Source organism: Marnyiella aurantia, assembly GCF_014041915.1.
In the GTDB taxonomy this organism is placed as follows: Bacteria; Bacteroidota; Bacteroidia; order Flavobacteriales; family Weeksellaceae; genus Marnyiella; species Marnyiella aurantia.
This window is the reverse complement of record NZ_CP059472.1, coordinates 1-57,671: the sequence shown is the minus strand read 5'-3', so window position 1 is coordinate 57,671 and position 57,671 is coordinate 1. Positions and strand designations below refer to the sequence as shown.

Annotated in this window: 52 protein-coding genes (1 of these 52 running past the window's edge); 18 read left to right on the top strand and 34 right to left on the bottom strand. The window is 42.5% G+C overall.

Going from position 1 to position 57,671, the window contains the following annotated elements:
• Positions 1-1,022, top strand: partial view of a hypothetical protein gene (locus tag H1R16_RS00260; RefSeq protein ID WP_181886227.1) — the 3' portion only. 643 nt of this gene lie to the left of the window's left edge; 1,022 of the gene's 1,665 nt are visible here — the last part of the coding sequence; its start codon lies beyond the left edge, outside the window; its stop codon occupies positions 1,020-1,022.
• Positions 1,023-1,198: 176 nt separating this feature from the next.
• Positions 1,199-1,366: an IS3 family transposase gene (locus tag H1R16_RS12370; protein WP_181886228.1), complete on the top strand. Its 168-nt coding sequence runs from the start codon at positions 1,199-1,201 to the stop codon at positions 1,364-1,366.
• 84 nt (positions 1,367-1,450) lie between these two features.
• Here the strand turns inward: H1R16_RS12370 and H1R16_RS00250 are convergent, their stop codons facing one another.
• Together H1R16_RS00250 and H1R16_RS00245 are read right to left on the bottom strand one after the other, a co-directional pair.
• Positions 1,451-3,535: a T9SS type B sorting domain-containing protein gene (locus H1R16_RS00250; protein WP_181886229.1), complete on the bottom strand. Its 2,085-nt coding sequence runs from the start codon at positions 3,533-3,535 to the stop codon at positions 1,451-1,453.
• An 811-nt stretch (positions 3,536-4,346) separates the two neighbouring features.
• Complete coding sequence (locus H1R16_RS00245) at positions 4,347-5,273, bottom strand: malate dehydrogenase (RefSeq protein ID WP_181886231.1); 927 nt, start codon at positions 5,271-5,273, stop codon at positions 4,347-4,349.
• Between the two features lie 216 nt (positions 5,274-5,489).
• Here H1R16_RS00245 and epsC point away from each other — a divergent pair, with 216 nt between their 5' ends.
• Together epsC and cysK are read left to right on the top strand one after the other, a co-directional pair.
• The gene (gene epsC, locus H1R16_RS00240) at positions 5,490-6,302 is read left to right on the top strand and encodes a serine O-acetyltransferase EpsC (protein ID WP_181886232.1); all 813 of its coding nucleotides are present in this window, start codon (positions 5,490-5,492) and stop codon (positions 6,300-6,302) included.
• A gap of 47 nt (positions 6,303-6,349) precedes the next feature.
• Positions 6,350-7,282, top strand: coding sequence for a cysteine synthase A (gene cysK / locus H1R16_RS00235; protein ID WP_181886233.1), 933 nt, complete (start codon positions 6,350-6,352; stop codon positions 7,280-7,282).
• 29 nt (positions 7,283-7,311) lie between these two features.
• Here the strand turns inward: cysK and H1R16_RS00230 are convergent, their stop codons facing one another.
• The 8 genes from H1R16_RS00230 to H1R16_RS00195 all read right to left on the bottom strand — a co-directional run bounded on the left by H1R16_RS00230 (position 7,312) and on the right by H1R16_RS00195 (position 16,040).
• Entirely contained in the window at positions 7,312-8,046 is a 735-nt protein-coding gene (locus H1R16_RS00230) for a DNA-formamidopyrimidine glycosylase family protein (protein ID WP_181886234.1), read from the bottom strand.
• On the bottom strand, positions 8,046-9,086 hold the full coding sequence (locus tag H1R16_RS00225) for a catalase family protein (RefSeq protein ID WP_181886235.1): 1,041 nt from the start codon (positions 9,084-9,086) through the stop codon (positions 8,046-8,048). Before H1R16_RS00225 ends, H1R16_RS00230 begins: the two co-directional genes overlap by 1 nt.
• A 41-nt stretch (positions 9,087-9,127) precedes the next feature.
• Positions 9,128-9,679, bottom strand: coding sequence for a biliverdin-producing heme oxygenase (locus tag H1R16_RS00220; RefSeq protein ID WP_181886236.1), 552 nt, complete (start codon positions 9,677-9,679; stop codon positions 9,128-9,130).
• Entirely contained in the window at positions 9,676-11,880 is a 2,205-nt protein-coding gene (locus H1R16_RS00215) for an ATP-binding protein (protein ID WP_181886237.1), read from the bottom strand. Before H1R16_RS00215 ends, H1R16_RS00220 begins: the two co-directional genes overlap by 4 nt.
• 56 nt (positions 11,881-11,936) lie before the next feature.
• A complete protein-coding gene (locus tag H1R16_RS00210; protein ID WP_181886238.1) occupies positions 11,937-12,953 on the bottom strand; it encodes a nucleoid-associated protein in 1,017 nt (338 codons plus the stop codon).
• A 110-nt stretch (positions 12,954-13,063) separates the two neighbouring features.
• Positions 13,064-14,113, bottom strand: coding sequence for an anhydro-N-acetylmuramic acid kinase (locus H1R16_RS00205; RefSeq protein WP_181886239.1), 1,050 nt, complete (start codon positions 14,111-14,113; stop codon positions 13,064-13,066).
• Positions 14,114-14,174: 61 nt separating this feature from the next.
• Positions 14,175-14,762: an LptA/OstA family protein gene (locus tag H1R16_RS00200; protein ID WP_181886240.1), complete on the bottom strand. Its 588-nt coding sequence runs from the start codon at positions 14,760-14,762 to the stop codon at positions 14,175-14,177.
• Positions 14,763-14,765: 3 nt separating this feature from the next.
• Positions 14,766-16,040: a hypothetical protein gene (locus H1R16_RS00195; protein ID WP_181886241.1), complete on the bottom strand. Its 1,275-nt coding sequence runs from the start codon at positions 16,038-16,040 to the stop codon at positions 14,766-14,768.
• A 165-nt stretch (positions 16,041-16,205) separates the two neighbouring features.
• On the opposite strand from H1R16_RS00195, the gene H1R16_RS00190 reads away from it, so the two are divergent.
• Positions 16,206-17,321 carry a DNA polymerase III subunit gene (locus H1R16_RS00190; RefSeq protein WP_181886242.1) on the top strand — a complete coding sequence of 372 codons (1,116 nt, stop codon included), beginning with the start codon at positions 16,206-16,208 and terminating at the stop codon, positions 17,319-17,321.
• Positions 17,322-17,337: 16 nt separating this feature from the next.
• On the opposite strand, the gene H1R16_RS00185 is transcribed toward H1R16_RS00190, so the two are convergent.
• The 3 genes from H1R16_RS00185 to H1R16_RS00175 all read right to left on the bottom strand — a co-directional run bounded on the left by H1R16_RS00185 (position 17,338) and on the right by H1R16_RS00175 (position 20,568).
• Positions 17,338-17,880, bottom strand: a complete 543-nt coding sequence (locus tag H1R16_RS00185) for a hypothetical protein (RefSeq protein ID WP_181886243.1) — start codon at positions 17,878-17,880, stop codon at positions 17,338-17,340.
• A 90-nt stretch (positions 17,881-17,970) separates the two neighbouring features.
• Entirely contained in the window at positions 17,971-19,551 is a 1,581-nt protein-coding gene (locus H1R16_RS00180; protein ID WP_181886244.1) for a patatin-like phospholipase family protein, read from the bottom strand.
• A 111-nt stretch (positions 19,552-19,662) separates the two neighbouring features.
• Positions 19,663-20,568 carry a CorA family divalent cation transporter gene (locus H1R16_RS00175; RefSeq protein ID WP_181886245.1) on the bottom strand — a complete coding sequence of 302 codons (906 nt, stop codon included), beginning with the start codon at positions 20,566-20,568 and terminating at the stop codon, positions 19,663-19,665.
• Positions 20,569-20,633: 65 nt separating this feature from the next.
• Between H1R16_RS00175 and H1R16_RS00170 the strand changes: the two genes are divergently transcribed.
• Positions 20,634-21,656 (top strand): 3-oxoacyl-ACP synthase III family protein, encoded by a 1,023-nt coding sequence (locus H1R16_RS00170; protein ID WP_181886246.1) that lies wholly within the window; start codon positions 20,634-20,636, stop codon positions 21,654-21,656.
• 106 nt (positions 21,657-21,762) lie between these two features.
• On the opposite strand, the gene H1R16_RS00165 is transcribed toward H1R16_RS00170, so the two are convergent.
• A complete protein-coding gene (locus H1R16_RS00165; protein WP_181886247.1) occupies positions 21,763-21,954 on the bottom strand; it encodes a hypothetical protein in 192 nt (63 codons plus the stop codon).
• A 107-nt stretch (positions 21,955-22,061) separates the two neighbouring features.
• Positions 22,062-23,687, bottom strand: coding sequence for an L-glutamate gamma-semialdehyde dehydrogenase (pruA, locus tag H1R16_RS00160; protein WP_181886248.1), 1,626 nt, complete (start codon positions 23,685-23,687; stop codon positions 22,062-22,064).
• A 301-nt stretch (positions 23,688-23,988) separates the two neighbouring features.
• On the opposite strand from pruA, the gene H1R16_RS00155 reads away from it, so the two are divergent.
• The 5 genes from H1R16_RS00155 to H1R16_RS00135 all read left to right on the top strand — a co-directional run bounded on the left by H1R16_RS00155 (position 23,989) and on the right by H1R16_RS00135 (position 26,822).
• Positions 23,989-24,639, top strand: coding sequence for a tetratricopeptide repeat protein (locus H1R16_RS00155; protein WP_181886249.1), 651 nt, complete (start codon positions 23,989-23,991; stop codon positions 24,637-24,639).
• A gap of 174 nt (positions 24,640-24,813) precedes the next feature.
• On the top strand, positions 24,814-25,632 hold the full coding sequence (locus H1R16_RS00150; protein WP_181886250.1) for a DUF695 domain-containing protein: 819 nt from the start codon (positions 24,814-24,816) through the stop codon (positions 25,630-25,632).
• Positions 25,633-25,992: 360 nt separating this feature from the next.
• The gene (locus H1R16_RS00145; RefSeq protein ID WP_181886251.1) at positions 25,993-26,247 is read left to right on the top strand and encodes a type II toxin-antitoxin system Phd/YefM family antitoxin; all 255 of its coding nucleotides are present in this window, start codon (positions 25,993-25,995) and stop codon (positions 26,245-26,247) included.
• Between the two features lies 1 nt (position 26,248).
• A complete protein-coding gene (locus H1R16_RS00140) occupies positions 26,249-26,506 on the top strand; it encodes a Txe/YoeB family addiction module toxin (RefSeq protein WP_181886252.1) in 258 nt (85 codons plus the stop codon).
• Positions 26,507-26,549: 43 nt separating this feature from the next.
• Positions 26,550-26,822, top strand: coding sequence for a hypothetical protein (locus tag H1R16_RS00135; RefSeq protein WP_181886253.1), 273 nt, complete (start codon positions 26,550-26,552; stop codon positions 26,820-26,822).
• Between the two features lie 307 nt (positions 26,823-27,129).
• Here H1R16_RS00135 and H1R16_RS00130 read toward each other — a convergent pair whose 3' ends face one another.
• On the bottom strand, positions 27,130-28,161 hold the full coding sequence (locus H1R16_RS00130) for a threonine aldolase family protein (protein WP_181886254.1): 1,032 nt from the start codon (positions 28,159-28,161) through the stop codon (positions 27,130-27,132).
• A gap of 101 nt (positions 28,162-28,262) precedes the next feature.
• Between H1R16_RS00130 and H1R16_RS00125 the strand changes: the two genes are divergently transcribed.
• A complete protein-coding gene (locus tag H1R16_RS00125) occupies positions 28,263-28,913 on the top strand; it encodes a metal-dependent transcriptional regulator (RefSeq protein WP_181886255.1) in 651 nt (216 codons plus the stop codon).
• 47 nt (positions 28,914-28,960) lie between these two features.
• On the opposite strand, the gene H1R16_RS00120 is transcribed toward H1R16_RS00125, so the two are convergent.
• Both H1R16_RS00120 and gyrA read right to left on the bottom strand, forming a co-directional pair.
• Complete coding sequence (locus H1R16_RS00120; protein ID WP_181886256.1) at positions 28,961-30,337, bottom strand: tetratricopeptide repeat protein; 1,377 nt, start codon at positions 30,335-30,337, stop codon at positions 28,961-28,963.
• Positions 30,338-30,382: 45 nt separating this feature from the next.
• Positions 30,383-33,070, bottom strand: coding sequence for a DNA gyrase subunit A (gene gyrA, locus H1R16_RS00115; RefSeq protein ID WP_181886257.1), 2,688 nt, complete (start codon positions 33,068-33,070; stop codon positions 30,383-30,385).
• Positions 33,071-33,219: 149 nt separating this feature from the next.
• Here gyrA and H1R16_RS00110 point away from each other — a divergent pair, with 149 nt between their 5' ends.
• Positions 33,220-33,543, top strand: a complete 324-nt coding sequence (locus tag H1R16_RS00110) for a DUF4286 family protein (RefSeq protein ID WP_181886258.1) — start codon at positions 33,220-33,222, stop codon at positions 33,541-33,543.
• A 99-nt stretch (positions 33,544-33,642) separates the two neighbouring features.
• Here the strand turns inward: H1R16_RS00110 and H1R16_RS12190 are convergent, their stop codons facing one another.
• From H1R16_RS12190 to H1R16_RS00090, 4 genes are all read right to left on the bottom strand, one after another.
• Positions 33,643-34,074 (bottom strand): hypothetical protein, encoded by a 432-nt coding sequence (locus H1R16_RS12190; RefSeq protein ID WP_228451039.1) that lies wholly within the window; start codon positions 34,072-34,074, stop codon positions 33,643-33,645.
• 126 nt (positions 34,075-34,200) lie between these two features.
• Positions 34,201-34,692, bottom strand: a complete 492-nt coding sequence (locus H1R16_RS00100) for a GNAT family N-acetyltransferase (protein ID WP_181886259.1) — start codon at positions 34,690-34,692, stop codon at positions 34,201-34,203.
• Positions 34,693-34,697: 5 nt separating this feature from the next.
• Positions 34,698-37,529 (bottom strand): excinuclease ABC subunit UvrA, encoded by a 2,832-nt coding sequence (uvrA, locus tag H1R16_RS00095; RefSeq protein WP_181886260.1) that lies wholly within the window; start codon positions 37,527-37,529, stop codon positions 34,698-34,700.
• A 168-nt stretch (positions 37,530-37,697) separates the two neighbouring features.
• A complete protein-coding gene (locus H1R16_RS00090) occupies positions 37,698-39,050 on the bottom strand; it encodes a DEAD/DEAH box helicase (RefSeq protein ID WP_181886261.1) in 1,353 nt (450 codons plus the stop codon).
• 135 nt (positions 39,051-39,185) lie between these two features.
• Between H1R16_RS00090 and H1R16_RS00085 the strand changes: the two genes are divergently transcribed.
• Together H1R16_RS00085 and H1R16_RS00080 are read left to right on the top strand one after the other, a co-directional pair.
• Positions 39,186-40,025, top strand: coding sequence for a patatin-like phospholipase family protein (locus tag H1R16_RS00085; protein WP_181886262.1), 840 nt, complete (start codon positions 39,186-39,188; stop codon positions 40,023-40,025).
• A 2-nt stretch (positions 40,026-40,027) separates the two neighbouring features.
• Complete coding sequence (locus tag H1R16_RS00080; RefSeq protein WP_181886263.1) at positions 40,028-40,672, top strand: hypothetical protein; 645 nt, start codon at positions 40,028-40,030, stop codon at positions 40,670-40,672.
• 68 nt (positions 40,673-40,740) lie between these two features.
• Here the strand turns inward: H1R16_RS00080 and guaA are convergent, their stop codons facing one another.
• The 5 genes from guaA to purM all read right to left on the bottom strand — a co-directional run bounded on the left by guaA (position 40,741) and on the right by purM (position 47,186).
• Positions 40,741-42,270, bottom strand: coding sequence for a glutamine-hydrolyzing GMP synthase (gene guaA / locus H1R16_RS00075; protein ID WP_181886264.1), 1,530 nt, complete (start codon positions 42,268-42,270; stop codon positions 40,741-40,743).
• 63 nt (positions 42,271-42,333) lie between these two features.
• Positions 42,334-43,572, bottom strand: a complete 1,239-nt coding sequence (gene purD / locus H1R16_RS00070) for a phosphoribosylamine--glycine ligase (RefSeq protein ID WP_181886265.1) — start codon at positions 43,570-43,572, stop codon at positions 42,334-42,336.
• Positions 43,573-43,666: 94 nt separating this feature from the next.
• Positions 43,667-45,184 carry a bifunctional phosphoribosylaminoimidazolecarboxamide formyltransferase/IMP cyclohydrolase gene (gene purH / locus H1R16_RS00065; RefSeq protein ID WP_181886266.1) on the bottom strand — a complete coding sequence of 506 codons (1,518 nt, stop codon included), beginning with the start codon at positions 45,182-45,184 and terminating at the stop codon, positions 43,667-43,669.
• 412 nt (positions 45,185-45,596) lie between these two features.
• Positions 45,597-46,160, bottom strand: coding sequence for a phosphoribosylglycinamide formyltransferase (gene purN / locus H1R16_RS00060; protein ID WP_181886267.1), 564 nt, complete (start codon positions 46,158-46,160; stop codon positions 45,597-45,599).
• Between the two features lie 36 nt (positions 46,161-46,196).
• The gene (gene purM, locus H1R16_RS00055) at positions 46,197-47,186 is read right to left on the bottom strand and encodes a phosphoribosylformylglycinamidine cyclo-ligase (protein ID WP_181886268.1); all 990 of its coding nucleotides are present in this window, start codon (positions 47,184-47,186) and stop codon (positions 46,197-46,199) included.
• 257 nt (positions 47,187-47,443) lie between these two features.
• On the opposite strand from purM, the gene H1R16_RS00050 reads away from it, so the two are divergent.
• Positions 47,444-48,355, top strand: a complete 912-nt coding sequence (locus tag H1R16_RS00050) for a DUF808 family protein (RefSeq protein WP_181886269.1) — start codon at positions 47,444-47,446, stop codon at positions 48,353-48,355.
• 62 nt (positions 48,356-48,417) lie between these two features.
• Here H1R16_RS00050 and H1R16_RS00045 read toward each other — a convergent pair whose 3' ends face one another.
• From H1R16_RS00045 to H1R16_RS00035, 3 genes are all read right to left on the bottom strand, one after another.
• On the bottom strand, positions 48,418-48,957 hold the full coding sequence (locus H1R16_RS00045) for an NADPH-dependent FMN reductase (RefSeq protein ID WP_181886270.1): 540 nt from the start codon (positions 48,955-48,957) through the stop codon (positions 48,418-48,420).
• 65 nt (positions 48,958-49,022) lie between these two features.
• Entirely contained in the window at positions 49,023-49,736 is a 714-nt protein-coding gene (locus H1R16_RS00040; protein WP_181886271.1) for a pirin family protein, read from the bottom strand.
• Positions 49,737-49,847: 111 nt separating this feature from the next.
• Positions 49,848-50,369, bottom strand: a complete 522-nt coding sequence (locus H1R16_RS00035; RefSeq protein ID WP_181886272.1) for a nuclear transport factor 2 family protein — start codon at positions 50,367-50,369, stop codon at positions 49,848-49,850.
• A 325-nt stretch (positions 50,370-50,694) separates the two neighbouring features.
• On the opposite strand from H1R16_RS00035, the gene metG reads away from it, so the two are divergent.
• Positions 50,695-52,728 carry a methionine--tRNA ligase gene (gene metG / locus H1R16_RS00030; RefSeq protein ID WP_181886273.1) on the top strand — a complete coding sequence of 678 codons (2,034 nt, stop codon included), beginning with the start codon at positions 50,695-50,697 and terminating at the stop codon, positions 52,726-52,728.
• Between the two features lie 73 nt (positions 52,729-52,801).
• Here metG and H1R16_RS00025 read toward each other — a convergent pair whose 3' ends face one another.
• Positions 52,802-54,250: an alanine/glycine:cation symporter family protein gene (locus tag H1R16_RS00025; RefSeq protein WP_181886274.1), complete on the bottom strand. Its 1,449-nt coding sequence runs from the start codon at positions 54,248-54,250 to the stop codon at positions 52,802-52,804.
• A 233-nt stretch (positions 54,251-54,483) separates the two neighbouring features.
• Between H1R16_RS00025 and H1R16_RS00020 the strand changes: the two genes are divergently transcribed.
• Positions 54,484-54,894: a hypothetical protein gene (locus tag H1R16_RS00020; RefSeq protein WP_181886275.1), complete on the top strand. Its 411-nt coding sequence runs from the start codon at positions 54,484-54,486 to the stop codon at positions 54,892-54,894.
• Between the two features lie 3 nt (positions 54,895-54,897).
• Here the strand turns inward: H1R16_RS00020 and H1R16_RS00015 are convergent, their stop codons facing one another.
• From H1R16_RS00015 to dnaA, 3 genes are all read right to left on the bottom strand, one after another.
• Positions 54,898-55,596 carry an SAM-dependent methyltransferase gene (locus tag H1R16_RS00015; protein WP_182035767.1) on the bottom strand — a complete coding sequence of 233 codons (699 nt, stop codon included), beginning with the start codon at positions 55,594-55,596 and terminating at the stop codon, positions 54,898-54,900.
• Positions 55,597-55,600: 4 nt separating this feature from the next.
• Positions 55,601-56,059: a low molecular weight protein-tyrosine-phosphatase gene (locus tag H1R16_RS00010; RefSeq protein ID WP_181886277.1), complete on the bottom strand. Its 459-nt coding sequence runs from the start codon at positions 56,057-56,059 to the stop codon at positions 55,601-55,603.
• 85 nt (positions 56,060-56,144) lie between these two features.
• Positions 56,145-57,602, bottom strand: coding sequence for a chromosomal replication initiator protein DnaA (gene dnaA, locus H1R16_RS00005; protein WP_181886278.1), 1,458 nt, complete (start codon positions 57,600-57,602; stop codon positions 56,145-56,147).
• Positions 57,603-57,671: the final 69 nt, after the last annotated feature.

The following is a 57,671-nucleotide window of genomic DNA, read 5'->3' as shown; positions in this document are numbered from 1 at the left end:
CCCGTTTTTTCATAGACGAATCAGGCGCTCCAAGCCTTAATCTTACATCTCCGAAGAAAAACTATTATTATCTGTTTACTTTCAGGCAAACATTTATGACTGTGAGTGCAGGTAAGTTAAACGGTCCTGATGATATTTTCACATATCCAACCGAAAGACAACCGGACTGGTTCTATTTTGAAGAGGTGGAATATGGCCGGCTGCTTCATATTATCTTTGAATCCAATATCCGACTGGATAACTTTTGCAAAACAGCAAACGGAGCGCTGAACTGGCACAAGTTCAACTCCGGAATTGCTGCCGAGCCATGTGATTCAAATCTTATAAAGCAGATTTCAGTAAAAGTTCACGCCGGTGGCGGAGTTCCTAATCCTGAAACCGATCCAAAAAAGATTAAAGCAGCAGTAGACGATTATTTTACAGAACCGGTAAGCGAGTTTCAAATAGTTCCGCTTTCATTTAAAGCGACCGATATGGAGGGTAACAGACTGAGCCTGAAAACAGAAGCGTTCCTGAAACAGAAAAACTGTTTACGTACCAATAAATTACGGGTAGGAATAAAATCAATATCCGTTTTACAGTCTGATGATTCAGAGAACAGCTACGGCCAACTTTTTGGCAGCCTATCCATTTATGTATATAATGACCGGCAAAAAGTCATACTTGCAGATGGCAGGGAGATGCCGGCATATCTGGAATCGCTTAATCCTCCCACAACCAAGATCCGGTACGGTGCCGGGGAGCATCCTTTACGTCTGAAGGCTGGGACGACGCTCAATCATACCAATCCCATACTTAACAATAAGTACGTAAACCTAACAGTAGAAAATCTGCATTATCGGATTAAGATATATGCCACCGGCCGGGAGGAGGAGAATCTTCCTTCACGAGACTGGAAGCAGACGGACAAATTTGACAAGACAGTTGGACAAATCCTGCATGAGGGAATACTGGAAAAGACATTATTCTTTAATGAAGGAAACTCGCAGGTAGAACTTACAATAGACATAAACCCATACTAGCTGCGGACTGATAAAAGAAAAGCCTTCCCAAGATTGCACTGCCCTCAAAAAGTTAGACCCTTTTAGGGGCATTTTTTATGGGCTAAGAAAAATAAGATTTATAGTTAAGTTAACACCTGTAAAAGAAGTTTAGCATCTCGTGAAATGGCAACTGTCTGGAAATTGCAATCACAGAAATGTTCTTCGGCACCCTCAAATCAGCGATGTTCTATACGCCAAAATCCAGCTCAGTCTCTAAACCCGGAAAAGAAATATCAGACTACACAAACTACTACAACATCGTGCGGATTAGGCTAAACCTAAAAGGAAAGAGCTTGGTACAGCACGAAACTCTTTCCTTGTAAAAGTCATTGAATAATGTTTAGTTTTATCTAAACTTTTGGGTACAGTCTTACAACTGAGGCGGATTTTTTATTCTATAGAATAAGCTATTCTATATTTTTAACAAGAATCCATCCTGAATATTTGACTGGTGTTCCGGCCGCATCAGCCTCGTTCCAGGTTACCGTGTACCAGTACGTGCCGGTTGAAATTTTTCTATCGCTGCGTCTTCCATCCCATTTATAGCCATTTGACCGGTCTGCCTGATACACATTAATTCCGTAACGGTCGAATATCTTTATCACCAGATTCTCTTTGTAACCCAATGAGGAATAATCAATGGCATCGTTTACCCCATCATTATTCGGCGTAATCGCATTAACCAGATTCGGCACCGTGATTTGTATTGCAGAAGGCTCACAGTCAAAAGAATCTTTAACATAAATCATGTTTTTACCCCTTGGAACATTAGTAAAGATGTTGGAATCCTGCCATACAGAATTGTCCATAGAAAATTGGTATGGTGGGGTGCCTCCAATTACATTTACCGTGATGGTGTTGTTTGAAATATCGATTGCTGAAACAACAGGAATTGGAGCTGCTGAAACGGTTACTGTCTGCTTGGTAACACATTCACCTAAGGTAAGTTTCACCCAGTAGCTGCCTACACTTACATTTGAAATAGAGGAAGTAGTTGCTCCGGTACTCCACAGGTAACTGCTGAATCCCGGACCGGCATCAAGTGTAGTGGTATCTTCGGGGCAAATGATTTTATCCTTTAAAACCACCGAATGATTTGGAGAAGTTACATTAAGGGTGATTTGGGAAATACCTGTACAGCCGTTCGGGCTTGTACCTTTTACGTAAACAACGGTATTTGGCGATACAAAGGCGGACGGATTAGAAATGGCATTGGTTCCGTTGGCCGCATCAGTATAGGAAGGATAGTAGGTTTTTGCCACTGTTCCCCCGCCAACTGCCGCACTGTTAAGATCAAACAGTCCTGTAGCAGGGTTTGTTTCAATAAAACAGGTTGTAAGTGAAGCATCATTCATTACCACAGTAGGATAAAACTGTAGGGATATGGTGCCGTAGTTCGAACAGCCTTGAGTGGTTGTAACATGCATATAAACCGCAGTCGGAGCTGCTGTGAAAAATGCAGCAGGATTTGTGATGGGATTTACGCCATTATTCATGTCATTTATTGTGCGGTAATACACCCGCGTGGCTGTAGGATCAGCAAACATAGCGGCTGAAACTGACGTAAGATCGAAGATGGCAGTTCCTTCGTTGTTATTGTTACAGGCATTAACTGTTGCATTGCCAACCGTGATTGCACCCTGTACAAAGTTGATAGTTCCTATTTCCAAACACTTATTTATTGGATTAAGCGGATTTGTAGGATCGGTATAGTGAAGTGCATAATAATAAGTATTGGCAGTATTCACTGTAACCGTACCAAGTGGATTACTGTTGGTTAAAAGATCATTGGTGTTATTGTGGTAGGTTACGGTGAAGTTGGGATTTCCATTGACGATTCCCGCAGAGAGCGTGCTGAAGTCAAATACGCCCGGATTTGTACAGAGAGTAATGACCCCGTCCTGATTGGGACCTGGAGCAATAAAAGGATTAGGACTAATTGCGGGATTATTGTAAGGAGAAGCCATGGTTGCCGTTCCTCCCCAGGTCAACGAAAACGGTGCGGTAGTCGTACTTCCTGCACCCACCCAGTTATCAATATATAAGTAATAAGTTTGACCTGCCGTGACATCCAGGTACTGACAGTATGGAGTCGTGGAACCTCCGGCAGCACTGATCACCGTACTTGTCATATTCAGACCGGTAGAAGCGCCCACGCCGATAACCGTAGCCGCATTACAGCGGATGGGTGACCCCAGGTTTCCGCAGGCAACATTTGGACCATAAACAGCCCAATCATAATCTGCTGCCGGATCAGTAGGAACAAGATCAAAGGTTAATGTTCCGCTTGTAGCAATTGTTATTTTATACCAGATAGAATTATGTTCACCAGTACTCAGACATCCTCCCAAAGATTCATTGACTAAGCCAATACCGGAAGGACTGTAGGTAATACTGGAGTTTCCACAAACAGTTAAAGCGGTAGAGCAATCTTCCTGAGAGAAAAAAGTTTGTGAGATAAGTAAAATAACGAAGAGTAAAGTTTTTTTCATATCAATTTGGAGTTTTCAAGGTTTAATATATATCAAATATATAATTTTTAATTATAATTACTGAAATAATAATAAAATCATTACATTTAATAATAAAAATGAATACTCATTTTTACTTATACTCCCATGATTGTTTCTATGAAGAGTAAGCCGAAGATTTTCTCTCTAAATTAACACGGATTCAGCTTGCAAGGGAATTCATTGTGATTGCCTTATAAATTTTTGTGTTTTATCTTATGATCGTTTACCGGAAAATTTCTCTTGCATTACTGATGAAATAATGAACCCAATATAGGGCATCACAGGTGGTTTGTACTGTAGATTTTCATAAAGATGAGGATGCCCTACCGGCATAAACACAGGGTCTTAAGCGTGGAAACCGTGTTCCATAAACCGTGCGAAGACTTTATGTATGCCCCGGCGGATGGAGAAAATGCACGAACGCATACGAAAAACCAAGACCGTCCTCCGGCAGAAGCTCTCGCATTACCAAGCCGGAACCTGCCATGGATGCCCAATGCGGAGTACTGGCCAGCCCACCAAACCGCAGCGTAGAGCGCAATCACCACCTGGAGTGGGAAGAACGGACGCGGCAACTTTTAACAAGTGAGGAAGGCATCAAATAACGCAAACCACGCTCTGTTGATGTACAACCCTCGTTTGCCCACCTGAAACATTGTAATGGAAACGGTTTACCCTCAGAGGACTAAAAAAAAGGATAATCAAAGTTCGGTTTACATGCATTAGTACACCATTTAAAAAAGAAAGCCTTCCCGGTGGGAAGGCTTAAATTATTGATAATATGAGTGGTCTAGAATTTCAGATCACCGTTTACTTCTCTTACAGCTTTGGCCGCGGTAGCAAATTTTTCTTTTTCTTCATCAGTTAAAGAAATGTCTACGATTTTCTCAACACCATTTTTGCCGATAATTGCAGGAACACCAAGGCAGATGTCACTTTCACCATATTCGCCGTCAAGCATCAGTGAGCATGGGATCATTTTTTTCTGATCGCAAAGGATTGAATGTACAAGTACTGAAACAGCTGCGCCCGGTGCATACCATGCTGAAGTTCCCAGAAGCTTTGTAAGTGTAGCACCACCAACTTTAGTTTCTTCTTCTACATAAGCCTGCTTTTCAGCATCCAGGAATTCAGAAACAGGAACACCGTTTCTTGTGGCCTTGCTCATTAACGGAAGCATTCCCGTGTCACTGTGAGCAGCGATTACCATACCGTCTACGTCAGAGATTGGGCAGTCTAAAGCTTCAGCCAGTCTGTATTTGAAACGTGCGGAATCCAGTGCTCCACCCATACCGATGATCTTGTTCTTTGGAAGTCCTGATGTTTTGTGTACCAGGTAAGCCATGGTATCCATTGGATTGGAAACTACGATGATGATCACCTCCGGAGAATGCTTCACCAGGTTAGCCGTAACTTCTTTTACTATACCTGCATTGATTCCGATCAGTTCTTCTCTTGTCATTCCAGGCTTTCTTGGAATTCCGGAAGTAATAACAGCTACGGCAGATCCTGCAGTCTTGCTGTAATCTCCTGTTGTTCCGCTCACCCTGGTGTCGAAACCGTTAAGAGATGCTGTCTGCATAAGGTCCATCGCTTTACCCTCGGCAAAACCTTCCTTAATATCTACCAATACTACTTCTGAAGCAAAGTTTTTCATCGCAATATATTCTGCACAACTTGCGCCTACTGCTCCTGCTCCTACAACGGTTACTTTCATAATATCTTATTGTTTATTTTCTGATGTTAATGCCAAGGCACAAAAAAAACACGGTGCCTGAATGGTGTGCAAATTTACGAAATTCACATGCGTCAGCCAACTTTAGCCCCTTATTTTATAATTAAAATTAGTAATAGTACTGCTCACCATTCATTATCATGGATCAATGCATTTGGAGACATTCTTGTATACATTTGTTTAAAATATTTAATTGTAATGAGTTTTGCAAAGCAACTGCATGCCGGTTATTCCCGCCGGATCTTCAATATTGACAAAAAAAAGACCGAGGATTTTATAGACAGTCTCTTCAGGTTTATTTTCTTTCTGGAGTATAATGGATGCGCCGACTTTTCACAAATTGAATCGCGCCTGGACAGTTTTAAAGTTCAGTTTGAAGAAATCCTGCGTTCAGCGGGTGACGGTGCAAAAATGGACAGCAGTTTGTTTTTCGATACTTTCCCTACTGTTTATAAAGCCCTTGAAGATGATGCCAGGTATATTTTTGAAAACGATCCCGCTGCCCAAAGTGTAGAAGAAGTAAAGTTTTCATACCCTGGCTTCTTTGCTATTGCGGTGTACCGCCTGGCCCATGAACTGGTGAGACACGGCGTACAGTTAATTCCCAGAATCTGGACAGAATATGCCCATAGTAAGACGGGTATTGACATTCATCCCGGTGCCGAAATCGGCAAAAACTTCTTCATTGATCACGGCACGGGAATAGTGATTGGTGAAACCACAGTAATCGGCAATAATGTAAAACTGTACCAGGGTGTCACTCTGGGCGCACTATCGGTAACGAAAGAACTGCAGAATAAAAAACGCCATCCCACAATTGAGGACAATGTGGTCATTTATGCCAATGCTTCAATACTGGGAGGCCAAACGGTCATTGGCAAAGATTCACTCATCGGGGGTAATGTATGGATTACGGAAAGTGTCGCATCTAACTCGGTAGTATTTCACAAAGGTCTTGTAACCGTACGAAATAAACTGCCGGTAAATGAACCTATTAATTTCATTATTTAAGCTGATGCTGACGTGCAGACAAATTTAACCTAACAAAATAAGATAGTATGATACTGAATAATGTACTGGAAGCCATCGGTAAAACACCGACGGTGAGAATAAATAATATTTTCGGCAAAAATACCGAGGTCTGGATGAAACTTGAAAGACAGAATCCCGGCGGAAGTATAAAAGACCGGATCGCACTGGCCATGATTGAAAAAGCTGAATCAGAAGGTAAAATCACAAAAGACACCCTGATCGTAGAGCCAACCTCCGGTAATACAGGCGTGGGACTGGCGATGGTCTGTGCGGTAAAGGGCTATCAGCTTGTACTTGTAATGCCTGAAAGCATGAGTGTTGAGCGGAGAAAACTGATGTCGTCCTATGGTGCTAAGTTCGTACTTACACCGCGCGAACTGGGAACCTCCGGTGCGGTAAAGAAAGCAATCGAAATGGCCGGAGAACTGGAAAATGTTTGGATACCACAACAGTTTGAGAATGAAGCCAATCCTGAAATACATGCATTGACCACAGCTCAGGAAATTATGGAGGATTTTCCCGAGGGATTCGATTATCTGATAACAGGTGTAGGCACCGGTGGTCACATAACCGGAGTGACTGAAGTACTGAAAAGGAAATTCCCCAAAATGAAAAGCTTTGCGGTGGAACCTAAAGACTCGGCTGTAATATCAGGTGGTAAGCCCGGTCCGCATCCACTTCAGGGTATTGGAGCCGGTTTTGTACCTAAAGTCCTGAAGACCGATCTTCTGGACGGCACCATATCCGTGGAAAAGGAAGAGGCTTATGAATTTACAAAAAGGCTGGCGCGTGAAGAGGGTATCCTGGCGGGAATCTCCACGGGATCATCGCTGGCAGCAATAAATAAAAAACTGAGCGAAATACCGGAAGGCTCACGAATTCTCACCTTTAACTATGATACCGGCGAAAGATACTGGTCTGTTGAGAGACTTTTTGAGGAAAATATTTTCGAATACTAAAAACAAATCCTGCCGCGCGGCAGGATTTTTTATGAATATAGTTTTTGGCATTTCGGGCAGACGTAAGTTTTTCGCTTCACCTTACCCATTTCTTCAATGATAAGATCGCGCTTGTCCTTAGGACAGATTTTTCGCCCGTAGATCAGTGTTTTTTCCTTTACTGTATCCGTTTTGGACTGTTCCAGGAATTCAAAACCGTAATTTACAACTGTTTCAATAAGGAAAACCAGTTTCTTTTCGGGAATATTTTTAACCAAACTGTCGGGATGGATTTTGGACCGGTACAAAGATTCAATTCGGATAATATTGCCAACGCCGGCAAATAATTCCTGTTCCATCAGCACATCGCCAATCATCTTCTCCTTATACTTTTCCTGAACGGTGCTCAGAACAAACTCACCGTCATAAGTGTCTTTCAGAATGTCCGTGTTGTAATTAAAGTGATCCTGTGGCTTACCGTCAATCCTTTTGGCATTAGCAATGTAGAAATTGATCATTGAGTCATCAAAATGCAGTGAAAAACTGGCATTGGATTTCTTACGTTTATTGATGAGCATGCTTCCGAAAAGGCCCAAATGTACAGTGATAAAAAAATCCATAAAAATAAAGATGAAATTCTTTCCGTAGGAATCAATATCCAGCAGTTGCTGCCCGGCTAAACCGGATTTATCCATTTCACCATAACCGCCGGCCTCGGTAACAGTCTTCTTTCGGAAACGGTTCAGTTTGTTTTTCAGGTTAAAGATGGTTGGACCTTCGGGCATTATCTGTTAATTTTGGAACTTGTGATTTGATTAAGGTGCTGGCGGGCAGCTATGGACGTATTGTATATTTTCTGGCGGATTTTCTGCATCCTTCCCACGGGTTTCAGTTCGTCGGCATTTTCAAAGGGATTAAATGAAAGATTTTCATACGCCATCTTTCGGTATTCGGTGATATCCTGTTTTGGAAGCACAATGCGGCCTACTGTAACAAATTTAGAGCTGCGTTCTGACCATTTTTTCAGCAGATTGTTCACGGGCGTTCTTTTTTCGGTGGTACCTACCTGAACCTGGAAGTCCAAACTGAGCTCTTCTTTAACGAAATACTCATACATTTTTTGGGTCTGGTCCATCAGAGGTTCTTCCGGTGCAGCTCTGTACTTTGTTGGTTTCAATCTGATTTTCACCACTTTGTCACCCATCCTGTAACAACCTACTGAGTGATAAGCATAGGTGGCAATAAATCTCTTTTCAATATCCAGCACGCGCACCATATTTCTTAGAATAGAGAAGATCTGACTGTCGAAAAACAGTGAAAGCCCCGAGAGAGCAAGTGCCGGAATCCTTAAAAGAGACAGTCCTAAAGGTTTGCCGCGTGCAATAAAGAATCTATTAGCGTTGATGTGTATCTTCAGGAATTTTGAAACTGAATTGGTGATGAAAACAGGCACGTTTACCAGGGGAAATTTGGCACTAACAGGCACGTTTTTGTTGTAAATTTTAACCGAACATCCATAAACCGGATATTCCGGACCATTTTTCATTGTGAAAAAATTGGGATGCGAATAGCGGATGATCACTCCCAGATTACTGCCCTGCAGCAGTTCGGAAAAATCACCGGCCCTATTCTTTACAGGTATAAACTTACCGCGTACGAAACCGAATGATTTTGCATGAGCATTTCGGGTTGCGTACCTCTTACCGTTAACCTTAGACGATACACGAACCGCTTTTTCAACGAGTTTAATATCCTTATCCAAAAGCAACTGTTCCTGTGGAGTCAGCCTGTCCATCTCCGGAGAATAGTAAAGTTCCTTTGCCATCGTTTTTTCGAAGTTTTCAGCAAAAATGAAACCATCGGACGCTAATCCGGCAGTCTAAGTAGAAAATGATAGGCTTTTTCCGCACCTTTCAGAACATCACCGTGATCATCTTCGGAGATCACTTCATCCAGAACAGATTTAAAATTTTTCCACATGGAGCCGGTGCGGTCGCCATAGCATCTGAAGTATGGGAATTTACTGCCCATAAATGAGTCGCTGGCTTCCAGTTTTTTTGCAATCATATTACCTCCAAGTGTAGACCCTTCCATCACATACATGATGCCCAAAGCTTCAGCTTCGCTATTTACACAAATTTCGCCTGCACTGTGCTTTTCAGTATTCAGATGCTCTTTTTCCAGATCAAACAGGTGAATCTTGCGTCTTTTGTCCAGCGCCAGAAGTTCACCGAAGTTTTCGGACAGCGATTCAAAAACCGGTTCTTCGCAGCTCCGCAGAAAAAGGTAGTTGTACGTCAGCAGCTTGCTGTAATCATCAGGGGTATAATTATCTTCAAATATTTTGGCAGAGTTAAATTTCTGTTCTACCCTGTCATGAAGTTCTTTGGTCTGATTTTTTAAAATTTCTGATATCATACTTTTACCGGCGGTTTCTTAAAGATGAGATGAAAAGAAGTTCCTTCCTCTTCCACACTGTCAAATGAGATGGATCCCCCCAACCTGTTCATAATGCGGTACACGATAGAGAGGCCCACCCCATTTCCGTTAAAGCCTTTAGAATTGCTCATGCGGTGAAAAATCCTGAACATATGCTGTTGGTCCTCCTCTGCAATACCAATTCCGTTATCCTTAATCGTGTACACTATTGTATCTTCCGCCACTTTCCCGCTGATCTGCACCTTAGGCTGTTCTGTTTTACTCGAATATTTTACTGCGTTACCTATAATGTTCAGAAATACCTGAATAAGCATGATCTTATCGGCCATAACATTAGGACAGTCCAATATTTCAATTGCGGTATTTTTACTGTTTAATGTAAGCTTTACATCGTAGCAAACCTTTTCTATAAGGGATTTTGTCTCCACTTCTTCCACGGCGATCTGAGCGGATTTTGCGCGGCTCAGATTAAGTACCCCACGCATCATCATTTCCATTCCCATAATCTCATCCAGGATACTTGAAATGCGTTTCTTCACATCGGGATTGGATCCGTGTGACTTTTCCAACAGCTGGGCATTCAGTTTCATCACTGTAAGAGGGGTTCCAAGGTCATGGGAAATGGTATATGAAAAACTGTCCAGTTCTTCATTAAGGTCTTTCAGTTCGCGGTTAAGTTCCTGCACCTTCCGAAACTGCGAGTAGGTAGTTTCCAGAATGGTGGCTACCACTTTTTTTGCTGCAAAAACGTCTCTGTTTTTCCATGGTTGGGACTTACCCTTAATTTCCTGGATATAAGTAGCAAAGGACTTACGTGGCGAGATCACCATCTGCTCCACGCCATCTTTAAAAATCTTTTCAGTCTGCTTGGATGGATTTCCTGCCCACAGGATTTGGGTATCTATTTCCTTCCGGAACCATATCAGCAATTCATTTCTTTTATCATCTGTAAAACCGAACATTACGCCGGCGGCATTATTGAGATTCCCCAAATTTCCCTGATCAGTATGTGAAAAATCGTTTGTAGAGTAAAAATTCTTTAGTGGATTTTCACGTGCATACTTTACAATTCGAAAGATATTCTCGTCGGAAGGCACGTCGCCGGAAGTCCGGATATGGTCATGAACAATTATTGCCAGGCCATCGGCTGCAGGATAACGGCGCATCTCATCAATATTAGTAAAGAGCGATTCCTCCAAGCTGTCACAGGCAAGCAGTTTAGATTTAAGTGATCCTATATTATTTTCCAGTTCAATGCTGTCGGCCAGCATTTGTGCAGATTTATAGGAGGTATAGGCATTAGCTGCTATAACAGTGAAAACTTCAGCACGGATCCTGTTCACCAAGTCAATATGCTTAGGTTCCACATTCTGGCATGTTACCATACCCCAAAGCTTATTATTGATGATAATTGATGTACTGAAACTGGAAGCTACTCCAGTATTCTTAAGGTACTGGCCATGCACCGGCGACATTGCGCGCACTGAAGAATACGTTAAATCTATTGGCTCCGGACTGCTACTGATGATAGGAACGGGTTCGGAATAGACGTTGCTGAAGATCCGTTTTCTTTTTTTCAGATACAGTTCGCGTGCCTGTCTTGGTATGTCAGACTCAGGATAATGAAGATGCATAAAGCTTTCTACATCATTCTTTATTTTCTCGGCAATAACTTTTCCACTTCCATCTTCCAGAAAGCGGTAAATCATAATACGGTCGTAGTCTATTGCTTCAGAAACTGAGGATAGTAATTCGCGCCATATACCTTCAGAATCCAGTGCGTTGTGGATGCTTTCATATTTTTTGGACACGAAACTTCTCTGCTTAAAAAATTCCGTAACGGTCTCCAGTTCCAGATGTACCACATCATTAAATCTGTAAACAGACAGATGATAGTTCACACCGGAAATCTTTATTTTATCCAGATAGACATCAGAATCCTTCATTTCGGAAAAATCCAGACCGATAAAAACGGGCGAAGAGAGCAGTGGCTCAAAGATTTCTCCTGCCTCAGTAAGGGTTTTGCCAAAAAAAATTTCGTCTGCTGGAAACAGCGAAGTGATATTCTGACTGTAAAATTTGATGGTTTTTGTTTCCGCATCAAGACCCAGCAGGTACCCAAAATCCTGAATGTGGCCTGAAATATGGATCATTTCTTCGTGGCAGTCAACAATATTCATAGGTTTATTAGTGATAGGTATATAAACAAAGATAGTTTTTTAATTTAACATAATAATTACAGCTCCTCTTCAAAATAGAGTCTGTAGTACTTGCCTTTTTCATCCTGTCCGGTTTCAATTAACTTGCGGTCCCCATGAACGTAGATGTGAAAATTTTTGTCCAGCTTTATTACACTTTTAAAACTCCGGCTCTGTTTCTTAACCGCTGCTTCATTTATGGGAAACTCTTCTGCAATGGAAACCTGCATATCGGCCTCGTAATCTGATTTAAAATTACCAAAACTTTCAATAACATTGTCATCCTGCAGAACCTCCTTAGTAAACGACTCGTAATCAAATACTTCCTTTTCTTTAAAGAAGTTTATTGACTTATTAAGAAAATCGGCCTGATCTGCTTTAGTTGTTTCAAATTCCTGCGGGAGCTGCTTTGTTATGTATTCCTTATATACCGCAAGCGTTTCCTGTGTGTGAAAATATTCGTCGTCCCGCTGCTTCACTTTCAGAAAGTCCTCAAACCAGTAATACATATCGCCGTTCTTGTTATTGTCTACAACCTTAAGGGCAAATCCTGTATCCTTGCCGGTATTGTAAATTAACGCACCTTTATCAAGTTTAGACAGCCCGATCCCGTAATCTTTTTCAATATCGAAGGCTTCACCGTTCGGGAAGATTTTAAGAAACGGATTCTTGTTTTCGGTTTTAAATATCCCGACGGAATCAATCTTACTGCCATCTTTATTTTCTTCACCTTCGAAGTACACTATAAAAAGTTCACCGTTCTGAACACGTGGATTCTCCGTGATGTCGTACAGATGCTGAGCAATATTTTCGGACTCGTATACAAACTTTGCCTTATCTTCAAAAATTTCGGACACAGAACTGTACACCGGATTATTTACAAGATAGGTATCACTGTAAAAGCGGAAGTGCTCTTCGGACTTAAATGACTTAAGGAAGTATTCTTCCAGAATCTCCTTCATTTCCTCGGCAGGCAGATATTCTTCCTGCGAAAGGACAAGCGGTTCCTGGTTGATCTTATTTCCGACCCTGTGAATTATTATTTTAGACAGCATATAGATTCAAATTTGAGCAGTGCAAAGATATCGCTAAAGACCGACGCATAAAATTATTTTATCCGCAAAAAGCGTACGACAATAAATGCTTTCAATAATAAAAAGAAAGATTACGCAAGTAGCCCGCTGCAGTGGTCGGCCTCGCTGCCTGTGGCGGACGCCAGAATATTGTTCTCACCCCTAAGCCTCAGTACAGCCATGAAAGCGAAGATAAGTGCTTCCTTGAATTCCACCAGTTCCGGAGCGGGGACCATAATTTTACACCGGGTCTTAAGCCTTATTCTTTCCAGTAAGAATTCGTTATATGCTCCACCACCAGTAATAAGAAGATCTTTTACAGCGTATTTTTCAAGAACCAATGAAATCTGGTTGGCTGCATGCTCTGTAAAGGTGGCCAGAACGGTCTGCGGAGAAAGCGGCGAAAGTAAGGTCATGATTTCACCCGACACCCATTCTGCTCCTAACGATTTAGGCGGACTGACATTGTAGAAATCAAGCTGATCTAATATTTTCAGAACATCAAAATCCACCTTTCCCGCTGCTGCTAACCTGCCTCCAATGTCGAAGGGTTCGCCCAGTAACTGGGAAAAATGATTCAGAACTATATTTACCGGACAGATGTCAAATCCGGTCCGAGCGCCTTCAAAATCCATTGAAATATTGGAAAAACCTCCCAAATTAAGGCAGGCACCGTACCCGCCAAAGAGCATTTTGTCACCAATCGGAACCAGTGGAGCGCCGTTTCCACCACGCAGAACATCGGCGCTTCGGAAATCGTAGACCACAGGAGTGCCAGTAACCATCTTTATAGCTCGCCCGTCGCCAATCTGAACAGTAAATCCCCTGTGCGGCTGATGAAACACGGTATGACCATGCGAACCAATTACATCCAGTGAAGATAATCCGTGTTTTTCGGTGAAGAGCCTCACCTGCCCGCCAATGTACTTACCATACGAAGCATTCAGTTCAAAAAGATCTTCTGCAGCAAGAGTTCTGGCATTTCGCAGCTGTTTTTCCAGGTCGGGAGAATATACAACAGTATCCGCATTCAGGATTTGGAACTGCCAGCCATCAGAAGATGTATGCTGAAATGAAGCATGGCAAATATCCAGTCCGTCCAGACTGGTACCGGACATAAGGCCAATGGCATGATAAATCATGGTTCAGTTTTTAAAGTAATGACATGACCTCCTGTGGTCCATCGAACTATAGTCAAAGCGTTTACCTTTTCTGCTCAGGTATTTTCTTCGCATTAATATCGCCGGCATTATTAAAGAAGGTATACTCAGAAAAGTCATCCTTCGCTCTCATTCCGTTGGCCGCTACTAAAGTTGACCCGTCTTTGTCTGTAACGTACACAGTATCCGAAGTATAAATTTCTTTTTTTGCCTGATCCCAGAAAACGGTCTGCATGGCAAACATCTGACCTTCGCTTGTAATCACTTTCACATTTCCCCGAGCTTCATAAAAACGTTTCATTTCGGTCATCTTTGCGAACTTTGCTGTGATCCGGCCCGGATTTTTCGGGTTTTTTCTGTCGAAATACTCAATGTCAATACCCTTCCTGGCCACCACGTAAGGTGTATCAATAAGTTCAAATTTCTCGATGAGCGGTGCGGTAGCACGCATCTTCACCATACCGGAATCACGCTGAACAATCTTCGCATCGTAAATTACCTGTGACGGAAAATTTATTTTTGTGCTTTTAGAATTAACCGTCGCCAGGTCTTCTTCGCAGGATATAAAAAATATAGCCAGACCCAAAAGGCAGGCTATATTTTTAAATTTTATACCGCAAAGAAAGCCCATATTTTAGTTGTAAAGCCTCTTTTGGAACCAACGGTCAGCAAAGTTGAATCCAACTTTCAGGTTAATATAGTTCTGGTTCACAAGGTTATTTTTCAATGTTCCTCTTTTACCAAGTTCAACGCCAACATCCAAACCGGTCATGCGGTTAACTGATGTATTCTTAAACGGAAGAGTAGCACCGAAGGTTACGCCGAATTTATTAATATCGGTATCATTTATATTGAGATTTCCTTTCTCATAAAAGGCACCATACCGGTAAATAACACGTTCAAAATAGTTACGGAAGTTATTAACGTTAGGCAGAATCCAGCCTCCGGCAGCGATCCTGTAGGAATCTTTGTTCAGGAAATCCTGGCCAATGAACTGTATTGTCTCCCCTTTCTTGTAATCTACCTGAGAACCGACAAACCAACGCTGGTTATGTCCGAAACCAAGTCCCAGGGAGGCTTCCATAGGAAGAAGGTTGTTTGCCGTACTGTTTCTCTCTTCTACAATACTTACATAGTTCTTCACCTCATTAGCATTGTAGAAATAGGTACTGTTTATATATGTAGATTCCATCTTACTGCTGTTACCAAAAGTCGTGGTGGCACCTACAGTGAGCTTGCGGTCATTATCGTATTTTTTCTGATAGGTTGCCCCGGCAGTAAAATTAAAATTGTTCACACGGTTTCTTGTTTCGTAACCGTTAATGAGTTCGGCATTGGACGACACAAGTTCGTCTATATCATACAGGTTGCCGAAGTAGAAATTGGTTCTTAAACCTAAAGCAAATGCAGGTGAAATCTGGTAGGACAATGCTGCCTGAACCGTGTTCAGTGAACCTTCGCCGTGATAGGAATTCAGTTTAACAGCTCCGTCTGCATCTGTCTGAGAGACCACAACATCATAACTCTTTGAACTGTAAGGCTGGTAGCCGAGTCCAAATTTCATCTTCTGCGATATGGGAAAAGCAATTGATATATTAGACAGATAAGTGGAGTGTTTGGTTACCTTATAATCATTGAAATCCGAACGGAAAAAATTATTCTCGTTTGTGCCTTCAACCTTAATTGTAGTTAGCTGAAGATTTTCGTTGGCAGCAGGATTCATAAAATTGAAGCTGCTGTTGAAATCTGTAATATAAGCAGTGGTCAGTCCGGCCATGGCCGCATTTTCCACCGTGTTGTCATATTTTACATCTCCAATACCATATGCGGCGTAGGGAGAATTTCCAATATTCTGTGCGTTTAGGAAAAATCCCGCGGTAATGAAGGACAGGGCGAAAATATGTTTCATTCTTAATTTTTAAAATAATGCGCAAATATCCTAATTATTACTGAATTGAAGAAATTTCCTTTGGTTAAAGTTTGTTAAGTGATTTTCAGCGTAAAACCTCTTTAAAACGCTGGCAGCAGCAGATCCTCCGCCTGTGTATTACGCCAAAATTCCTATCTTTGAAACATGGATTGGGACCTTATCGCGGGACAGCAATTGCTGAAAGATCAGCTTAAGAAAAGTATTCAGGATCAGCGTATCAGCCACGCACAGCTCTTCCTTGGTAAAGAAGGCTACGGCACATTACCTCTTGCACTGGCCTATGCGGCCGAAATCCTGCAGCAGGAAAATCCTACAGCGGCGCAGCGTGTATCGCACCTGAATCATGTGGACCTTCATTTCAGTTTTCCGGTCTTTAACCAGGGAAAATCTTCGCTATCTCAGCAGTTCTTTTACCAGTTCCGCGAAATGATACTGACGAATCCTTACTCAAGTTACGACGACTGGAGCAGCTATCTGGAATCCGAGAACAAACAGCTTTTTATCTCATCTGATGAAGTTGATGAGCAAAACAAGAAATTTGCCCTTAAAAGTTTCGAAGGCGGCAGTAAAATATTGATTATCTGGCGTGCCGATAAACTGAATGCTCCCGCCTCCAACAAGCTGCTGAAATTTCTGGAAGAGCCACCGGAGAAGACTGTAATCCTGTTGATTGCCGAAAATTCTGATGATCTCCTTCCCACCATTCTCTCACGTACGCAACTCGTGGAAGTACCTCGTCTCACTGACGGGGAGTTATATGATCACCTTACCAGTAAGTACACTCTCAGTGATGAGCAGCTGAAGTCGATTATCCATCAGTCCCAGGGAAATCTGAATACAGCTTTACGATTGATGAATCAGGAAGGAAGTACCGAGTTTGAAGAACTTTTCGTACAGTGGGTACGCGACGCTTTTCAGGTTAAAAAAAGACCAGAATTCCTGAAGAATATCATTATTTGGGCACGCTCCATCGCGGCCTGGAACCGTGAAAAACAGAAGAATTTCCTGGATTACTGTGCGGAGATGTTCCGATTGGCCATGATACAGAATTACGGCGCAGAAAATTTGGTGCACAGAAAAATTGAAGGTGGCGGATTTAACTGGGAGAGTTTCAGCAAATTCATTCACGGTGCCAATATTGAAAGTATCATCAACGAAATCAATGATGCCGACTACCATCTGCAGCGTAATGCAAATGCAAAAATTGTCTGGACGGACCTTGGCATAAAGCTCTCCAGATACATCCATAAATCGGCGTGATTCTTCAAGTAAAGCTTCAGGACTCATAGACCTCAGTCCACAGTTTGCGGTACATATTTTTAAATTTCTCCTCTGCAGCACGCGGAAATGGAAAACCCAAATTCTGCACGAAGACAAAGGTCGCAGCCACCTCGTCCGGTTCAGGATTTACGCGCAGTTTATCATATTGTTCCAGCCAGACATCATAATGCGTAATGAGTTCGTCGGCGTCATCGGTAAGTTCCGGGTAAATCAGGTAGGACTTTTCCAACAGCAGGTTTCGGATTTTTTCGTTGGAATCCTTAAAAACATTTACTTCGAGGTAAATATTTTTGTCGGTATAGCGGCCCAGCGCTTTTTTGGTGCGTGTAAAATGATAGTTCAGCGGACCGTAGAGTTCAGTAAGCGCTTTCTCTTTCCATTGCTGCCCGGTTTTAAGACGGATCATATTCCGTTCAAACTCATCCTTGATTTCCGCGGTTATAAATTCTGTTTTTCTTTTAAAAACCAATCCGACGATGGCAGACACCACGGTTCCACTCAGGATGGCGGTCAAAAGAATTCTCAGCATTTCGTCCATGGCGCTGATATTAAGTTAAAAGTGAAACTGGAACCACATCGTTTTAGTGACCATTCAAATGGTATCGGCAGAATATCATATCTGCAGCTTCTACCCTACTGTAGATTCATTTTCGTCTTTAAGGATTTTACGTTCCTTAAGAGCGACAAGCATCCTTTCGGTCTTGTACTTTTCCCAGTCGAAACGGTCCAGGAATTCAAGTCCCGCGCGGAAGCCTTTATTGAAAAGTTCTGTTTTTTCGGCATCCTGCATAAAGAAATTTAGCCAGCTGCTGGGACTGCAGTCTACACTCTGTATGCTGTGCTTGCTGTAGAAGGTGTATTTGTTGAGGAATGTCTTGTCATTATACCCGCGCAGAGTATCAAAAATATTCATCATATAGCTTAACGGTGTTTTCAGAATCTTACTACTGCCCAGTCCATTTTCTGCGCCGGCCTCACTGCTGTCGGTAAGCCTTACCCCGAATACCGGAATCCTTGGATAGAAAATATCCGCTTCATGAAATATATCGATTGGGAAGTTTGAAATACTGCCACCGTCTATAAACACAGCTTCGTCAAAAACACCTTTAGGATCGGCATTAAGTCTGAATTTCCACGCGTTTACAATTTCAGGTTCACTTCTGTTGATCTTGTGAACCATCGGTTCAAAGAAGTAAGGAACCGCCATGGAGGCACGCACAAATTTTGCTGGACTGATATCGCAGATATCCTTACTCGTCCAGTACAGATCGGCCATTCGCGGAAATTCAACTTTTATCCGTGAGTTGATATCTGTTGCGATCACGGTATAATCTGACCTAAGGAGCATGAATGGATTATTTTTGTAAAGCTCCGTATTACGCATGGTTTCCAGAAATGTCCGGTAGCGGTTTTCATCAATAGATCCTGCTTTTTCAGTATGAATCTTTTCCACATGATTCAGGGCATTGAAGTAATATTCCGAAGTATTCCCGAAGCGGTAATCCAGGTTAAGTTCGGCTCCTTTCTTATTGTAAACGGCGTTAAGTTCCTCTACAGTCCTCACTCCAAAATGATCGAGTGTTTCTTTTAACTTTCTCTCAAAAGAATGCCCGGGATTAAGTCCGATACGGTTGGTGCGGAATAGGTCGTAGTAATACCTGATTCCTAAAGCAATGATTACCAGAACGAACAGAGGTATAAAGTAAAACCAGAAGGAAGCCGGCGTAAATAATGTAATGAGGGGAAAAGTGAAGGTGAGAACAAGCAGCGCAGCCACAACATATAAGCTGCGCTTCAGCAGTTTACTGTTCTTAAGCATGATTCCGGCCATTTTTTTGACGATCGGTTTGCCATCCATGAACTCAACAAAATTCCAATTGAAAAGCACATCTTTTATTATGCTGCTTTTATTGCGGGAGCGGTCGCCGAGAGCAGCTATCAGAATTGTATTTATAGCACCGGCACTGGTCCCGGCAATCCGGAGGAAGCGTATACCGAAAATTTCCAGGGCATACAGATATCCAACAAGGGCGGTCCCCCAAACACCGCCCCCTTCCTGTACAAAATTAATGTATTGATTCCCGGTTGAATCCAGTATATCCGAGTATTCCTTCGCCGACAAACGTTCATGCATCTCCGTTACCATGGCCCTGGATTCCCGGTTTAAAGATTTGTCCTGCAGTACACTGTTCAGCTGCTCAGTTTTCATGGCTATCAATTTTTCCCAGCCTGTAAAGCGCTGGACTTCTTTGTTTAACCAAAATTAACCATAAAACACGCTCCCGCATTCAAGTGCCAGAAAAAAGGGTGTTTTTCCTGTTTACCAGCGCTTCCTGCGCATATAAAGGTAGATGATAATGACCACAACCGCCATACCTGCGAGTGTAAAAAAATAACCGTAAGGACTTTGCAGTTCAGGCATATATTGAAAATTCATACCATATACACCTGCAATGAAAGTGACAGGGAGAAAATAGACGGAAAACTGAGTAAGTAACTTCATTACCTGATTCGCTTTCTGATCACTCAAAGCCAAAAACATCGAGATTAAACTGTTAACCTGCGAATTCAGATGGTCAAAATCTGAACTCACATCAGTATGCTTGTCCTTTAAGTCAGCTACTTCAACGGCGTTTAGATCCAACTCCCGGAATTTATGGACCCATTCTCCGGAAATGTTCAGCAACCGCATGTTCAGACCTGATTTCCGTTTCAGATGGTATAACCTGCGGATTACCTCACTCTCGTTGGTATGTTTCAGAAATACTTCATGTTCCAGCTTATCCAGAATCTGCATAAGATTATCGCACTCGTCATTGAACGACTTCAGGACCTTAAGCCCCAGCAGGATTGCAATGCGGTCCGGCTTCACCTCGTCAGATCCAGTATGTGTGGATATTTCCTCGAGGGTCTCGGATATCGTAGCCGTTTTCAGGCGGTGCACTGTAATGATGGTGCCAGGCAGCAGAAAAATACCCAGTTTCGTAGAAACGTCACTGATGCCACCCAGGCTCCGCCTTTCCATGTCCGTATTCTGGCGGGTCAGGAAAAACCGTATATCACCGCTTTCCTCGTATTTTGGAAGGTGATCCCTGTCTTTGGTATCCTCCAGAAGCAGCATGTCTATTCCATATTTTACCTGCAGGAAATCCAGGTCGCCGGCGTTGGGGGCTTCTACATCAATCCATTCGCACTGACTGTTTTGGAAAAGGCTCTCTATAGGCATGGTGTTCGATAAAAAATGTAAGGGTGAGGAATAAATTGATAAATTTGTCAAAATTAAAGAAACAAATGATTAAAAGTACCATAAAGGGCGTGGGGCATTACGTACCTGAAAATATAGTTACCAATGACGACCTCTCCAAACTGATGACCACCAATGACGAGTGGATTACTGAAAGAACCGGCATTAAAGAACGCCGTCACCGTAAAAACCGTAATGATGCCGAAGAAACAACCGCTTTCCTGGCTCTGAAGGCGTCGGAGAAAGCACTCCAAAATGCGGGAATGACAGCTCAGGACATTGATTATATCGTTTTCGCCACGCTTTCACCGGATTACTATTTCCCCGGGAGCGGTGTGGTATTGCAGGATATGCTTGGATGTGGTACCATAGGTGCGCTTGATGTACGTAACCAGTGTTCAGGATTTGTATATTCCATGAGTGTGGCTCATGCTTTCATAAAGTCAGGCATCTACAAAAACATCCTTGTAGTAGGTGCTGAGATTCACTCATTCGGACTGGACTTTTCCGATGAGGGCCGTGGCGTTTCAGTGATTTTTGGCGACGGTGCCGGCGCGGTTATCCTCTCAGCATCCGAAGACGAAAATGCAGGAGATATACTGTCGGTGAATATGCATTCCGAAGGAAAATATGCGGAGGAACTGTGTACACTTTTCCCGGGAACAAAATACGGCTGGAGCGACCGCATGCGTCTGGAGCCGGAAAGTATTACAAGCCGTGAGGTCTACCCCATTATGAACGGTAACTTTGTTTTCAAACATGCCGTTACACGTTTCCCCGAAACCATAACTGAAGCTTTGGAGAAGGCAGGAAAAACAATCGAAGACCTGGACATGTTCATCCCTCACCAGGCCAACCTCCGGATTGCACAGTTTGTGCAGCAGAAAATGGGTTTGCCGGACCATAAGATTTTCAACAATATCCAGAAGTACGGCAATACTACAGCGGCTTCCATCCCCATCGCGCTTAGCGAAGCTATAGAGCAGAATAAGATAAAACGCGGAAACTTAGTTTGCCTTTCGGCATTCGGGAGCGGATTTACCTGGGGAAGTGTTCTTTTCCAGTACTAACACCAGGATTCAGGAAAGTACAGACGGCTTTAAGTCCTGTTACCTTAAAAATAAAAAAACCGGCATTCAAGTTTTTGAATGCCGGTTTTTTATGCTGAAAGATTTTTTACCTAACCACTGACGAATCGGTGCGCACGCCCGCGCTGTCTCCGGCTGCCACTGCAGAATCACCAAGGTCATTCACCATTTCATTTTTATAGTGGTCTTCCTTAAATTCTTCCCTTTTTTCCTTATTCTGTGCACAACTTGTAGCCACAGCAGCCGCAGCTATAAGCACAGGAACGATAAGTTTTTTCATAATTTTTAATGTTTGTTTGATTCAGAGCAAATATACACTTTTCAAAAAAAGACAGGAACAAAAAAATCCGCAGACTAATCTGCGGATCAAATGTATTTCCAAAGGAATTAACCCAGGTATGGATATTTGTAATCTTTTGGTGTCACGAAAGTTTCCTTAACCGAACGTACGGAAACCCAACGCAGAAGGTTCATCTTGGAACCCGCCTTGTCATTGGTACCTGACGCACGTGCACCACCAAATGGCTGCTGACCAACAACGGCACCGGTAGGCTTGTCGTTGATGTAGAAGTTTCCGGCTGCGTTTTCCAGTGCTTTGTAAGCTTCAGCGACCGCATAACGGTCTTTCGCGAAAATAGATCCTGTAAGTGAATAGGGTGAAGTCTCGTCCACAAGCTTCAGAGTTTCAGCCCAGTCTGCATCCTCATAAACATAAACAGAAAGAATTGGCCCGAAAATCTCCTCGCAAACGGATTCGTATTTTGGATTTTCTGTCAGGATAACAGTAGGTTCCACAAACCAGCCCGTAGAATCGTCGCACTTACCCCCGAAAATCACTTCAGCGTCTGCAGACTCCTGCGCTCTTTCAATATAGCCTTTGCATTTATCGAATGAATTTTTGTCGATCACCGCATTAACAAAATTAGAAGGATCTTCGGGAGAACCCATCTTCACTGTTTTCAACTGAGCACCAACCACCTCTTTAACCTCATTCCAAAGGGATTTAGGGATGTAGGCACGTGAAGCCGCAGAACATTTCTGTCCCTGATATTCAAACGCACCTCTAACCATAGCTGTAGCTACCTCCTTAGCATTTGCGGACGGATGAACCATGATGAAATCCTTTCCACCGGTCTCGCCCACGATGCGTGGGTACGATTTATAATCCTGGATGTTGTTTCCGATCTGCTTCCACATACTTTGGAACACAGACGTAGAACCCGTAAAGTGAAGTCCTGCAAAATCGCGGTGCGCCAATACTTTCTCGGCAGTCTCCTTACCCGGCGTGAAAATCATGTTGATGACACCTGCAGGAAGTCCGGCTTCGTCCAGGATATCCATGATGATTTTGGCAGAAAGAACCTGCTTATCCGAAGGTTTCCAAACCACCACATTTCCTAACATGGCCATACATGTAGGCAGGTTTCCGGAAATTGCGGTAAAGTTAAAAGGAGTGACAGCGAAGCAGAACCCTTCAAGCGGACGGTACTCGGCCCTGTTCCAGATTCCGTTGTCGGAAACCGGCTGCTCGGCATACATTTCGGTCATAAATTCCACGTTGAAACGCAGGAAATCGATGAACTCACACGCGGCGTCAATCTCAGCCTGGTGAACGTTCTTGGACTGACCAATCATTGTGGCTGCATTCAGGCGGTCTCTGTAAGGTCCGGCAATAAGGTCGGCAGCCTTCAGGAAGATGGCGGCGCGCTGTTCCCAGCCCAGGTCGTTCCACTGCTGGCGGGCGGCAAGGGCGCTTTCGATGGCCTGATCCACATGCTGCATATCCCCTTTATAATAGAAACCGAAATCATGCTTATGGTCCTGCGGCGACTGCAGCTGAACTTTGGTATCGGTTTTCACCTCTTTGCCGTCTATGATCATTGGGATTTCAAATTTCTCCTTCCACATTTCCTTGTAGGTGGCGATAAGGGATTTTACTTCCGGAGAGCCCGGTTCATAGGATCTAACGGGCTCGTTTACAGCAAACGGAACCTGCGAAATGGCTTTTGACATATTGTAAATTTTATTGATTTTGTAAAGAATACAAAGTTACGAAATTTCCGCTGAGCGTAATACTCCCGCAGCAACAGAAAAGCACCGTTTAGATTTGCGATACGTTGTAAAAAAAGTGGAATACAGATAAGAAATGCAAAGCGGTGAAGTAATTATTCTATATTTGGAAATATAAATAAAGTATCACGTTTGTGATACATATCTCCCGCTGGATGGTTGTATATGTATGATTTTGTGATACATATATACAAGTTATGCGCAATGCTATGACGACAACCCACACGACAGACAATTGAACATATTGACTAAAATATTATTTGGGCTGACAACGATTTTTTTAATCGCAGTTATAGCATTGACATTTTTCGGTGAACTAACTTTCGGTTACGGACTTGGCGACTTATTTTATTTAATGTTTTCGGGTGTAGCTTTATTAATAGTGACAGTAACATACTTTGCAACAAAACGACTTGATTTTAATAAAAAGAAACTCTTTGGTGGACTAATCTCTGTCGGGCTTGTTTTGACAATTTACATATTTGGACGACTTGTAACAGTTGACAGAGGTTCTGAAAATAAATGGGACGGTCATGTTTTTCTTTCTAATTCTTATGCCGACCGAGAAAGGAAAGAAATTGAAGAATACCAAAACGAATTAACCCGACTTGACAATCTAATTGCGAAATCACCAAACGACTATAAAGCGTTTTACTACAAAGGAATTCATTTAAGAAAAAACGGTGATTGGGAAAAATCAATTATTGAGTTTGAAAACTCAATAAGAATCAAACCGACCTTTGAGGCATATTATGAATGTGCATACAGTTATAGCAACATTGGAAAGTATAAAACATCCGTTGACTTTTACCAAAAAGCGGCAGACTTGGACACAACAAATACAGATGTAAAAAGGAGAATTAAAAACTTAAAAGAATATCATAAACTTGACTAACAGAAAAGCACATACGCATAACAGCACCTACAAGAAATTGGCGGTTCAGTGGTTACATGAAGCTTTGTGCTTCATATCAAGTTCAGTGCTGGCAGACAGTTTAGTGCTTCGAAATCGCCAACTTCTTGTAGCTGCGAAACGTTATCTGCAAGCTTATCAGAACAAACGACACAAATGAAAAACAGAATTTTAATCATTTTATTTTTAACTTTTATGGGAATGTTTTCTAATCTTTTTGGTCAAAAAAAATATCCAGAAGAATGGAATTTTTATATGACAAATGTTGAAGATAAACCAGCTTCAATTTATATTAATTTAGGACTTCACAAACATATTCCACTCAAAGAAAAATCAAATTTATGTTGGATTGCAGTTAAACTTAATAATCCAACAGAAAATGGTTTAACAACAGATGGAGAAAGCAAAACATTATTTGAAATTGAAGACAAAATTTTAGAAATAATAAACGCAACAAATACAATTTATATTGGTAGATTAACAAGTGATGGATTTAGAGATTTCTATTTTTATTCTAAAGACGTAAATGAATTTAAAAATAATGCTCAAAAAATTACAAGTAAATACACAAATTATGAATTTATAATTGATACAAAAAATGATAAAAATTGGAGTGGTTATTTAGATATTTATCCAAATGAAACGGATTTCCAAAGTATTTCAAATCGTGATGTTTTAGAAAATTTAGAAAAAAACGGAGATAATTTATCAAAAGCAAGAGATGTTTTTCATTGGATATATTTCAAAAATGAAAATGACAGACAAAAGTATATTGACATTGTAAAGAAAGAGAATTTTGAAGTTGTAAATGAAAATTATAACAAAAAGGAAAAATTACCTTTCAGCATTCAAATAAAAAGAATAGACAAAGTTGGATATGGAGATATTGATGAATACACATTATATCTTTGGAAATTAGCGAAAGAAAATAATGGAGATTATGACGGCTGGGAAACTTCTGTAGAAACTGAGTAAAAACGCCTGCAGATAATAACTAAGCTTTCGTCTTGTCCGCAGGACACGAGATGAAAGCCCGTTGAACGGAACTTTCGGGAGCTTTTTGGCAGTCTATGGAGTTGTCGTTTTTAGAATTTAGGGTAACAAAGCAGTTTTTTTAGAAGGACTGCTTTTTTTTGGCTTGTTATGAGCCTTTGGAAGTGGTTTCTGCGGCTTTCTTCACTGCAGAACACAGATTCCCTTACCCGAAAAGGTTATTTGGCGGGAGCGGTCTTATTATCCCAAAGATGTTCTGCTATCGAAATATTAAGGCAAAAAAGTTTCCAATATTTATGAAGTATAAAAATTGTACATATATTTGTACAAAATATAAAAGTCATGTTCATTACCAATGTTTCAGATTTTCGAAAAGATATTAAGTCGTATTTAGACCGGGTTGCGAAAAATTTCGAGACTTTAATAATTAATCGCGGCAAAGACTCAGCAATTGTTGTCATGTCGCTCGATGAATATAATTCTTTGATGGCAACTAATTATGAACTGTCTTCCCGAAAGAATGAACTGAGATTAGATTCTGCTGTTGAAAAATTAAGAAGTGGAAACTCATTTTCTCAAGATTTAATTGAAGAATAGCATGAAATACGTGTTTGTTGATGAATCCTGGGAAGATTATCTGTACTGGCAGAAAACTGATAAAAAAAAATTGAAGCGTATTAATGAATTGCTGAAAGACATTTCCAGAAATCCCTTTGAAGGCATTGGGAAACCTGAACCACTGAAACATAAATACTCCGGATTTTGGTCACGACGTATAGACGATGAACATAGATTAATTTACAAGTATCTGGAGAACGAAATCTTAATCGCAAAATGTAGATTTCATTATGATTAAATAACTCTGATCTTCGAATTTTCGTCGCAAAAAAAGAAAAAAAATGCCAATAAATATTTACATATATGACTCAGCAGAAAGATTGGATTGGCTTTGCAATGGAGTTTGGGACTTACCAACTCAGATAGACTCCCTTGAAATATGGTTGAATACTGAAGGAAAACTTTTGGAACCCAATAAATATGTTGCTGACATCGGCTTTGATATACGTAAAGATCCAGCAGGCGGCGGTGGAGTTCTGAGTTCTGAATCAATGTCCATAATGGGTAAGATCGGAATGGATGTTTACTTCTCCGAATATCCCTCGGCAGAATAGTGAAATAAATGTTGGCAATATTAAGAATGAAATTCTTTACCACCACATCTTAACGAGGTTAATATGCTCCTCTCTAAAACGACAACAAAGCCGGGCGGCTCCGGGTCATGTTATCCGCAGGACACGAAACCGAAGGTTCGCTGAAGGCAAATTGAAGATTTGCCGGAGGCAAATGAAGCCGGTCAATTAATGTAAATTGAGCTAGAGAACACTGATTTTGCGTGAAAGCACATACAGATTAACATCATCAAAATTCCTTACACTGCTACGTGAACGTCCGCCGCTCACAAGAATATTAGAAGGCATACTATCCCATCTCCTCAATTTCCCGGATAAATACATCCACACTATCCTCCACCGTGGCCCAGGACGTAATAATCCTTATTGCCGACTTTTCTTCGCTGACTTTCTTCCAAACATAAAAATCGAAGTTGGCTGAAAGTTTATCTATCTGATTGTTTGTCAACACCGGAAAAATCTGATTGGTATACGTATCCGACAGGAAGGTACACCCTGCCTCCTGAAATGCCTCTTTTATCCTCATGGCCTGCGTATTGGCATGGAGGGCAAGATCGAAATACAGATTATCGCGTAAAAGTTCGTGAAACTGAATTCCGAGTAACCGCCCTTTGGCGAGCATACCACCCTTCTGCTTAATATGAAAGCCAAACTCGTCCTGTACTTCAGTATTGTTAATGACGATTGCCTCGCCCAGTAAAGCACCGTTCTTGGTTCCGCCCAGGTAATAGACATCGGTGAGGCTGGCAACATCTTCAAGGGTGAGATCATTGCCTGTAGCAGTTAATGCATTTCCCAGACGTGCGCCATCCATAAAGAGATAGAGGTTGTACCGGCGGCAGAAATCCGAGAGATCCTGCAATTCGCGTTTTGTGTAGAATGTGCCGACTTCAGTAGCGTTTGAGATATAGACTATTTTCTGCTTCACCTGATGCGGTTTGTTGGTGTGCTGCTCCAGTACTTTTAGGATATCGTCAGTCCTTAACTTACCGTCGGCTGTAGGAACACCGTGAACTTTATGTCCCGTGGCTTCAATGGCTCCGGTTTCGTTGGTGAAAATATGACCGCTGTCCGCAGCAATAACACTTTCGTGCGGCCTTAGCAGTGCTGAGATCACAATGATGTTGGCCTGTGTACCGCCTGAAACGAAATGCACCCGGGAATTTGGGCTTTTGCTTAAATTAAGAATCAGCTGTTCCGCCGCCAGACTGAATTCGTCCAAACCATAGCCGTTCTGCTGCTGCAGATTTGTTCTTAGAAGCGCTTCGAGGATTCGCGGGTGAGCGCCTTCGGCATAATCATTTTTGAATGAATATTTCATCCCGTAAATGTAATGAAGCTGACTGAAAAGAAGGGCAATTTCCTACATACACTTTATCTGAAAATTAAATGTTAGTTTTGCATTAATTGTAATCTAACATTTTGAGAAATACCCATACCGAGGAGAATTACCTGAAAGCCATTTTCCACTTAATTTCAGATACACATACCGTTACCATCAATGAGCTGAGCAAAATTCTGGATGTAAAAATGCCGTCAGTAAACAATATGATGAAGAAGTTTGCCGAAAAGAAATGGGTCATTTACGAAAACTACAAGCCTTTGATTATCACTCCGCTGGGAATGAAGGAAGCGGCTTTGGTGGTGCGCAAGCACAGGCTTACCGAGATGTTTTTGGTGGAAAAGATGAACTTCGGTTGGGAAAACGTTCACGAAATCGCCGAACAGCTGGAGCATGTACATTCGGCTATGTTTTTCGACAAAATGGATGAGATCCTCAATTATCCGAGGTTTGACCCGCACGGGGAACCTATTCCGGACAAGGACGGAAATATCATCGCCCAGGAACTTAAAAAACTCAGCTCCTGCAAAAGTGGTGATTCTGTACTTTTCAAAGCGGTTACTTATTCGGATGATGATTTCCTACATTATCTGAACGACAGGAATATCCAGCTGGAAATGCAGTTGGAGATAGTTAAAGTTGAAAATTTCGATAAATCCTTTCTGGTGAATACACCCGCAGGATCTGTACACCTCAGCTCCAACGCTGCCGACAAAATGCTTGTAAAATAAAAAGGCAGTGCATTGCTGCACTGCCGTCGTTTAATCTCCTATAAGATTTACTTTGCCTTAGCCTTCAAAGCATCTTCTTTTGCTTTAAATTCTTTATGCTTAGCCTCGTTTCGGGTTGTTAGGTACATTCCTGTTAACATAGTTAAAGCATCCAGGTTATCGGGCTGAAGTTCTTGCCAACGCTCCACATAGGGAAGGGCCTGAACAAAACGTTGCCTTCTGGCATCCATCACCTTATTTGCCTGTTCTATCTTACCAGCCTTTCTTAAGGATTGGTACTCTGTGATAGTGGTTTCATCATCACCCATCAGAAGGTATGCAAGGTTTTGGTAAGCCGTCGCCATTTTTGGGTCAAGTTCTATTGCCTTTCTGAATGCTGCTTCGGCATCGCTCTTAAGTTTTGGATCGCTACTTTGCAGTACTCCCAGATTATACCACGTTATCGGATCATTCGGATTCTTACCAACTAAATCCTTTAGGGAATTAGTAAATTCTGCCGTTTTACCTGACTTGAAATAGGACAATCCCTTCTTCTCAGTGAGTATAGTACTGGATGGAAACTTTTTCAATCCTTTTTCTGTTACTGAAACTGCTTCGTCATACTTTTCTGCATCCACAAGGATCGTTGCATACAATTCATAAATATTCTGCTCAATACTGGGAGAAGTCGCCATTGTGAAATCCGAATAAGCTGGGTTCTTCTTCATGGTGTCCCAAGTGGCTTTATCCAAATCCACAACATTACCGGTAGCTTTTTCCTTGGCAGTGTATGTAGTCTCCACCCCTGTATATCCGTTCGCAATAAGTTCTTTAAAACTTTCCTGAGCTCTTGCAGTGTTTTTTGCATACACGTCACTTAAGGCAGAATTATATAACAACTGGCCATTTACCTTACCTGCAGCTTTCAGCAGATTATAAGACTCAACAAATTTATCTGCGGCCAAACTAAAATTCTGACTGTTATAAGCTTCAAGAGCCACCTTATTAGCAGCTTGGATCAAAGGATCTATCTCAGCAGCAAGTTTACCATACGATGTAGGCATATAGGTTTCTTCCTTCAAACCATTGACACCGGAAGCATCCGCAGCGGCTTTTCCTACATAATAAACTTTGTTTTTACCGTCCTTACCTGTGTAGATTTTAGATTTACGCAGATCATTAATTTTGGCAAGATAAACTGCACCTTCTGTTGACTTTCCGGTTTTTAAAAGAGCCAGACCTTTTGCGTAATAATATTGTTCTAAAAGTGCAGGTTCCAGTAGATGGGTCTGACCACCCATAGCACTTTCTGCTGCCGCGATCTGAGAATTGGCTCCGGCAAAATCATTGGATTCCACCGCTTTTACAGCGTTGGCAATTTCCTTTTTCTGGGCAGCCGCGAAAGTCAGCGAGACCAACGCAAGGCTTAAAAATATCTTTTTCATTATATTTTTCTGTTTTAAGTTTCTGATAAAATTAATAAATAATTATTAAGAGTCGGATCCTTCTTCATCAGCACTGTTATCCTCAGCATCACTTCCGTCTTCTTTCAGGAATTCCTGCTGTTCTTTCTCTTCATCTTTCTCTACCTGACGCAGGAAATTCTCGTCGCCCATATTACTCACGGAATTATCTCCGGAAAGCGGTACATCACTGTACTCCACCTGATCGCTGATCACGGCTGATGGCAACCCGTCGCTGTCCAGAGCCTCGGCCTCTTCCACTTCCTTATCCATCTCAACTTTAGCAATCGCAGCAATCTCGTCCGAGGCTTTCAGGTTAATTACCTTCACACCCTGAGTGTTACGGCCCATAATACGAAGTTCGTCCACTCCCATACGGATGGCTACACCGGATTTGTTGATGATCATAAGACCGTCACCATCCTTTACGTTCTGGATAGCGATAAGGCTTCCTGTTTTCTCGGTAATGTTAAGGGTGATAACACCCTTACCGCCACGGTTTGTGATTCTGTAGTCCTCAACAGCGGAACGTTTGCCATACCCTTTTTCGGATACTACCAATACACTTTCGTTGGCTACATCGTTGGCTACGATCATTCCGATCACTTCATCATTATCTTCCAGCGCAATACCACGCACCCCAATGGAACCACGGCCCACGGCACGTGCTTTCTCTTCAGGGAAACGGATACATTTACCGTTCTTTGTAGCAATCATGATTTCTGAGGTACCATCAGTAAGTCTGGCGCCCAGAAGCTGGTCATTGTCACGGATCTCAATAGCGTTAATACCATTTGTTCTCGGTCTGGAATAAGCTTCAAGGGACGTTTTCTTAACCGTACCGTTTCTGGTGATCATTACCACGTTCATCTGGTTCACATATTCCTCATCCTTAAGGTCATTGGTACGGATATAGGCCTTCACCTTATCGTCCGGTTCGATGTTGATGAGGTTCTGAATGGCTCTGCCTTTTGAAATTTTGGAACCTTCCGGTATCTCGAATACACGCAGCCAGTAACATTTTCCTTTCTCCGTAAAGAACAACATGTACTGGTGATTGGTGGCCGAAACGATATACTCCAGGAAGTCTTCATCACGGGTCGTTGCGGCTTTGTTACCTACTCCTCCTCTACTCTGAACACGATATTCTGAAAGCAGCGTCCTCTTGATGTAACCCGCGTGTGAGATGGTTACAACAACACTTTCGTTAGGGATAAAGTCCTCAATCGACATATCACCACCGGCGTAATCAATCTCGGTTCTTCTTTCGTCACCATATTTCTCCTTGATCTCCAGCATTTCTGTCTTGATGATCCCGAACCTGCGGGATTCATTTGCCAGGATATCTTCGAAATCACGGATCATATTCATGATTTCCTCATACTCTGCACGGATCTTATCCAGTTCCATGCCGGTAAGACGAGCCAGTCTAAGGTCCAGAATTGCCTGTGCCTGAAGGTCTGAAAGTTCAAATTCAGCAATCAGGCCATCTTTAGCATCTGCAGGATTCGCACTGTTACGGATAATGGCAATTGCTTTATCCAGGCTTGCCTGAGTGGCAATCACCTTCATAAATCCTTCCAGGATATGAGCTCTTTCCTTCGCTTTCTTCAGTTCGTACTCGGTACGGCGAATCACCACTTCATGTCTGTGCTCAACAAAATGATGAATGATGTCTTTTACGTTAAGCTGCTCCGGTCTGCCGTGTACCAGCGCAATATTGTTTACGCTGAAGGAAGTCTGCAGCGCCGTATATTTGTACAGAAGGTTCAGTACTACGTTCGGGATCGCATCGTTCTTAAGTTCGTAAACAATACGCATACCTCTGCGGTCGGATTCATCACGGATTTCATAGATACCCGGAATTTTCTCCTCCTTCACGAGTTCAGATGTACGGGCAATCATTTCAGCCTTATTTACCTGGTAAGGTATTTCGGTAATGATAATAGCGTTCCGGTTGTGAACTTCTTCGAAATTCACTTTAGCCCGAATCACAACACGCCCGCGGCCGGTGTGCAAAGCGTCACGCACACCATCGTAACCGTAAATAATACCTCCTGTTGGGAAATCCGGAGCGATAATGTGCTTCATCAGCTCATCTATGGTAATTTCGCGGTCATCTATATAGGCACAGATGGCATCTACAGTTTCAGATAGGTTGTGAGGCGCCATATTGGTGGCCATACCCACGGCAATACCGGACGCACCGTTTACCAGGAGATTAGGAATTCTGGTAGGCATTACGGTAGGTTCCGTAAGACTGTCATCAAAGTTATTTTGGAAATCTACAGTATCCTTATCAAGGTCGGCAAGCACTTCATCAGAAATCTTCTTCAATCTCGCTTCGGTATACCTCATTGCCGCCGGTGGGTCACCGTCCATGGAACCGAAGTTACCCTGACCATCTACCTGCGGATAACGCAAACTCCAGGGCTGTGCCATCCTTACCATCGCGTCATATACGGAACTATCGCCATGCGGGTGGTATTTACCCAAAACATCTCCTACAATCCTGGCCGACTTCAGATGTTTCCGGTTGGAAAATACATTTAAACCGTACATACCGTACAGAACCCTTCTGTGTACCGGTTTCAGACCATCCCTAACATCGGGCAGGGCTCTGGAGACTATCACAGACATTGAATAATCAATGTAGGAAGACTTCATTTCGTCCACGATGCTGATCGGTATCACTCGTTCTCCTTCTGTATTCATATTTAACTATTAAAATGATTTTCAGCGCTTTAAAAAGGCTGCAAAATATTGTTGTTTTTCAATTAATAATAACGTGCTAATTTACGAAAATATTACCGATTTTTGTGGCTTAACCTAAGAGCAATCTTCATAAAAAACAGTTAAATAAAATGAGTATTTTAAGCCTTACATTCCATTGTGTAGAGTCCATGGTACAGGAATGGGAACAGTACGCCAGAACGGAGCTGGCACAGATGGCCAGCAACCTTTATGATGTGGAAAAATTTATCCTTTCGGACGTTGAAAGTGAAATGCTTAATGAAGGCCGGAATACAAACCTGCTTTTGATATTTGAAACTGCGGAGTTGCGTGCCTCATTTCTTGAAAACGAATTTGAAAATATTCAGGACAGAATATCTCAGCGCTTTGGCGACCAGGTGATGATATTCGAGACACTGCTGAACGAATTTACTGAAACAAAAGGTGAATCCTGAGAAACAGATGCTGATCATTCGGCGCCGTAGGACCGGTCTGCAGAATGCTGGAAATTAAAAAAGCTGACTTCCGATCGGGAGCCAGCTTTATTTGGATTTCTATTTATGTTTTTTGTGTGATTTGCCTTTTTTCTTACCATCCTGCCACTTTTTACTTTCCCAGTTTCCATTTTTATTTTTCATCTGGCCGGGTGCATAATCTTTAGCATTTCCACCGTATACTTTCTTTGCCTGTCCGGGCGGAAGTCTCCTGTTATTACGAGGATAGACAGTTCCTGCCTGATTTCTGCCACGTGTATTGTTATAAACGCTTCCCGAATTGACTACACGTCCGTTTTGATATACATTGCCGTTACGGTCCCGGTAAACGTCACCCTGGCGATATACAGTGCCATCCGGGCTTCTGTAAACCCGCCCGTCATTCGGATAGTTGGTCGGATAATTATTTCCGTACGGATCGTTCATCGTTCCACAGGATGCCAGGGTAAAGGCCAGTCCCGACGCTAGAATTATTTTGAAGATGCTTTTCATTTTTTAAAGTTTTAAATGTTGGAGTATCGTTTTCAATCTTGATGCCAAAGACCATCCCGGCCATTTTTGGATAGCAGGAATACTCTAAAGTTAAACCGAGGTTTAAAAAATTATAGTTTGAGCAGGTCAGATTACAGCACTCCTCCTTTCCATCAGTACAATATCCCGCCAGCGGCCGTCCATTTCGGCCAGCTTTTCGCGGGTACCCACTATTCGGAACCCCAGTTTCGAGTGAATAGCTATCGAAGCTTCATTTTCGGGGAAAATACCGGACTGCAGGGTCCAGAAACCCTGCTCTTCACTATCCAGTATCAGCTTTTTCATCAGAACCGAACCCAATCCACGCCCCTGAACTGAATTATCCAGGTAAATACTGACTTCGGCAACACCTTTAAAGCATTCGCGGTTACTTACAGGCTTCAGCGCTGCCCAACCCACCACATTTTCATTTTCATCTTCAACCACCCAGCGGCAGTTATGAAAAAATCCCACATCCCAGTTTTCCCAATTGGGCGCATCTTTGTCAAAAGTCGCGTTACCTCCGTCTATGCCCTGCTTAAATATGCTGATGACGGAGTGGCTGTCGGCGGACTTCATCCTGCGGATTTCGTAATTCATAATTCTCAATTAAGTTCCTTTCGCAGGAATTTTCCGGTGAGGGATTTGGAGTTCCTGCTCACTTCATCCGGTGTACCCTTTGCCACAATCTTCCCTCCATGTTTCCCACCTTCAGGACCAATATCAATCATATGATCTGCAAGTTTTATAACGTCCATATTATGTTCGATAATAATGAAGGAGTTACCAAGGTCCACCAGTCTGTTTATGGCATCCATCAGCACTTTTACATCTTCAAAATGAAGTCCTGTGGTAGGTTCATCCAAAATGTAAAGGGTGTTTCCGGTCTGGCGTTTTGCAAGTTCGGTAGCTAGTTTAATGCGTTGTGCCTCGCCACCCGAAACGGTAGTGGACTGCTGCCCCAAGGTGATATAGCCCAAACCGACATCCTGAAGTGTTTTTACCCGGCTGAATATTTTAGGAATTGGTGCAAAGAAATCCACCGCTTCATCAATTGTCATCTCCAAAACATCGGAAATGGACTTGCCTTTATAGCGGACTTCAAGAGTCTCGCGGTTGAATCTTTTACCATTACAGGTTTCACAGTGCACGTAAACATCGGGAAGAAAATTCATCTCAATCACTTTAAGGCCTCCACCCTGACAGGTTTCGCAACGCCCACCTTTTACGTTGAATGAGAATCTTCCGGGTTTGTAACCGCGAATCTTACTTTCAGGAAGTTCAGAGAAAAGATTCCTGATATCCGTAAACATACCTGTATATGTTGCAGGATTGGACCTTGGTGTCCGTCCGATTGGAGTTTGGTCTACATCAACAATCTTATCGATATGTTCAATGCCTTCAATTTTTTTATAAGGTAACGGTTCCTGTACGCTGCGGTAGAAATGACGGTTCAGGATCGGATAAAGCGTACCGTTGATGAGTGAAGATTTACCACTGCCGGAAATACCTGTCACCACCACCAGTTTACCCAGCGGAATTTCCAGGGTTACATTTTTAAGGTTATTTCCGGTAGCTCCTTTCAACACAATGCTTTTTCCGTTTCCGGCCCGCCTTTCGGCAGGAATTGCGATCTGTCTTTTGCCGGTCATATAATCGGCGGTAACTGTATCGGCTTTCAGTAAATCGTCCGGATGCCCCTGCCACAACACTTCGCCACCAAATTTTCCGGCACGTGGTCCGATGTCCAGCACATGGTCTGCCCCGAGAATCATGTCTTTGTCATGCTCCACTACGAGAACGGAGTTTCCAATATCCCGAAGGTTTTTAAGCGATTTAATAAGTCTTTCGTTATCTCTTTGGTGAAGTCCGATGGAAGGTTCGTCCAGAATGTAAAGTACATTGACCAACTGCGAGCCGATTTGAGTAGCCAAACGGATACGCTGACTTTCACCACCGGAAAGCGTCCGCGAACTGCGGCTTAAACTTAAATAGTCAAGTCCCATGTCCAAAAGGAACTGCAAACGGGTTTCGATCTCTTTCAGGATCTCATTTGCTATAAGCGCATTCTTCTTTGAGAATTTCGGTCTTACCTGCGCCAGCCATTCTTTGAACTCTGCCAGCGATAAGGCGCTGATTTCAGCAATATGGCTGCCGTCTATTTTAAAACTCAGACTTTCAGGCTGCAGCCGTGTGCCGTTACATTTAGGACAGGTTTCTTCGGTCGTAAAATGTCTTTCCAGAAGTACCGCATCATAGCTTTCCTTATCATTTATAATATCTTCAATGAAAGACACCAGTCCTTCAAAATTCACTTTTATCTTCTTAGAGATGCCGGCATACTTAAGATCCTTGCTTATTTCGCGCGACATCCCAAAGTACATATAGTCCACCACCTCGGCGGGGATATCTTTGAAAGGTGTGGTTAGCGAAAGATTAGAGATTTCTAGAATATTTCTAAGCTGGGCAAGTACCCATTTATTGTTTTTGATATCTTCCAACGGTAATAGAGCGCCCTGACCGATCGAAAGCTTAGGATTATCAACAAAATAATCAGTGTTAATTTTGTTGATGAGGCCAAGTCCTTTGCAGTTCGGGCAGCTTCCTTTTGGTGAGTTGAAAGAAAATGTGTTGGGTTCCGGCAAAGCCAGTGACTGTCCGGAGTCGTCGTCCATCAGGTTTTTTGAAAAATACTGGATGTCGCTGTCGCCAAGTTTTTGGATGCCGATAACGCCTTCACCCATATCCAGTGCGGTACGAAGTGATTTTTCCATGCGCCCCTCGGTAGCATTTTCACCAATGATCCAACGGTCTATAACGATGTCAATATCATGGGTCTTGTACCTGTCCAGCTTCAGATCATATTCCAGATCCTGCAAAACACCGTCTATCCGTGCCTGACTGTAGCCTTTACGGGCCATCTGTACGAAGAGTTCGTGATAGTGACCTTTACGTGACCGTACCACCGGCGCCATCAGGAGTATTTTTTCGCCCTGATAATTTTCCTTTATTGATTCCAGGATCTGTTCTTCGGTATAACTTACCAGTTTCCGTCCGGAAGTCAGGGAATAAGCATCTGAAACCCTGGCGAAAAGAAGTCTGAGGAAATCATAAAGTTCAGTTACGGTACCAACCGTTGAACGCGGATTTTTATTCGTTGTTTTCTGTTCGATAGCGATTACAGGTGACAGTCCTTCAATCTTATCAACATCCGGACGTTCCAGACCACCCAAAAACTGCCTGGCATAGGCCGAAAACGTCTCAATGTAGCGGCGCTGGCCTTCGGCAAAAATGGTATCAAATGCCAGGGAAGATTTCCCACTGCCCGATAAACCGGTGATTACCACCAGTTCATTACGCGGGATGCGAACATCAATATCCTTTAGGTTATGTTCACGGGCCCCGTAAATTTCTATATATTCTTTCTTTTCGCTCATTATGAATACCGCTTTCTTTATTGAAAACGGGAAGTTGCAAAAATACGGAAATTAATGAAGAACAGAATGCGCGTTATTGGCAGCCGCGAAATGCCTCCCGGGAAGCAGGAGAAATTATAATACCCAAAAATGGATTAACTAAAAAAAGTAGAGTTGAAAGACCGAAACTTACTTTTTGCGTCGGGCCTTGCTTTTGGCTTTGGCCTGGCCACGGTTTACACCGGGCTTGGTATTAGGCGGGTTCCTTTTGTGTGGTCCGCCCCAGTTTTCTTTCCTGTTTTTTTCCTTTTTTTCGTGAAAAGCGCCTCCACCTTCAACAATCTTTACAGTGTGGGCATTCTTCATAACCACTTCGTCCTGCTCAGATGCAATTTTTGTTGGATTGATTTTAACCGCTTCAGGGAAAGGAAGTACTTCCAGGGCTTTATCCATCAGGATCTCAATATCCAGTACTAGAGGTTCTTCTTTTTCGGTGAAGAAGGAAATGGATTTACCATCCTTATCGGCACGGCCGGTACGTCCGATACGGTGAATATACTGTTCGGGGACTTCCGGGATTTCAAAATTGATTACATGTGTAATATCTGAGATATCCAGACCTCTGGCCATTACATCGGTGGTAATAAGACCTCGAATCTCGCCGTCCTGAAAGCGTTTCATGGCTTTCAGCCTGTAGTTCTGTGATTTGTTGGAGTGAATAACATCAAACGACTCAGGAAAAAGTTCATCGATTTTAGTGAATAAAAGATCTGCGTGTTTTTTATTATTGGTGAAAACCAAAACTTTGGACAGGTCCGCATCTTTTTCCAGCAAATACTGAAGGATATTAACCTTGGTATTGAAATTACGAACGCGGTATGAGGTCTGTTCGATTTTTTCCAGCGGAGTTCCTGATTTTGCCAAAGAAATCTCAACAGGATTTGCGAAATATTCGTCAAGCATCGCATCAACTGCCTCCGTCATTGTCGCCGAGAAAAGAACATTCTGACGTTTGGCTTTCATCATCTCGAAAATGTGAGTAAGCTGCGGACGGAATCCAAGACTCAGCATCTCATCAAACTCATCAATGACCAGTTTCTGTACTTCCTTCAGGGAAATAGCATTGTCTATGGAAAGATCCATCACACGGCCTGGAGTTCCCACAAGGATGTCGCAGCCGTCATTAAAGAGAAGTTTCTGAGTATTAATATTCTTACCACCATAAATACCGATAATCCTGGCGGTAGTATTCACAGCTAAAGATTCCAGAACTCCGGTAACCTGCACCACAAGTTCACGTGTAGGAACGAGGATGAGAACAGTTGGGTTACCCGTTTTATTGTATTTCCACATTTGCAGAACCGGCAGCAGATAGGCCAGAGTTTTACCGGTACCGGTTTGGGCAATTCCCATAATATCGCGGCCGGAAAGTATGGCTTTAAAGCTTTTTTCCTGAATGGGTGTAGGTTCAAATAGATTAAGGTCTGCCAGAGCGTCAAGTAATTTGCCGGACAGATCTAAATCTGCAAAAGTGGTTTTCATGGGTATTCTAAATTAAAAAGCGCACAGAAAGTGCGTGGAATGTGGTGCAAAGCTACTGAAATTAATTTTTAGGTGGATGGGAAGGCAGTCTGTGACTTCACAGTATTATTTTTTGTATTTTTAAAAACAAAAGAATTGACAGAATTGTTCTCCTTTTTTAATTCAGAAAAAAGAAAGAAATCCTACCGGGATGTTTCGCTTGTACTTTCTGGCGGTGGTGCGCGCGGATTCGGCCATATAGGCGTTATTGAAGTTCTTGTAGAAAAAGGTTTCCATATTCACAGTATTACCGGCACTTCCATGGGTGCACTTGTTGGCGGACTGTACGCGATGGGTAAAATGGAAGATTTTAAGAAGTGGGTTACCAATATGGGCAAGCTGCAGGCTTTGGATCTTATTGATTTGTCCATCCGGCGCCGTGGTCTTCTAAAAGGAAACCGGGTTTTCCGGAAAATGAAAGCACTTTTTCCCACCGCGAATATTGAGGATCTTGAAATAGGTTTTTCTGCGATAGCCACACAGTTATATGCTAAAAAGTCTGTGTGCATAAATAGGGGCGATATTTACGATGCCATTCGGGCATCCGTGGCGATACCTACCATATTCTCGCCTGTAGAAATTGACGGAGATGTGTATGTAGACGGTGGTGTTCTGAATAATATTCCGGTTGAATATGCCAAAAGAAAGAAGCGTGACTTACTTATTGTTGTAGATGTAAATGCATTTGTTGAGTTTGAAGGTGCGAAAAATGCAGTAATGGATTTGGGCTCTAACCTGAATGTTCTGTCACACTCACTGAGTTTACTTATAGAAACCAACGCCCGAAACTCGCTTACAGCCTTTCCGCCTGATATTTTAATCCAGCTTTCCCGGGAATCCTGCAGCATGCATGATTTCTTCAAAGTAAAGCAGCAAATTGAATACGGCAGACAATGTGCAGAAAAAGCCATCAATGAATTTCTGAAAGTGGAATAATTATGAAAATCAGTTACCTTTTCCTGTTTGCATTACTTGTTTCCACTGGGTGTGGAGAGAAAAAGGATGTGCAGCGTAAGCCTGAAGTGACTGTGGCTTCAGAACCTTCTGCAGAGACCAAAGAAAAACTGCCTATAAACCTGAAAACATGGCTGCAATTCTATCAGGTGGAAAATCCAGGATTTTCAATGAACAGTTTTATACTGTCCGACAGTGCAAGTATCAATTACGGTGCTTCGTCAGTGAAGGGTAATTTTGAGGAAGATTTTAACCGGATTTATGAGCCTTTTCTGGTATACAGCCATGACAGATCGAAATATATTGACTTCGACAGTTACCACTGGATTGCTGATGAAAACGGGAATCCCGGATTTGAAGCAGACCAGCAGGTTACGCTTGTACATTTGCCCAGCAAAACAGTGCGGCAAATCTCGTTCTTCGGACCGTCATTCACTATTGAAGACGCTTATTGGGAAGGTGACAGTTCCGCGGTGCTTTTAGGAAATACGTATGAAAAAGTTCCGTTTTACATTCGGTATAACTTTAACAGAAATATGAAGTATACGTACCGCTCCACGGATACGCTTAGGGTTAATAAGTCTTATACTGAGAAAAGACTGAAGATGAATGGTGTAGGCGGGAAATAATCTGCGCTGAAAATACAGAAGCCCCGAAGTGAAATTTCGAGGCTCTATCATTTAAAAAATCTTGCTTATTACTCCCACTCAATTGTTGCAGGTGGTTTACTGGAAATGTCGTATGCCACACGGTTGATTCCGCGCACCTCGTTTATAATACGGTTGGATACTGTTTCCAAAAACTCCCAGGGAAATTTACTGAAGGTAGCCGTCATGAAGTCAATAGTATTGGCAGAACGAACTACCGCTGTATATTCGTAAGTACGTTCATCACCCATTACTCCCACAGACTTCACCGGCAACAGGACTACAAAAGCCTGTGATACCTGCTCGTACAGATTGTTTTTGTAGAGTTCTTCGATGAATATATCATCTGCTTCTTGAAGGATCTTCACTTTCTCCTCATCAACTTCGCCAAGGATTCTTATTCCTAAACCGGGACCCGGAAAAGGATGTCTCATCACCAGATGGTGCGGAATACCAAGCTCCTCGCCTACTTTGCGGACTTCATCTTTAAAAAGTTCGCGCAATGGCTCCAAAAGTTCCATTTTCATTTCCTCCGGCAATCCGCCTACATTATGGTGCGACTTAATAACAGCAGATGGTCCCTTAACAGACTGACTCTCAATTACATCAGGATAAATAGTACCCTGAGCCAGGAATTTGGCACCTTCAAATTTATGGGATTCTTCGTCGAAAACGGCCACAAATTCATTACCAATCACTTTACGTTTAGCTTCAGGATCTGAAACACCTTTCAGCTTACTCAAAAAACGCTCGGAAGCATCAACCATATCAATCTTCATATGGAAATGCTCACCGTAATTTTCCATCACCTTACGGCCTTCGTCTTTTCTAAGCAGTCCGGTATCAACAAAAATACACGTAAGCTGGTCGCCAATGGCTTTATGAACGAGGACCGCCGCCACAGAAGAATCTACACCGCCTGAAAGACCAAGGATTACTTTTTCGTTTCCAACTTTTTCCTTGATTTCGGCAACTGTTTTTTCAATATAATTGGTCAGTTTCCAGTTACGCGGAGCCTGACAGATTTTGAGCACAAAATTTTCAATCATGCGTGGACCTTCCTCAGTATGGGAAACCTCGGGATGAAACTGCACGCAGTAAATTTTCTTTTCTTCGTTTGATATTGCTGATATTACATCGGTAGTCGCGTTAATCGTAAATCCAGCCGGTACTGTCTGAACTTCATCAAAATGGCTCATCCAGACTGTGGAGAACCTGCTTACACCTGCTAAAAATTCATTGCTTTTGTCAATTTGAAGTTTGGCTTTTCCATATTCACCTTTTACACCCTTCTTAACCTGACCACCCAGAAGGTGTGTAGTGAGCTGCATTCCGTAGCAAATGCCAAGCACAGGAATATTCTGTTCGAAAAGAGCTTTGTCCACAAGATGTGCATTCTCCGCATTTACAGAGCTTGGGCCACCGGAAAGTACGATACCTGCAGGTTCTTTTGCAAGAATCTCGTCCAGTGGAGTGTTATAAGGAATTACCTCCGAATACACTTCCATTTCGCGTATACGGCGGGCTATAAGTTGATTGTATTGGGAACCGAAGTCCAGAATAACGATACCGTTCTTCATAGTGTATTAAATAGTTTGCTGTTGTTATTAAACAAAAAAACGTGAAAACTCACGTTTTATTTATTAGAATTTCGCGATGTCGTCCCGATAGAAAGCGTAGTCGAACTGGATGGTTTTCGCGTCATTATATACCTTTTTTCTGGCCTCTTCAAAATCCTTTCCTGTAGCCACAAGATTGATTACCCTGCCTCCGGCCGTGTAAACGCCGCCTGCTTTGCTGCTTGCGCCGGCTAAAAGAACTGTACTTTCCGTAGCTCTGTCCAGATGAGTAATTTCGTAACCTGTTTCGTACTTTCCGGGATATCCACCGGATGCCATTACAAGGCAAACAGCTTTCTCATCTTTAAACTTCAGCTCAATATCTTTTCCTTCGATACAGTCGTTAATGGTGTCCAACAGGTTGTTTTCCAGCAATGGAAGGATTACCTGAGTTTCAGGATCTCCGGAACGCATATTATATTCAAGCAAATGACAGCCTTTTTCAGTAACCATAAGTCCGAAGAAGATAAAACCCTTAAACATCAGGTAATTATCTTTAAGACCTGCGATTGTAGGCTCCAGGATATTCTTGCGGAAATCCATATCATGTTCTGCAGTAAACTCAGGAGTTGGCGCCACGCTACCCATCCCACCTGTGTTTGGTCCGCGGTTACCGGCACCTACACGTTTATAATCCTTTGCAGGAACACATGGAAACAAATCCTTACCATTGGAGAAGCAGATTATTGAAGCTTCAAACCCACGAAGATATTCCTCAATAACGATTTTAATACCGGCATCGCCATAAATCTTGTCGATCATGAAATCGTGGATGGTTTTCATACCTTCATCCTTACCCTCAGCAAGAACAACCCCTTTACCCTGGGCAAGACCTGAAGCTTTTATAATAAGAGGATATTTGGCAGTTTCTAAAAATGCTTTGGCTTCTACATAGGAATTGAAAATCTGGGCGTCTGCCGTTTTCACGCCATAATCCTGCATGAATTTCTTAGAGTAAGCCTTGCTGCCTTCAAGTTTTGCCACCTTCTTGGAGGGTCCGAAAATATTAAGACCGGCCTTTGTAAATTCATCAACTATACCACTCACCAAAAAAGCCTCCGGACCTACAATTGTAAGGTCAATAGCCTCCTTTGTGGCGAAATTAACAAGTTCCTGATTATCGGTTAAAGAAATGTTCTTTCCAATCTCACCGGTAGTGGCGTTTCCCTTGGCAAAAAAAATCTGTGAGACCCTGCGGTCTTCGGCAATTTTGCGGCCTATTGCAGCCTCACGACCACCGTTTCCTATGATAAGTACTCTCATATTAAAGTTTATTTTTTAGATGTTACAAAATTACTCTTTTGGTTGAGTAATTCAAATTGAGCGGTTAAAAAGATTAACCGCTTCCTGCGGATATTTAGTGAAAGAAGTGGCGCATTCCGGTGAACATCATCGGGATGCCATGCTCGTTCGCTGCAGTAATGCTGTCTTCATCGCGCATACTTCCGCCAGGCTGAATAATAGCTTTTATACCTTCAGCAGCACAGTAATCTACCACGTCGCGGAAAGGGAAAAATGCGTCCGAGGCCAACACTAGGTCACCCTGAAATTTCTCTTTAGCACGCTGCACAGCATGTTCTGTAGCCCAGATACGGTTAACCTGTCCGCCACCGATGCCAAGTGCCTGAACACCGTTCGATACAACGATAGCGTTAGATTTTACATATTTTACCACACGTTGTGCAAACAACAGTGCTTTTTCCTGTTCCGCAGAAGGTTTTGCAGATGTCACCGTCTCAATTTTATCTGAAAATTCGCTGTCTGAACCCTGTACCAGAATTCCGCCGTCTACCTTTACCCAGGTCTGCGCGTCGGATACGGCATTTTTAATTTTAATGATCCTGAGGTTTTTCTTCTTCTTCAGAATTTCGAGTGCATCTTCATCAAAATCCGGTGCCATTACAATCTCCAGGAAGGTTTTGTTGAGTTCCTCTGCGGTAGCAGCATCCACTTTAAAATTCATGCCAATGATCCCTCCAAATATGGAAACCGGGTCACATTCAAATGTTTTTGTGTACGTTTCCAGTGCAGATGTCCCAACCGCTACTCCGCAAGGTGTTGAATGCTTCACCGCGCAGCAGGCCATTTCGTCCTTAAATTCATTAACGACTTTCCAGCATAGATCCATATCGCGGAGGTTGTTGAATGAAAGTTCCTTTCCGCCCAGAATTTCGAAATCCTTCATTGCACCGTTTTCCGTAGTTGATGCGTAAAAGGCCGCGGACTGGTGCGGATTCTCGCCATAACGAAGGTCAGATACCTTTTTGTAGGAGGCGTTGAGGTATTGTGGATATTCCTCGTCCAGCAGCATTCTGGAGATCGCCGCATCGTAAGCTGCGGTCAGATTGAAGACCTTACCGGCCAGGTTCTTTCTGGTTTCAGATGTGGTGTTTCCATTTTCAGCGATCTCCTGCTGTACCAGCGCATAATCTTGCACATCTGTAATTACTGTAACTGAATTGAAATTCTTGGCTCCGGAACGCAGCATTGACGGACCACCGATATCGATGAATTCCACTTTTTCGTTCAGAGAGATATCTGCGTTTGCATTCTCGAAGAAAGGATACAGGTTTACGATCACCATATCAATAAGTCCTATGCCGTGCTGCTGTACAGTAGACATATGTTCCTCACTGCTGCGAACCGCAAGCAGTCCACCGTGAACTTTAGGATGAAGTGTCTTTACACGGCCGTCCAGCATTTCAGGAAATTCCGTTACTTCATCAATCTGAACCGGACTGAGTCCGGCCTCCTTCAGGTGTTTGAATGTGCCGCCGGTTGAAACCAGTTCATAATTCTGTTCTTCTAAAAATCTTGCAAAATCTATAAGTCCGGACTTATCCGAAACGGAGATCAGCGCTCTCTTCTTTGACATCTTTCTTACTTTTTACTTTATATTTAACCGTCCAGGTCTTACGACCGGACGTTCTTTATAACAGATTCCTAAGGAATTGAGTTATATTTTTATATTCTTTCCAACACTCCCTTTGGGTTCCAGAAATCATTGGAATAAATTCCGATGCTAATACTTCATTTTGCTTTTCATTGGAGTAAATTCCAACGTTAATATATTGTCCGTTCCTATGGAACTGGTATTAAAACGTACGTGCGAAATCTGCTTTCAAAAATAAACTCCAGGAGATCCATTTCTTAACTGTATCATAATAAAGGCAAAGACATTATTTCATTATCCAATTTCATTGGAATGAATCCCAAGGGCATAAATATCACTTTGCTTTAAATTAGAATAAATTCCAATGCTAATATATCGTTCGTTCCTACGGAACTCACCGCCCCAGCACTTTATTTATTGCCTTCGGGAAAATCTCATATTCAATCGAGTGTACTTTTTCTGCAAGGCTTTCCGGTGTTTCGTCTTCGGAAACGGCAAATGATTTCTGAAGTATAATATCACCTTCGTCAATCCCGGCGGTTACTAAATGGACCGTGGCACCGCTTTCCGTTTCACCGGCATTTAATACTGCTTCGTGCACGTGGTTACCCCACATTCCTTTGCCCCCAAACTTTGGCAACAGCGCAGGATGTATATTTATAATCTTTCCGCTGAATTTTTCGCAAAAATCTGTGTTCAGGATGGACAGGAAACCAGCCAGAACTACAAGATCTGTATCTGCCGGTACCAACTGTGTAAGCTTAGATGAAAACTCTTTACCTTTTCTTATCAGATGACTGGGAATTCCATGCTTTTCGGCGCGCTGCAGGCCAAAGCATTCGCGGTCTGCGACCACTAAAGCGATTTTGGCATCCGGTATCTCACCGCTTTCGGTGCAGTCTATAATGCGCTGAAGGTTGGTGCCGCTGCCGGATACCAGTACAACGATATTTTTCATACGGGAACTGAAACTTTATAAATGGTCAAGGACTTCCTAATTGAGGACTATTTTTTCTTCACCTTCAGTGATCTGCCCGATTTCATAGGCATCATCAAGCAGGTTCAGTACCTTTTCGGCGTGGTTTGCATCTATAACAATCACCATGCCCACACCCATATTGAAGGTGCCGTACATTTCGTTGCGGTCTATATTTCCGCGTTTCTCAAGTTCAAGCATTACAGATGGAATACGTATAGCCGAGGTATTGATTTGTGCACATAAGCCTTGTGGGATGATCCTTGGTATATTTTCAATGATTCCTCCACCGGTGATGTGTGCGATACCGTCCACCTTAACTTCTTCCAATAGCTTATGTACCGGTTGGAAATACAGCCTGGTAGGTACTAAAAGAGTTTCGTAGAGGGGTTTGCCTTCAAACTCTTCGTTGAAGTCAGGAAAAATTTTTCTAACAAGTGAGAATCCGTTACTGTGGAAACCGGAACTCGGTAATGCGATTATTTTATGTCCCGCCTTGATTTTGGACCCGTCAATGATTTGGTCCTTTTCCACAATACCAACACAGAAACCGGCAACATCGTAATCCCCGGGTTTATACATACCAGGCATCTCAGCAGTTTCGCCGCCAATAAGTGCACATTCATTGTCTTTACAGGCTTTTACCATGCCCATTACGATTTCGGCAGCTATTTCGGAGTCGAGTTTCCCGCAAGCCAGATAATCCAGGAAGAAAAGAGGTTTGGCTCCATGACAAAGGATATCATTGGCACACATCGCAAAACAGTCTACACCAATTGAGTCATATCTCTTAGAGTCCAACGCTACTTTCAGTTTGGTTCCCACCCCATCTGTTCCGCTTACAAGTACCGGGTTTTTGTAGCCGGCGATCTGGTAAAAGGCGCCAAAACTTCCCAGGTTATTCAGTACATTTTCATTGTGGGTTTCTGCCACGGCTGATTTTATCTTGTCAACGGTTTTGTAGCCCTCTTCCTTGTCTACACCGGCGGATTTATAAGTGTTGCTCATGTTCATTCAATTATACTAAAGCCAAATAAAAAAGCCGACAATCATACAGACGTCGGCTCACTATTATTTTTTGGAGGAGATTGCGCATCCCAAATCCTGGAATTTTTCAAGTAGGGAATGTAATCTCTGCAGCTTCAATGTTAAAAAATTTTGTTCTGCGAAAGTAAGATTTTTTAGCGGATTTAAAAAATGGATTCAAAAAAAATTACGCTCCGTTTTAATTCATTTATCTATTTTTGCTGCCAAATAAACAGACTATGGCTTCAGGATTTTTTGCGATTTTAGATGATATTGCAGCGTTGATGGACGATGTAGCGGTAACGGCCAAAGTGGCTACCCAAAAGACCGCCGGAATTTTGGGAGATGACCTGGCTGTAAATGCTGAAAAAGCAACCGGCTTCCTGGAGTCGCGGGAAATTCCAGTTCTGATGGAGATCATGAAAGGATCCTTTGTTAATAAACTCATTATTGTTCCTGCGGTATTCCTGCTTCAGTGGCTGTATGCGCCGGCCATAACAATTATCCTTGTTTTTGGAGGTTTTTACCTGGCTTATGAAGGGGTTGAAAAAATTATTGAATTTCTTTTTCACAGAAGTAAAAAAGGCCACGAAGTTATTAAAGAAAAAGAACAGGCCGAGGACGTGAATGGCGACGAACTGGAGAAGTCCAAGATAAAGTCGGCAGTTACTACGGACTTTATACTTTCGCTGGAAATTGTAATTATTGCGCTGGCGTCTGCAAAAGCAGGGTATGAAGCTCTGAAATCCGAATTCAACCCCTTACTTGTTGAAATTGTTTCGGTATCTATTGTTGCCATCATAGCCACGGTAGGTGTATACGGAATTGTAGCTTTGATCGTTCGTATGGACGATGCCGGATATAAACTCATAAAAAGGTCGGGAAAAGAGAAAGGCCTTTTGGTAACGGTAGGATCTTTTCTGGTAAGTGCGCTGCCCTGGGTGATTAAAGGACTTGCAGTAATTGGTACAGTTGCCTTAATTTTGGTGGCCGGCGGGATCTTTGTCCACAATATCGATTGGATCCACCATCATTTTCTTCCAAACGTAAATTCCCTGCTCCGTGAATCGCTGGCGGGTCTTATCGGCGGAATCGTTGCACTTCCGGTGTTTCATTTCGGAGCAAAAGCCCTGGCAATGATTAAAAAATAAGATAATCTGTGATTAAAACGAAGAAAGCGGGAATTTCCCGCTTTCTTCGTTTTTGCATTAATTTAATTGCTGAAAAACTGCTTTACCGCCTGAACTCTTGATTTCAGTTCATCGAGTTTTTGCTCATCCGTAATTCCTTTTCCTTCTTCGAATCTGTCCCTGAAATTTGGTAAGGAGAAAGTCTCGATAACGTTGGCACCACTGAATGGCGCGCGTTTCATGAAAACTTCAATTACATTTTTGCCGCCACCGTTCCCGGGGGCTGTACCCATTAAGAAAATCGGTTTATCGCCAAAGTGCTTACGGTCCCTAATCCTGGAGATCCAATCAAATATGTTTTTGAAAGCCGCGGAATAAGCTGAATTATGTTCCGCCAGTGACATAATGATGAGTTCGGACCCGTCAATTTTAGCTGCAAAGTCTTTTGCTAATTGCGGAATTCCGCTCTCCAGTTCCCTTTCATGTTTGTAAATGGGCATTTCAAAATCGTTCAGGTCAAGGATTTCAACATCATCACCGGTGAAGAAGGTGGTTACATAAGTGACAAGTTTTTTGTTGATGGAGACATCGGAATTACTTCCGGCAAAGGCCAGTATTTTCATATTAAGGTTGAAATTAGGTTGAGGTTAAGGTTAAGGTTAAATAATTCAGATAAATATAAGCAACATTAGATGACCATCGGTACTTCCATTAATAGAATTTCGCTGTCAGCAACCGCTTCCAACAAAAATCCGTCGGTTTCCCAAATTCCAAATCCATCGCGGGTTCCCAGAACCTGATCACCGATTTTTGCAGAACCTTTCAACACAAAAACATAAACTCCGTTTCCTTCATTATTCAGACGGTATTCCTGACTGTAACCTTCATTAAAATTAGCGAGATTGAACCAGGCATCCTGGTAAATCCAGACACCATCATCATTCGGATTTGGCGAAAGAATCTGCTGAAACGCATTTACTTCAGAATTTTCGCTAATTCTGATCTGGTCGTAACGAGGTTCAACATTCATTTTATTGGGAATGACCCAAATCTGGAGAAATTTCACAAGTTCATCCTGGTTCCGGTTGTACTCACTGTGCTGGACTCCGGTACCGGCGCTCATTACCTGGATTTCGCCTTTACGGATAACGGCAGTGGTTCCCATGGAGTCTTTGTGTTCCAAATCTCCTTCCAGTGGAATCGAAATAATCTCCATATTGCTGTGCGGGTGCGCTCCGAAGCCCATTCCCGAGGATACCTGGTCATCATTCAAAACTCTCAATGCACCGAAACTCATCCTCTCAGGATTGTAATAATTGGCGAAGCTGAAACTGTGATAGGATTTAAGCCAGCCATGATCTGCAAAACCTCTGCTATCTGCTTTGTGATATACTGTTTTCATACTATTTTGATTTTATGATACAAAGATACCGCCTGCAACTCATCAACACATTGACCTAAGATAATTACGAATTAATTGTCTGTTTCTGAAAAATGTGCCAGTATTGCATCTTTATTTCTGTAGTTTTTGGATATAGCCGTCCTCTAATGGAGCTTTAATTTTGATAACCTGGTCGGATACCTCATTGGGCACCGTCATGGAAAGCACATACTGCTTGATTTTCCACTTACCTCCTACCTTTTCCAGCACGCCGGAGCCTCGGCAAATCTTCATCTGTGTATCCAGGATCTCATCAAACCAGGCATACATTCCGTCTTTGCTAAAGCTGATATTCCTTTCCAGTGACGTAAAATTCCAGGCTTTCCCTTTGTCAAAATGAGGTTTGGAATAATCCATAAACTGTTTTTTATCCCAGACTTCTGTGGCGTCTGTGCCAATGAAGGTGGATTCTTCAGCGAAAAGATCAAAATAATTATTGAAATCTGCGTTAGCGGCAAAGGTATTAAGGTCATCCAGCACTTTGTTCACATTTTTCTTCTGTACATTTTCATAGAACCCTTTGCTCTGACCGTTTACAAAAATCGAAAGACCTGTTAACAGGATGAGAAACAGAAACAGTTTTGTTTTTTTCATGGTATTGATGTGTTTAGTTATTTATAAATTCAACTCTAAAAGTAAGGAAGTTTCTTTTTGCCGAGCAGTTCAAATCTGAATGCACTCCTGGAAATAATCTCAAAGTATGATACTGGCCGGAAATTCATAAGAATAAAACTAAAATCACTTCCGGGTTTATGAATGTATCAGATATTGTCACTGACCAAAATCAGCCCAATAAATTTCGCTAAAAATATAATATTTCTTTGTTTTTTTTTCACCCGCAAGTACATTTTTCGCGCTATGATTAACTGCGTATCCACAGCAGAAGCCTATCTTTGCACCTTCAAACAGCTATTTAGAAATGTCAGACAGAAAGATGATCACGGCCGCGCTGCCGTACGCAAATGGCCCCGTACATATCGGACACCTGGCCGGAGTTTATATTCCTGCAGATGTATACGCGAGATTCCAGCGAAGGTTGGGAAAAGATGTTGCATTTATCTGCGGATCTGATGAACACGGAATCCCAATTACCATCCGTGCTAAAAAGGAAGGTGTAACGCCTCAGGATATTGTGGACCAGTATCATGAAGTTATAAAAAAATCCTTTTCTGACCTGGGAATTTCCTTTGACGAATACTCGCGTACAACCTCCAAAAAACATCATGAGGTGAGTCAGGATTTCTTTAAGACGCTGTATGATAAAAACAAGTTTACAGAAGAGGTATCCGAACAGTATTTTGACGAAAAGGCTGGTGAGTTTTTGGCTGACCGTTATATCGTAGGTACCTGTCCCAAGTGTTCCAACGAAGGCGCTTATGGTGACCAGTGCGAGAAATGTGGCGCCACCCTTTCGCCGGCTGAACTGATTAATCCAAAGTCCATGCTTAGCGGAAACGTGCCTGTTTTGAAGGAGACTAAAAACTGGTATTTACCGCTGAATGAGTATGAAGATTTCCTGAATGAGTGGATTATTGAAGGTCATAAGGACGACTGGAAACCCAATGTATACGGGCAGGTGAAATCGTGGCTGACTGACGGTCTGAAGCCCCGCGCCATGACCCGTGACCTAAACTGGGGCGTTCCTGTTCCTTTGCCGGATGCAGACGGAAAAGTTCTTTATGTGTGGTTTGATGCTCCTATAGGCTACATCACTTTTACACAGGAATGGGCAGAGAAAAACGGTAAGGACTGGAAAGATTACTGGCAAAATGAAAATTCGGATCTGATCCATTTCATTGGTAAGGATAATATTGTATTTCACTGTATTATTTTCCCGGCAATGATGAAAGCCCACGGTAATTATATCATGCCTGCCAATGTTCCCGCATTTGAATTTCTGAACCTGGAAAATGAAAAAATTTCCACCTCGCGCAACTGGGCGGTGTGGGCTCATGAATATGTACAGGAATTCCCGGGACAGCAGGATGTACTGAGATATGCGCTTCTATCGTCCGCACCGGAAACCAAGGACAATAATTTTACGTGGAAAGACTTCCAGACCAAGAACAATTCAGAGCTTGTAGGGATCTTCGGAAACTTCATTAACAGAGTAGCTGTGCTTATCCATAAATACTATAACGGAATTATTCCAGACGGTAAACTTGGAGAAACAGAGCAACAGGAAATTAAAAAGGCTGGCAGCGAAATTGAAACTTATCTGGAAAAGTTTGAGTTCAGGAATTCACTTACGGCACTTATGAATCTGGCGCGTTACGGCAACCAGTTCCTACAGATTGAGGAACCGTGGAAAACAATAAAAGAAAACCCGGAAAAGGCCGCCAACTCACTCTTCAATGCAGCACAAATCGCTGTAGCTTTGGCTCAGTTTTGTGAACCGTTCATGCCTTTCAGTTCAGAAAAACTTCTGACAATGTTCAATTGTGACCAACAGAAATGGGAAGATCTTATGAACCGCGATCTCATGATTGAAAGCGGACACCAGATTAATGAAGCCGGACTTCTGTTTTCAAAAATTGAAGATGAGACGATAGATTTCCAAATCCAGAAACTGGAGCAGACTAAAGAATCCAATAAAAAAACAAACCCAAAAGCCAACCCGATGAAAGACGAAATCCAGTTTGATGATTTTACAAAGATAGATTTAAGGACTGCAACCATCCTTACAGCTGAAAAAGTGGAGAAAGCAGATAAACTTCTCAAATTTACCGTGGATACAGGTGTTGATGTGCGCACTGTTGTTTCAGGTGTTGCAGAGAGCTTCACGCCGGAAGAATGTGTAGGAAAGCAGGTAATGATATTATTGAATCTGGCACCAAGAAAAATAAGGGGTATAGAATCGCAGGGTATGCTTTTACTGGCCACTAAACCGGACGGTAAACTGACCTTCGTAACTCCCGAAAACGAAGTTGAGAATGGCGTAGAGGTTTCGTAAAGAAATATACTGGATACACAAAAGGCAGGTCGCGATGACCTGCCTTTTACATTTTATAACACAGAAATATGCCTTACCATTCAGAAGTGTTTTTTATCCCGAGCTTTTCCGGCTCAAACACAGGATCTTTGCCTGCTTTCTTCTGCTCTTCATAATCCTTAAGTGTAATCAGGGCTTTTTTCTGCAGTATAAGAACAGCGATTAAGTTAAGCCAGGCCATCAGACCAACACCAATATCACCCAATGCCCATGCATTGCCACCTGTGGTAACTGCGCCGAATACCACACTAATCAGGAAGAGAATACGCAGGGTCCACAGTACTGGAGGATGCATTTTCTTCTTCCGGAGATAATAGAGGTTGGATTCCGCGATGAAGTAGTACGCGAGTATGGTTGTAAAAGCAAAAAACAGCAAAGCGAAGGCTACAAATCCATGGCCTAAGGCAGGAAAATGTGCTGAAATCGCAGCCTGGGTGAAAAGCGGTCCTTCTTCCACTCCCGGCAGATTTTGATACAGGAATCCACCATTGCCGTCACTGACATTGTACATTCCGGTGAAAAGAATCATCAGGGCAGTGGCGGTACACACAAACAAAGTGTCTATATAAACGGAGAAAGCCTGAAGTATTCCCTGTTTTGCAGGATGCGTAGTTGCTGCGGCTGCAGCGGCGTGAGGTGCGGTTCCCTGTCCGGCTTCATTGGAATAAATCCCTCTTTTTACTCCCCAGGCAATGGCAGAACCTACTATGCCTCCAAATGTAGCTTCAGCACCAAAAGCTGATGAAATAATCAGTTTAAGCATGGCTGGCAGCTGCTCAATGTTCAGTCCAATGATTACCAGTGCCATCAGTATATAGGCGCCTGCCATGAAAGGAACAGCCAGTTCGGAAAATTTACCGATACGTTTAACATCGCCTATGATAATCAGGATAAGGAAAAATACCACTGCCAGGCCCACCCACAGCTTATCGAACCCAAAAGCACTGTTCATACTCTGTGCTATACTGTTGGACTGTACCCCCGGAAGGAAAAGTGCGCATGCCACAATTGTGCATACTGCAAAAAGCGCTGCATACCATTTCTTGCCGATTCCTCTTTCAATATAATACGCCGGACCCCCCCGGTAATTGCCGTTTTTCTCCACCTTATATATCTGGCCCAATACCGCTTCTATAAATGCGGTGGAACTTCCCAGAAATGCAATGGTCCACATCCAGAACACCGCACCCGGGCCTCCCATAGCAATAGCTGTAGCCACGCCGGCAATATTTCCGGTACCTACCCTTCCCGCGATGGCAATGGTAAAAGCCTGAAATGGTGAAACACCTTTGTCGGTGGAACCTTCGGTAAACAACTGTTTAATCATGTCTTTCATAAACCGGACCTGCACAAATTTAGTACGGATACTGAAGTAAATACCGGTTCCTATACACAGGACGATTAATGCATTGGACCAGATAAGATTATTTGCGGTTAAAATGAGTTTTTCAAAAAATTCTGCCACTGATAGTGTTTCATTCATACATCTTCAATTAGGAGCGTAATATTACAAATTTCTCGTTTTTCTGAAGGCTAAACTTTAATTTAATTCTATTTAAGAACCAACAAATTAAGGCTGAAGCAGATAAATCCGGGAACAGGAATGATATTGAACGGCGTCATTTCATGATTCCTGTCACAATTCGGCGATTCATCACCCAAACAAAGCAGTGCGCTGTATAATTTGAGTAAATTTGAGTATAAAAATTACTCACTATGACAACGTTAGCAACATTTTTTACGCGATTCATTCTGCCAGCGGTACTTATATCAGCAACTGTATCCTGCGCCAACCGCGACGATGATTTTTCGAATGAACAGTATGTAGGCTCATGGGACTGGATAGCCACCACCGGACCGAATGTAAATGAGAGTCCTACCAGTACCGGCAAGACTGCCGAACTTATACTGACACCGGAAGGAACCTATACCATTAAAGAAAATGATGTGGTACAAAGTGAGGGGAATTATTCACTTTACAAAGGAGTAACCTCTACGGACCATGTGGAAAAAATGTACATTGACTTTTCCAATGATCCGGATAAAATGGTAAACAGCGTAAATGCTACCGACCTTTCGCTTGGTGACGACTCGGTGAACGGTCTAACGTACCATTATAAAAAGTAAATGCTATTTGCCAAGAACAAAAACAGCCGGGATTTTATGGAGTTCCGGCTTGCTTTTTTGCCATTCTTTAACGGTTAAAGTACGGATAAACTCCGCTTCCGGATCATTAATGTTAGCCGCAATGCAAAGTTTGCTGTTTGCGGGAAGGAACTTGCACAGATCCTCGAACAGAGCATTGTTTCGGTAGGGAGTTTCCATGAAAATCTGTGAGTAGCCGGTCTTTTCAACCTGGGACTGCAGCCACTGAATTTTTGTCTTTTTCTCGTTCCGGTCTATGGGAAGATAACCGTGAAAGGTGAATTCCTGACCGTTGAAGCCACTTGCAATCAAGGCGAGAATAATGGACGAAGGTCCGTTCACCGGTACGACCTGGATTTTGTTCTCATGACACCACTTCACCATCAGGTTACCCGGATCGGCAATACAGGGAAGTCCGGCTTCGGACAGCAAAACAAAGTCCTGACCTTTTTTCATCAGGTCTTGAGCATCCTTCAGATCCGAGCGCTCCGAATATTTATCCAGCAGATAGAGTTTCAGATCAGCCTGCTTTTTTTCCGGGGCAAAAAATTTAATGACCTTACGCGCGGTTTTTTCATTTTCAACAAAAAAATAGTCGGTCTTCAGAATGTACTCCTTTATTGCCGGGGCAAAATAGGATACCGGGGAGTTTTCAGAAAGGTAGGCAGGGATTAGAAAAAGCATGCTGTTAAATTTGGTGGGTGAGTTTCTTACTAATTCTTTCGGAGGCCTGATCCAAAATGCCAAACGCTTCCTCAAAACCTTCCATTTCACTCCAATAAGGATCTTTAACCTCAAAATCATTGATTTCCAGACCGGCAGCTTCCAGAAACAGGGAAACCCTGGCTCTCTCCTCTTCGCTTTCCGTGAGTTCTATTACGTCATGAAGTACTGTTCTGTCCATACAGTAAATATGATCGTAAGTCTGAAAATCCTGCTTGATTATGGGGCGTGATCTCTGCGCAGATATATCAATTCCATAATTTTGACCAATTGCTATAGCCCGTTTGTCCGGATTTTCGCCTTCGTGCAGAGAAATGGTCCCGGCGGAATCCACCACAAAGTCAGCGGGCAACTTAGACGCCAGAATCCCCTCTGCCAAAGGACTGCGGCATATATTTCCGAGGCAAACCACCAATATCTTCATAATCTTTCTGTATTAAATTTGAAAAAACCCTTTCAGCTACTTTAAAAGTTGAAAGGGTTAATAGGATAATCAGGAAACCGGAATCTTAATGCTTCAGTTTTTCCGTAAGCTCCTTTACATATTTTTTAATCTCCTTATCAATTTTGGACACATCTTTAATTGTATCGCAGGCATACATAACCGTTGAATGGTCTTTGCCGCCCATCTCCTCACCGATTTTGGTGAATGTGGCATTGGTGTATTCCTTAGCAAAATACATAGCCAATTGCCTTGGCAGCGCAATCTCACGCTTTCTTGTTTTAGACAGCAACTGATCACGTTCGATGCCAAAATATTCGCAAACCACTTCCTGAATATAAGGAATATTGATCACTTTTTTCTTGGTTGATGATATCTTGCTGATGGTTTCCTTCAGCAGTTCCAGCGTTAGATCCGATTTGTAAATCGTGGAGTAAGCGATTACAGAATTTATAACTCCAATAAGGTCCCGAACGCTGCTCTTCACCTCATTGGCCAGGAAATCCAACATGTCGTCGCCAATCTCAATCCCGTCACGGCTCAGTTTATCAATAATGATTTTTCTTCTGGTGTCGAAATCTGGTGCCTTAATTTCTGCTGCAAGTCCCCATTTGAATCGGGAAACAATACGTTCCTGGATGTCCATAATATCAACCGGCGCACGGTCAGACGTCAAGACGATCTGTTTTCCGTTCTGGTGCAGATAATCGAAAATGTGGAAGAAACTGTCCTGAGTAGCTGACTTTCCGGAAAGGAACTGGATATCATCAATGATCAGAACGTCCACCATCTGATAAAAATTGGCGAACTCAGTCTGTTTGTGAGCTTTTGCAGCAGAAACAAACTGCTGTATAAATTTTTCAGACGAAAGGTAAAGAACCACTTTGTCCGGTAGTGTATTTTTTACTTCCAGTCCTATTGCATGTCCAAGGTGCGTTTTCCCAACCCCGTAACCTCCGTGAAGGAAAAGTGGGTTGAAGGCAGTTGCTCCCGGTCTCTTGGCAATGGATTTTGCAACTGTAGACGCAAATTTATTACTTTCACCTTCCACATAACTGTCAAAGGAGAAATCAGCCTTCAGATTAGAATCTATATTGATTTTCTGAATTCCCGGCACCACAAAAGGATTAACAATTTTGTCCGATGAAAAATGCTGAGGCATAGTTTCCTGGGGTTTTGGAGCAGGTGTAGACTTTCCTTTTACATTTACAGTAATAGGTTTTTCCTTTCCTGCAGGCTTGTTCTCCATTACCTGATACCACAATTTCACGCCTTTCCCGATGTACTTTTTTAGCGCGGCCGAAAGAAGTGACAGGTAGTTGTCCTCAATATATTCCTTATAGAAATCGCTCGGAACCATCAAAGTAAGGTTGTTATCAACCAGTGAAACCGGCTGAACCTTATCGAAAAGTAAATCGAAAGAATTCTCGAGCTTTTTCAGGTTGGAAGAGTCTTCGGCAGCGTTGAGATTGTCCCTCATAAACTGGAGGCATTTCTCCCAAATCAGTACTAAATTTTCATTCATTTGTTCAACTTCAATTAGGCCTCTTGTTATTAATTTTTATCGGGAAAGCAAAGATGGATAATTTAATCA

Bases quoted from the DNA above. Each gene is read 5' to 3' on its own strand.
- H1R16_RS00190 (WP_181886242.1), top strand. From the start codon at position 16,206: ATGGATTGGGACCTTATCGCGGGACAGCAATTGCTGAAAGATCAGCTT.
- H1R16_RS00020 (WP_181886275.1), top strand. From the start codon at position 54,484: ATGACAACGTTAGCAACATTTTTTACGCGATTCATTCTGCCAGCGGTA.
- H1R16_RS00150 (WP_181886250.1), top strand. From the start codon at position 24,814: ATGAAAAACAGAATTTTAATCATTTTATTTTTAACTTTTATGGGAATG.
- H1R16_RS12370 (WP_181886228.1), top strand. From the start codon at position 1,199: ATGTTCTTCGGCACCCTCAAATCAGCGATGTTCTATACGCCAAAATCC.
- H1R16_RS00215 (WP_181886237.1), bottom strand. From the start codon at position 11,880: ATGAATATTGTTGACTGCCACGAAGAAATGATCCATATTTCAGGCCAC.
- H1R16_RS00045 (WP_181886270.1), bottom strand. From the start codon at position 48,957: ATGAAAATACTGGCCTTTGCCGGAAGTAATTCCGATGTCTCCATCAAC.
- H1R16_RS00100 (WP_181886259.1), bottom strand. From the start codon at position 34,692: ATGAATTACGAAATCCGCAGGATGAAGTCCGCCGACAGCCACTCCGTC.
- H1R16_RS00080 (WP_181886263.1), top strand. From the start codon at position 40,028: ATGAAAATCAGTTACCTTTTCCTGTTTGCATTACTTGTTTCCACTGGG.
- H1R16_RS00205 (WP_181886239.1), bottom strand. From the start codon at position 14,113: ATGATTTATCATGCCATTGGCCTTATGTCCGGTACCAGTCTGGACGGA.
- H1R16_RS00245 (WP_181886231.1), bottom strand. From the start codon at position 5,273: ATGAAAGTAACCGTTGTAGGAGCAGGAGCAGTAGGCGCAAGTTGTGCA.
- purM (WP_181886268.1), bottom strand. From the start codon at position 47,186: ATGAGCAACACTTATAAATCCGCCGGTGTAGACAAGGAAGAGGGCTAC.
- H1R16_RS00010 (WP_181886277.1), bottom strand. From the start codon at position 56,059: ATGAAGATATTGGTGGTTTGCCTCGGAAATATATGCCGCAGTCCTTTG.
- H1R16_RS12190 (WP_228451039.1), bottom strand. From the start codon at position 34,074: ATGAAAAGCATCTTCAAAATAATTCTAGCGTCGGGACTGGCCTTTACC.
- H1R16_RS00195 (WP_181886241.1), bottom strand. From the start codon at position 16,040: ATGAAACATATTTTCGCCCTGTCCTTCATTACCGCGGGATTTTTCCTA.
- H1R16_RS00145 (WP_181886251.1), top strand. From the start codon at position 25,993: ATGTTCATTACCAATGTTTCAGATTTTCGAAAAGATATTAAGTCGTAT.
- epsC (WP_181886232.1), top strand. From the start codon at position 5,490: ATGAGTTTTGCAAAGCAACTGCATGCCGGTTATTCCCGCCGGATCTTC.
- H1R16_RS00130 (WP_181886254.1), bottom strand. From the start codon at position 28,161: ATGAAATATTCATTCAAAAATGATTATGCCGAAGGCGCTCACCCGCGA.
- H1R16_RS00170 (WP_181886246.1), top strand. From the start codon at position 20,634: ATGATTAAAAGTACCATAAAGGGCGTGGGGCATTACGTACCTGAAAAT.
- H1R16_RS00165 (WP_181886247.1), bottom strand. From the start codon at position 21,954: ATGAAAAAACTTATCGTTCCTGTGCTTATAGCTGCGGCTGCTGTGGCT.
- H1R16_RS00035 (WP_181886272.1), bottom strand. From the start codon at position 50,369: ATGAAAAAAACAAAACTGTTTCTGTTTCTCATCCTGTTAACAGGTCTT.
- H1R16_RS00200 (WP_181886240.1), bottom strand. From the start codon at position 14,762: ATGGGCTTTCTTTGCGGTATAAAATTTAAAAATATAGCCTGCCTTTTG.
- guaA (WP_181886264.1), bottom strand. From the start codon at position 42,270: ATGAAGAACGGTATCGTTATTCTGGACTTCGGTTCCCAATACAATCAA.
- purN (WP_181886267.1), bottom strand. From the start codon at position 46,160: ATGAAAAATATCGTTGTACTGGTATCCGGCAGCGGCACCAACCTTCAG.
- H1R16_RS00220 (WP_181886236.1), bottom strand. From the start codon at position 9,679: ATGATATCAGAAATTTTAAAAAATCAGACCAAAGAACTTCATGACAGG.
- gyrA (WP_181886257.1), bottom strand. From the start codon at position 33,070: ATGAATACAGAAGGAGAACGAGTGATACCGATCAGCATCGTGGACGAA.
- H1R16_RS00110 (WP_181886258.1), top strand. From the start codon at position 33,220: ATGAGTATTTTAAGCCTTACATTCCATTGTGTAGAGTCCATGGTACAG.
- H1R16_RS00175 (WP_181886245.1), bottom strand. From the start codon at position 20,568: ATGCCTATAGAGAGCCTTTTCCAAAACAGTCAGTGCGAATGGATTGAT.
- H1R16_RS00135 (WP_181886253.1), top strand. From the start codon at position 26,550: ATGCCAATAAATATTTACATATATGACTCAGCAGAAAGATTGGATTGG.
- H1R16_RS00120 (WP_181886256.1), bottom strand. From the start codon at position 30,337: ATGAAAAAGATATTTTTAAGCCTTGCGTTGGTCTCGCTGACTTTCGCG.
- H1R16_RS00185 (WP_181886243.1), bottom strand. From the start codon at position 17,880: ATGGACGAAATGCTGAGAATTCTTTTGACCGCCATCCTGAGTGGAACC.
- purH (WP_181886266.1), bottom strand. From the start codon at position 45,184: ATGTCAAAGAAGAGAGCGCTGATCTCCGTTTCGGATAAGTCCGGACTT.
- uvrA (WP_181886260.1), bottom strand. From the start codon at position 37,529: ATGAGCGAAAAGAAAGAATATATAGAAATTTACGGGGCCCGTGAACAT.
- H1R16_RS00040 (WP_181886271.1), bottom strand. From the start codon at position 49,736: ATGAAAACAGTATATCACAAAGCAGATAGCAGAGGTTTTGCAGATCAT.
- H1R16_RS00090 (WP_181886261.1), bottom strand. From the start codon at position 39,050: ATGAAAACCACTTTTGCAGATTTAGATCTGTCCGGCAAATTACTTGAC.
- pruA (WP_181886248.1), bottom strand. From the start codon at position 23,687: ATGTCAAAAGCCATTTCGCAGGTTCCGTTTGCTGTAAACGAGCCCGTT.
- H1R16_RS00225 (WP_181886235.1), bottom strand. From the start codon at position 9,086: ATGGCAAAGGAACTTTACTATTCTCCGGAGATGGACAGGCTGACTCCA.
- H1R16_RS00230 (WP_181886234.1), bottom strand. From the start codon at position 8,046: ATGCCCGAAGGTCCAACCATCTTTAACCTGAAAAACAAACTGAACCGT.
- H1R16_RS00250 (WP_181886229.1), bottom strand. From the start codon at position 3,535: ATGAAAAAAACTTTACTCTTCGTTATTTTACTTATCTCACAAACTTTT.
- H1R16_RS00210 (WP_181886238.1), bottom strand. From the start codon at position 12,953: ATGCTGTCTAAAATAATAATTCACAGGGTCGGAAATAAGATCAACCAG.
- H1R16_RS00015 (WP_182035767.1), bottom strand. From the start codon at position 55,596: ATGCTTTTTCTAATCCCTGCCTACCTTTCTGAAAACTCCCCGGTATCC.
- H1R16_RS00180 (WP_181886244.1), bottom strand. From the start codon at position 19,551: ATGAAAACTGAGCAGCTGAACAGTGTACTGCAGGACAAATCTTTAAAC.
- metG (WP_181886273.1), top strand. From the start codon at position 50,695: ATGTCAGACAGAAAGATGATCACGGCCGCGCTGCCGTACGCAAATGGC.
- dnaA (WP_181886278.1), bottom strand. From the start codon at position 57,602: ATGAATGAAAATTTAGTACTGATTTGGGAGAAATGCCTCCAGTTTATG.
- purD (WP_181886265.1), bottom strand. From the start codon at position 43,572: ATGAGAGTACTTATCATAGGAAACGGTGGTCGTGAGGCTGCAATAGGC.
- H1R16_RS00025 (WP_181886274.1), bottom strand. From the start codon at position 54,250: ATGAATGAAACACTATCAGTGGCAGAATTTTTTGAAAAACTCATTTTA.
- H1R16_RS00140 (WP_181886252.1), top strand. From the start codon at position 26,249: ATGAAATACGTGTTTGTTGATGAATCCTGGGAAGATTATCTGTACTGG.
- H1R16_RS00050 (WP_181886269.1), top strand. From the start codon at position 47,444: ATGGCTTCAGGATTTTTTGCGATTTTAGATGATATTGCAGCGTTGATG.
- cysK (WP_181886233.1), top strand. From the start codon at position 6,350: ATGATACTGAATAATGTACTGGAAGCCATCGGTAAAACACCGACGGTG.